Genomic DNA, 42,555 nt, shown 5'->3' on the forward strand with positions numbered 1-42,555 from the left:
CCTGTACCCCTGGGTCGCTGCGGGCTCACCACTCCCCCCAGCATCCCGGCCCCCTGGTCATGCGCCATTGCCGGCGCGGATTTCAGTACCCGTTCGGATCGGCCTTGTCAGCCACGGCGCCGCCCGACGAAGAAGGAAATGACGAAGAGCACCAGGAACAGCACGAAGAGAATCTTGGCGATACTGGTCGCGGCGCCGGCGATGCCACCGAAGCCGAGTACCCCGGCGATGATGGCGATGATCAGGAAAGTCAGAGCCCAGCTCAGCATGGAATGTCTCCTCTTTATGGCGAAAGGCGGTGCTGGCGCCTCAGAACACCCAACTCGCACGCGAGGTCTGGCGGACCAGCGTGGCGCTGGCGGCCTCTTCCGTGATGGCCATTCGTTCGTCCTGCAGCCTGGACGGCTGTCTGAGGAAAGCGCTGGACACAGGTTCCTGCACCGGCACGGCGGAAGGCTGCGGAGCGACCGGATACCAACGGTCCAGCAGTACGACCACGGCGACGGCCAGCAACAGCAGCCGTCCCAGCGAATCCCCCTTGGCTCCATCAGCGTTCATCGTCGTGCTCCTCCCGAAGGACTGGTGATCGGCCGGTGCGGGTGCACCGGGCCTCCCGCCGGATGTCTCGCATGCCCCGTGCCAGGTCGAGGGTCGGAGGTAATTCCTTGAAAAACAGATAGTTGTAGAAAACGAATGGCAACGGGCAGCGCGCATCCTGCACGACGGGCCCGTTCCGGCCATGCGTTTTGCACGGAAAACGGCAGTTCGCCGCCCCTCCCACCCGCTTTCCTTCGCTTAGGTCCGACATTCTTGAGAGAGGCGTCTAATTTTCATTGCAACTTGCAAGAAATTTCCTGGACTAAAAGACGCATACGCGAAAGGTATTTCCCACTACGAGGCATCCCGAATGGACCCCACTCCGGAGACGCTTGGCCGAATACTGCTGGTCGACGACGAACCCGCCATCCTGCGCACCTTCCGCTATTGCCTGGAGGACCAGGGCTACAGCGTGGCCACCGCGGCCAGCGCCGCCCAGGCCGAAGCCCTGCTGCAACGCCAGGTCTTCGACCTGTGCTTCCTCGACCTGCGCCTGGGCGAGGACAACGGCCTCGACCTGCTCGCCCAGATGCGCCTGCAGGCGCCCTGGATGCGGGTGGTGATAGTCACCGCGCATTCCGCCGTGGACACCGCGGTGGACGCCATGCAGGCCGGCGCCGCCGACTACCTGGTCAAGCCCTGCAGCCCCGAGCAATTGCGCCTGGCCGCGGCCAAGCAATTGGAGGTGCGCCAGCTCACCGCGCGCCTGGAAGCCCTCGAAGGCGCCCAGGCCAGCCAGGCCGAGCAACTGGAATCCCACAGCCCGGCGATGACCGCGGTGCTGGAGACCGCGCGCCAGGTGGCCGCCACCGACGCCAACATCCTCATCCTCGGCGAATCCGGCTCCGGCAAGGGCGAGCTGGCGCGCGCCATCCACGGCTGGAGCAAGCGCGCGAAGAAATCCTGCGTGACCATCAACTGCCCGTCGCTCAACGCCGAGCTGATGGAAAGCGAGCTGTTCGGCCACAACCGCGGGGCCTTCACCGGCGCCAGCGAGAGCACCCAGGGGCGGATCAGCCAGGCCGACGGCGGTACCCTGTTCCTCGACGAGATCGGCGACTTCCCCCTGCCCTTGCAGGCCAAGCTGCTGCGCTTCATCCAGGACAAGGAATACGAGCGCGTCGGCGACCCGGTGACGCGCCGCGCCGACGTGCGCATCCTCGCCGCCACCAACCGCGACCTGGCCGGCATGGTGGCCCAGGGGGCGTTCCGCGAGGACCTGCTCTACCGCCTCAACGTCATCGTCCTCAACCTGCCGCCACTGCGCGAACGCGCCGAGGACATCCAGGACCTGGCCGAGCGCTTCCTCGCCCGCTTCGTCAAGGACTACGGGCGCCCGGCCCGTGGCTTCAGCCCGGCCTCGGCCGAGCTGCTGCGGCAGTACCCCTGGCCGGGCAACGTGCGCGAGCTGCGCAACGTGATCGAGCGGGCCAGCATCATCTGCAACCAGGAACTGGTGGAGCCCGGACACCTGGGGCTCGGCGAGCAGGCCGGCGCCGCCGTGCCGCGGGTCGGCGAGGCGCTGAGCCTGGAGGCGCTGGAGAAGGCCCACATCGCTTCGGTGATGGCCAGCGCCCCGACCCTCGACCAGGCGGCGAAGATCCTCGGCATCGACGCCTCCACCCTGTACCGCAAGCGCAAGCAGTACAACCTGTGAAACGCGCGCCGACGCTGCGTTCGCGGATGTTCCTGAGCATGTCCGCGCTGATCACCCTGGCCCTGATCGGCCTGCTGCTGGGGGTGTTCAGCGTGATGCTGATGGGCCGCGAGCAGGAGCGGCTGATCTCGCACAACTTCGCCACCATCGCCAGCAGCCAGCAGTTGCGCCAGTCCCTGGACGACCAACTGGCCCAGTTGCTCAGCGACAGCCCCGATGCGCAGCGCCTGGTGGTGCTGCGTGGGCAGTTCGACCACTACCTCGCCGAAGGCCGGGCGAGGGCTGCCAACGACGTCGAACGCACCCTCTACGAGCGCATCGACCAGGCCAACCAGGAGTTCCAGGGCCAGGTCAGCTCCTCCGGCAGCAGCCGCTGGAGCCTGGTGGTGGAAAGCGACTTCAGCCGCTCCTTCACCGCCCTGCACCAGTACCTGCTGGCGCTGCACAGCCATGCCATCCAGACCATCAGCGACGCGGAGCGCAGCTCGCGCCTGCACGCCTGGCTGATCGCCAGCCTGCTGGGGCTGGTGGGGGTGGCCATCCTGGTCATCGGCTTCGTCACCGCCCACGGCATCGCCCGCCGTTTCGGCGCCCCCATCGAGGCCCTGGCGCAGGCTGCCGACCACATCGGCAAGGGTGACTTCGAGGTCAGCCTGCCGGTCTCGCGGGAGGCCGAGATGGCCTCGCTGAGCCGGCGTTTCGGCCTCATGGCCCAGGCCCTGGCCGAGTACAAGGCGACCAACATCGAGGCGGTACTGGCCGGGCAGAAGCGCCTGCAGGCGGTGCTCGACAGCATCGACGACGGCCTGGTGATCCTCGACCGGCGCAGCCGCATCGAGCACGCCAACCCGGTGGCCAGCCGCCAGCTGTTCTCCCAGAGCGACCCCCATGGCCAACTGCTCGGCGAACTGATCGACAACCAGGAGCTGCTGCAGGCCGCCGGCCTGGTGCTGCAGGGCGAGTCGATGGGCGATACGCCCCAGGACCTGCAGGTCGAGATCGGCGGCGAGAACCGCCTGCTGGCCTGGACCCTGGCCCCGGTCACCCACGACGACGGGCGCAACATGGGCGCGGTGCTGGTGCTGCGCGACGTCACCGACCTGCGCGCCTTCGAGCGGGTACGCAGCGAATTCGTCCTGCGCGCCTCCCACGAGCTGCGCACCCCGGTCACCGGCCTGCACATGGCCTTCGCCCTGCTGCGCGAACGCCTGGCGCTGCCCGAGGGCAGCCGCGAGCGCGAGCTGGCCGATACCGTCGACGAGGAAATGCAGCGCCTGGTGCGGCTGATCGACGACCTGCTGAACTTCTCCCGCTACCAGGACGGCCAGCAGAAGCTCGACCGCCGCCCCTGCTCGGTCGGCGAGCTGCTGGAGCAGGCGCGCCAGCGCTTTCTCGCCCGCGCCCAGGCCCATGACATCGGCCTGGGGATAGTGATGGAGGACCAGCTGCCGGTGCTGGATGTCGACCAACTGCGCCTGGAGCGGGCACTGGACAACCTGATCGGCAACGCCCTGCGCCATACCCCGCGGGGCGGCAGCGTGCAGTTGCTCGCCCAGCGCCAGGGCCAACGGGTGATGCTGGCGGTGGAGGACTCCGGCGAGGGCATCGCCTACAGCCAGCAGGCGCGCATCTTCGAGCCCTTCGTGCAGGTCGGCCGGCGCGCCGGCGGCGCCGGCCTCGGCCTGGCCCTGTGCAAGGAGATCGTGCAGCTGCACGGTGGGCGCATCGGCGTGCGCTCGCAGCCCGGCCAGGGCACGCGCATCTACATGCTGCTGCCGGTCTGAGCGGCCGGCGCGGCCATGGAGGTGGGCACCGCCAGCAGCAGCGCGGCGGTCTCCAGGTCCGGCTCGCCGTCGAAGCGCGCCGGCCGGTAGCGCATCTGGAAGGCGGCGATGACGTTGCGCGTCGCCTCGTCCAGCTGGCCGTCGAGCGGCACCGCGTAGCCATGCCGCGCCAGTTGCTGCTGGAACCAGCCGGGCGCCGGCAGTTGGCCGTTCAGCTCGGCCAGGCGGCGCGCCAGGTCGCCCGGCTGCGGCCAGGGGATCAGGCCGGCGTCGGCCAGGCGCTTCCAGGGGAAGGCCGGGCCCGGGTCGACCTTGCGCTGGGGGGCGATGTCGCTGTGCCCGAGGATGTGCTCGGCAGTGATGCCCTGGCGCTTGACGATGTCTTTCAGCAGCAGGATGAGCGCGTCTATCTGCCCCTGTGGATAAGGTACCCAGGTGCGGCCGTTGGGGCCGTCGACGTAGCCGGGGTTGACCAGTTCGATGCCGATCGAGGTGGAGTTCAGCCAGGTGCGGCCCTGCCACTCGCTCTGCCCGGCGTGCCAGGCGCGGCGGTTCTCGTCCACCAGTTGGTAGATGGTCGGCGGGTCGGCGCCGATCAGGTAGTGGGCGCTGACCTCGCCGCGGGTCAGCAGTTGCAGCGAGCGCGGCAGGTCCGCCGAGGTGTAGTGGATGATGATGTACTGGACACGGCTGTCCTGGTTGCGCGAGGGGTGCTCGCGGTCTATCTCCAGGCCGCCGCGGCCGGCGCAGGCGGCCAGCAGCAGGGTGGCGAACATCAGGCACAGGTGGCGCATGGTGGCTCCACGGTCATCCGACGATGTGCAGCACGCTGCGCAGGTTCTGCAGCAGCATGTTGACGCTGAGCATGATCAGCAGCATGCCGGCCAGGCGCTCCACGGCGGTGAGCCCGCGCGGGCCGAGGAAGCGCTGCAGGAACGAGGCCTGCAGCAGGATCAGCGCGGTGGCGGCCCAGGCCAGGATCACCGCCAGGTACAGCTCCCATAGCGGACCAGTGTAGGTGGTGCGCAGGGTGATCAGCATGGCCAGCGCCGAGGGGCCCGCCACCGCCGGGGTGGCCAGGGGCACCAGCAGCGGCTCGCTGTCGGGCATGTCGCCGAGCACGCCCTGGGGCGTGGGGAAGATCAGGCGCATGGCGACCACGAAGAGGATGATGCCGCCGGCGATGCCGGTGGCTTCCTTCGACAGCCCCAGGCCGGTGAGGATGTGCTCGCCCAGGGTGAGGAACAGCAGCAGCAGGCCGAGGGCGAACAGCAGCTCGCGCAGCGCCACCTTGAGCCGGCGTTCGGCCGGTACCGACTTGAGGGCGGCGAGGAACACCGCGATGTTGCCGAAGGGGTCGGTGATCAGGAAGATCAGGATGGCGACGCCGAGCATGTGGATAACTCCAGGGGCAGGAACCGGCGCCCGGGCGCCGGGTGAAAAGCCGTCCCTGTGGATCGTTCAGCCGGGGACGCTGCGGCCGCGGGCGCCTGTGCATAACTTCACGGCAGGCGCCCGTTCGCTGTGGACGAAGTCTTATCCACAGGCCGTCAGGACTTCTTGATCTTCTCCGGGCGCTTCCAGCCCTCGATCACCCGCTGCTTGGCGCGGCCGACCGCTAGGGTCTGCGCCGGGACCTCGGCGGTGATGGTGGAACCCGCGCCGGTCGTGGCGCCGGTGCCGATATCCACAGGCGCCACCAGGGAGTTGTTGGAGCCGATGAAGACGTCTTCGCCGATCACCGTGCGCCATTTGTTGGCGCCATCATAGTTGCAGGTGATGGTGCCAGCGCCGATGTTGGTGCGCGCACCGACCTCGCTGTCGCCCAGGTAGGTCAGGTGGCCGACCTTCACGCCTTCGTGCAGGTGGGCGTTCTTCAGCTCGACGAAGTTACCCACATGCACCTGGCTCTCCAGCACGCTGCCGGGGCGCAGGCGGGCGAACGGGCCGACGTCGCTGCCGGGGCCGACGTCGGCGCCTTCCAGGTGGCTGTTGGCCTTGATGATGGCGCCACGGCGCAGGACGCTGTTGCGGATGGTGCAGTTCGGGCCGATCTGCACGTCGTCCTCGATGTCCACGCGGCCTTCCAGCACCACGTTGACGTCGATGAGTACGTCGCGGCCGACGTTGACCTCGCCGCGCACGTCGAAGCGCGCCGGGTCCAGCAGGGTCACGCCCTGGGCCATCAGGCGGCGGGCGATGCGCAGCTGGTAGTAGCGCTCCAGCTCGGCCAGCTGCAGGCGGTCGTTGGCGCCCTGCACTTCCATGGCTGCCTGGGGTTGCGCGGTGGCCACGCGCAGGCCGTCGGCCACCGCCATGGCGATGACGTCGGTGAGGTAGTACTCGCCCTGGGCGTTGGCGTTGGACAGCCGGCCCAGCCAGCCCTCCAGGCGCTGGCGCGGTACGCAGAGGATGCCGGTGTTGCCCTCGCGGATGGCACGCTGCTCGAGGCTTGCGTCCTTCTGCTCGACGATGGCTTTCACTTCGCCGTCCTGGCCGCGGATGATCCGGCCGTAGCCGGTGGGGTCGTTCAGCTCCACGGTGAGCAGCGCCAACTGCTCGGCGCTGGCCTGCTGCAGCAGGCGCTCGAGGGTCGGCAGCTCGATCAGAGGCACGTCGCCGTAGAGGATCAGCACACGCTCGGCGCTCAGGTAGGGCGCGGCCTGGGCCACGGCGTGGCCGGTGCCCAGCTGTTGTTCCTGGACCACGAAATTCAGGTCATCGGCCTGCAGGCGTTCGCGCACCCGTTCGGCGCCATGGCCGATCACCACATGGATACGCTTGGGCGCCAGGCCCCGCGCGGTATCGATCACGTGGGCCAGCATGGGTTTTCCGGCGACCGGATGGAGGACTTTCGGCAGGGCCGAACGCATGCGCGTGCCCTGGCCGGCGGCGAGGATGACGATTTCGAGGGACATGAAGTTGGACCGTCCTGGTAACGCTGGATGTAGAAAAAGAAAAAGGGTAGCCAAGGCTACCCTTTTCCCCTAGGTCGCTAAAGCCTCGGCCCCGGATTCGTCGCCGATCCCGAGGGCCGCGGCCGTTGCGAGCCGGCTCAGCCGCCGAACTTCTTGCGAACCTGCTGGACCGTGCGCAGTTGCGCTGCGGCTTCGGCCAGGCGGGCTGCAGCGGAGCTGTAGTCGAACTCGGCACCTTTGGCGTGCAGAGCCTTCTCAGCTTCCTTCAGCGCGGTCTGAGCGGCCGCTTCGTCGAGGTCGCCCGCACGGATCACGGTGTCGGCCAGGACCTTCACCATGTTCGGCTGTACTTCGAGGAAGCCGCCGGAGATGTAGTACACCTCCTGCTCGCCACCCTGCTTGACCACGCGGATCGGACCCGGCTTGAGCTCGGTGATCAGCGGCGCATGGCCCGGGGCGATACCCAGATCGCCGAGGGAGCCGTGCGCGACGACCAGCTCGACCAGACCGGAGAAGATCTCCGCTTCGGCGCTGACGATGTCGCAGTGGACAGTAATAGCCATACCCTTGCCTCACGTAAGCGCCCGTTGCCGGGCGCACGGATTACAGCTTCTTCGCTTTCTCGATGGCTTCTTCGATGCCGCCGACCATGTAGAACGCCTGCTCCGGCAGGTGGTCGTAGTCGCCGTTGAGGATGCCTTTGAAGCCAGCGATGGTGTCCTTCAGGGAGACGTACTTGCCCGGGGAACCGGTGAAGACTTCCGCCACGAAGAACGGCTGGGACAGGAAGCGCTGGATCTTACGAGCACGGGCCACCAGCAGCTTGTCGGACTCGGACAGTTCGTCCATGCCGAGGATCGCGATGATGTCCTTCAGCTCCTTGTAGCGCTGCAGGATGTACTGCACGCCACGAGCGGTGTCGTAGTGATCCTGGCCGATGACCAGCGGGTCCAGCTGACGGGAGGTGGAGTCCAGCGGGTCCACGGCCGGGTAGATACCCAGCGAGGCGATGTCACGGGACAGTACCACGGTGGCGTCGAGGTGGGCGAAGGTGGTCGCCGGGCTCGGGTCGGTCAGGTCGTCCGCGGGAACGTAGACGGCCTGGATCGAGGTGATCGAGCCTTGCTTGGTGGAGGTGATGCGCTCTTGCAGCACGCCCATCTCTTCGGCCAGGGTCGGCTGGTAACCCACTGCGGACGGCATACGGCCCAGCAGTGCGGATACTTCGGTACCGGCGAGGGTGTAACGGTAGATGTTGTCGATGAACAGCAGTACGTCACGGCCTTCGTCACGGAACTTCTCGGCCATGGTCAGGCCGGTCAGCGCCACGCGCAGACGGTTGCCCGGCGGCTCGTTCATCTGGCCGTAGACCAGGGCTACCTTGTCGAGAACGTTGGAGTCCTTCATCTCGTGGTAGAAGTCGTTGCCCTCACGGGTACGCTCGCCCACACCGGCGAACACGGAGTAACCGCTGTGCTCGATGGCGATGTTGCGGATCAGCTCCATCATGTTCACGGTCTTGCCGACGCCGGCGCCACCGAACAGGCCTACCTTGCCGCCCTTGGCGAACGGGCAGACCAGGTCGATCACCTTGATGCCGGTTTCCAGCAGCTCGTTGCCGCCAGCCTGGTCAGCGTAGGAGGGAGCCTCGCGGTGGATACCCCAGCGCTCTTCCTCGCCGATGGGGCCGGCTTCGTCGATCGGGTTGCCCAGGACGTCCATGATGCGGCCCAGGGTGGCCTTGCCGACCGGGACGGAGATGGCTGCGCCGGTGCTTTCCACGTTCAGGCCACGCTTGAGGCCTTCGGTGGAACCCATCGCAATGGAACGGACCACGCCGTCGCCCAGCTGCTGCTGGACTTCCAGGGTGGTTTCGACGCCCTGAACCTTCAGGGCCTCGTAGATGCTCGGCACGGCATCGCGCGGGAATTCCACGTCGATCACGGCGCCGATGATTTGAACGATACGTCCGCTACTCATGTCTGGTTCCTCTGAATTTTGAACCTGTTCTTACACCGCGGCAGCGCCGCCGACGATTTCCGAGATTTCCTGGGTGATCGCCGCCTGACGCGCCTTGTTGTAGACCAGCTGCAGTTCGCTGATCAGGTCACCGGCGTTGTCGGTAGCGTTCTTCATTGCAATCATCCGGGCCGCCTGCTCACAGGCGTTGTTCTCAACCACCGCCTGGTACACCTGGGATTCCACGTAGCGCACCAGCAGGCCGTCGAGCAGGGCCTTGGCGTCGGGCTCGTAGAGGTAGTCCCAATGGTGTTTCAGGGCTTCGTTGTCCTCGGCCACCAGCGGAACCATCTGTTCCACGGTCGGCTTCTGGGTCATGGTGTTGACGAACTTGTTGGAAACCACGTACAGGCGATCGATACGCCCGTCCAGGTAGGCATCCAGCATGACCTTGACGCTGCCGATCAGATCGTTGATCGACGGCTCTTCGCCCAGGTGGCTGATGGCAGCGACCACGTTGCCGCCATAGCTCTTGAAGAAGGATGCGCCCTTGGCACCGATCACGCACAGGTCGATCTCCGCACCAACTTCACGCTGGACGGACATGTCCTTGACGAGCGCCTTGAACAGGTTGATGTTCAGGCCGCCGGCCAGGCCGCGATCGGAGCTCACCACGATGTAACCGACGCGCTTGACGGGGCGCTCGATCATGAACGGGTGACGGTACTCCGGGTTGGCGTTGGCCAGATGGCCGATCACCTGGCGAATGCGCTCCGCGTAGGGACGGCCGGCCGCCATGCGCATTTGTGCCTTGCGCATCTTGCTCACCGCCACCTTTTCCATGGCATTGGTGATTTTCTGCGTGCTTTTGATGCTCGCAATCTTGCTGCGAATCTCTTTTGCGCCTGCCATTTCACACCTATCGGGTTAGCAGGCGGGGGCCGTTACCGGCCCCCGCTGCGGCTTACCAGGTTTGGGTGGCCTTGAACTTCTCGATACCGGCCTTGATGCCCGCGTCGATTTCGTCGTTGAAGTCACCCTTCTCGTTGATCTTCGCCAGCAGAGCGGCGTGCTCACGCTGGAAGTAAGCGATCAACGCCTGTTCGAAGGCGCCCACTTTGGCGATCTCGACGTCCTGCAGGAAGCCACGCTCGGCGGCGTACAGGGACAGCGACATCTCGGCGATGGACATCGGCGCGTACTGCTTCTGCTTCATCAGCTCGGTAACGCGCTGACCATGCTCGAGCTGCTTGCGGGTGGCGTCGTCCAGGTCGGAAGCGAACTGGGCGAAGGCCGCGAGTTCGCGGTACTGCGCCAGTGCGGTACGGATGCCGCCGGAGAGCTTCTTGATGATCTTGGTCTGGGCCGCGCCGCCCACACGGGATACCGAGATACCGGCGTTGACGGCCGGACGGATACCCGAGTTGAACATCGAGGTTTCCAGGAAGATCTGACCGTCGGTGATGGAGATCACGTTGGTCGGAACGAACGCGGAAACGTCACCAGCCTGGGTTTCGATGATCGGCAGGGCGGTCAGGGAACCGGTCTTGCCAGTCACGGCGCCATTGGTGAACTTCTCGACGTATTCCTCGGAAACGCGGGAAGCGCGCTCCAGCAGGCGGCTGTGGAGATAGAACACGTCGCCCGGGTAGGCTTCACGGCCCGGCGGACGGCGCAGCAGCAGGGAGATCTGGCGGTAGGCAACGGCCTGCTTGGACAGGTCGTCGTACACGATCAGGGCGTCTTCACCGCGGTCGCGGAAGTATTCGCCCATGGTGCAGCCGGAGTACGGCGCCAGGTACTGCAGGGCAGCGGATTCGGAGGCGCTGGCAACGACCACGATGGTGTTGGCCAGGGCACCGTTCTCTTCCAGCTTGCGTACGACGTTGGCGATGGTCGATTGCTTCTGACCGATGGCTACGTAGACGCAGCGGATGCCGCTGTCCTTCTGGTTGATGATGGCGTCGACGGCCAGGGCGGTCTTGCCGATCTGACGGTCGCCGATGATCAGCTCGCGCTGGCCACGGCCTACCGGGATCATGGCATCGACCGACTTGTAGCCGCTCTGTACCGGCTGGTCTACCGACTTACGCCAGATCACGCCCGGTGCCACTTTCTCGACGGCGTCGGTCAGCTTGGCATCGATCGGGCCTTTGCCGTCGATCGGGTTGCCCAGGGCGTCGACCACGCGGCCCAGCAGTTCCGGACCAACCGGAACTTCCAGGATGCGGCCGGTGCACTTGGCATTCATGCCTTCTTTGAGGTCCTGGTATTCACCCAGTACCACTGCGCCGACGGAGTCTTGCTCCAGGTTCAGCGCCATACCGTAGACGCCGCCCGGGAATTCGATCATCTCGCCGTACATGACGTCGGCCAGACCGAAGATGCGCACGATGCCATCGGAAACAGAAACGATGGTGCCTTCGTTGCGCGCTTGCGAGGCTACATCGAGTTTCTCGATGCGCCCCTTGATGATTTCACTAATTTCGGAAGGATTGAGTTGCTGCATGCCGCTGCCCCTTCAAACTCAAGATTTCAACGCTTCAGCCAGTTTCGCGATCTTGCCGCGCACCGAGCCATCGATTACCAAGTCACCGGCGCGGATCACCACGCCGCCGATCAGGCTCGCGTCTTCCGACGCATGGAGTCGCACTTCGCGACTGAGCCGGGCGCTGAGAGCCTTGGCGAGTTTGTCCTGCTGTTGTTGGTCCAGGGCGAAGGCGCTCACGACTTCGACCTCGACCAGCTTTTCCTGCTCGGCCTTCAGCTGCTCGTACATCTCAGCGATGGTCGGCAGCAGGTCGAGCCGCTTGTTTTCAGCCACAGTCCGGACGAAGTTCTGGGCCGGAGCATTGAGCTTGTCGCCACAAACGTCGATCAGGGCTTCAGCTTTCGCCGCTGCGGTCAGCTGAGGCTCTTTGAGCAGCTGGCGCACGGTGTCGTCCAGCGACACTGCAGCCAGCACACCCAGAGCAGCAGACCAATCGGCCAATTGCTGATGAGCCTGGGCGTACTCGAAAGCCGCCTTCGCGTAAGGACGAGCCAACGTGGTCAGTTCTGCCATATCGCCCTCGCTTAGATCTCGGCGGCCAGTTGATCAACCAGCTGCTTTTGCGCGTTGGCATCGATCGAAGCACCCAGGATCTTCTCGGCGCCGGACACGGCCAGGGCACCCACTTGGGCACGCAAGGCGTCCTTGACGCTGTTCAGTTCCTGTTCGATTTGAGCCTTGGCCTGGGCGATCATGCGATCGCCTTCGGCACGGGCCTGGTCACGGGCTTCATCAACGATCTGATTGGCGCTTTTCTTCGCCTGCTCGATGATTTCGGCCGCCTGAGCCTTGGCCTCGCGCAGTTGCTGGCCCGCTTTCTCGTGGGCCAGTTCCAGGTCACGAGCCGCACGGTTGGCTGCGTCCAGGCCGTCGGCGATCTTCTTCTGACGCTCGTGCAGAGCCGCGATGACCGGCGGCCATACGAACTTCATGCAGAAGATGACGAAGATGGCGAACGCAATGGCCTGGCCGATCAGAGTTGCATTAATGTTCACGCCAACACCTCGCTCGTTCGTTGTCAGTCACGGATTTCCGGAAAGCCGGAAATTAGTGGGCTACCTGAGCAATGAACGGGTTAGCGAAGGTGAAGAACAGTGCGATACCAACACCGATCATGGTCACGGCGTCGAGCAGACCGGCGACGATGAACATTTTCACCTGCAGCATCGGAACCATTTCCGGCTGGCGGGCAGCGCCTTCCAGGAATTTACCGCCCAGCAGGCCGAAACCGATTGCGGTACCCAGGGCACCAAGACCGATCAGCAGAGCAACGGCGATAGCAGTGAGTCCAACTACAGTTTCCATTTTTCCTCCCGACTTTCTGTCGTGTTGGTTAAGTTTTGAAGCAAGTTAAGGTGGTGAAACTTCCTTTCCGCCCCGCCACGTGGCGGGGGACGGTCAGAATCTTTGGATCAGTGGCTGTCTTCGTGGGCCATCGACAGGTAGACGATGGTCAGCATCATGAAGATGAAGGCCTGCAGGGTGATGATCAGGATGTGGAACACCGCCCACGCCCAGTTCAGCACCACGCCCATGCCGCCCAGCCAGAGGATGCCGGAGCCGAACATGACGGCGATGAGGATGAAGATCAGCTCGCCGGCGTACATGTTGCCGAACAGACGCAGGGCCAGGGAAACCGGCTTGGCGATCAGGGTGACGAACTCCAGCAGGAAGTTCACCGGGATCAGGATGATCTGCACCACGATGTTGCTGCTGTGGAACGGGTGCAGGGTCAGCTCGCCGAGGAAGCCGCCGATGCCCTTGACCTTGATGCTGTAGAAGATGATCAGGGCGAACACCGCGATCGACATGCCGAAGGTGGCGTTCGGGTCGGTGGTGGCCACGGCGCGGAAGAACAGGTGCTCGTTGCCGGTGATCTTCGCGGCGGCCAGCGGCAGGAAGTCCACCGGCACCAGGTCGATCAGGTTCATCAGGAAGATCCAGACGAACACCGTCAGCGCCAGCGGCGCGATCAGCGGGTTACGCCCGTGGAAGGTGTCCTTCACGCTGCCGTCGACGAACTCCACCATCACTTCGACGAAGTTCTGCAGGCCACCCGGGATGCCGCTGGTGGCCTTCTTGGCCGCCATGCGGAAGATCAGGATGAACACCAGGCCGAGGAATACCGACCAGCCCAGGGTGTCGACGTGGAATGCCCAGAAGCCCATTTCCTTGGCTTGTTCGGCTGTGTGGGCGAACCCCCAGCCACCTTCCGGCAGACGACCGAAGGTCAGGTTCTGCAAGTGGTGCTGGATGTAACCCGAAGCGCTTTCTGCTGCCATGTTTGCCTCAATCGCTCTAAGGTCTTGTAAATGTGTGTCCCATCAGCAGGGGTGCGCACCAGCTGACCATCAAGGTCAACAGGTAGAGGCCGAACAGAGCCAGGGGCTCCAGCGGCTTCACGCCTGCGAACGCCAATGCGAAGAGCACTGCCGTCAAAATCAGCTTCCCGGCCTCGCCCGCATAGAAGGAGCGGACGATCATCTGAGCCGAGCGCGCCCCGCTGTAGCGGAACGCCTTGTATGCGAAATAAACGTTCGGCAGCCAGGCGATCAGCCCGCCGAGCAGACCAGAATAGCCGGCCACCACGCCCCGAGTGAAAAACAGGACGCCAGCCCCCAGAAGCACCACGGCCAGTTGGACGAGCAACAGGCGTAAAGCCGGTTGGCGATGGAAGGGCAGGCGGTTCGGCTTGCGGGGTTCCATCTGTCTCAAAGTCCTCTGGCGTCGGCTTCGCAAATCAACAACTTGGCATACTTTGTGCCGACAAAATTGCGCGCAGAGTATAGGGGGCCGGGCATACCCATTCAACAGCCGGGTAGTGATTTCCGACTATCGCTACACAGACGATGGTCTTAGCGAATGTGGGCGAGAACCCCTTGCAACTCGTCCAGCGAGTTGTAGCGGATCACCAGTTGCCCCTTGCCCTTCTGGCCATGGCGAATCTGCACCGGAGCGCCCAGGCGCTCGGCCAGGCGCTGTTCCAGGCGGCTGATGTCGGGGTCGGACTTGACCACCTTGGCAGGTTCGCTGGGGGCGTTGAGCCAGTGGCGTACCAGTGCCTCGGTCTGGCGCACGGTGAGGCCGCGTGCGACAACATGTCGCGCACCTTCCACCTGCCGCGCCTCGGGCAAGCCGAGCAGTGCGCGGGCATGGCCCATCTCCAGGTCGCCGTGGGAGAGCAGCGTCTTGATCTCCTCGGGCAGGGCGATCAGGCGCAGCAGGTTGGCCACGCTGACGCGGGACTTGCCGACGGCGTCGGCGACCTGCTGCTGGGTCAACTGGAACTCCTGCTGCAGGCGTTGCAGCGCGACGGCTTCCTCGAGGGGGTTGAGGTCCTCGCGCTGGATGTTCTCGATCAGCGCCATGGCGATGGCGGCTTCGTCCGGTACCTCGCGCACCAGTGCCGGGATGGTGTCCAGGCCGGCCTGCTGGCTGGCGCGCCAGCGGCGCTCGCCGGCGATGATCTCGTAGCGGCCCTTGTCGAGGGGGCGCACCACGATGGGCTGCATCACCCCCTGGGCCTTGATGGACAGCGCCAGCTCTTCCAGAGCCTGGGGGTCCATGTCGCGGCGCGGCTGGTACTTGCCGCGCTGGATCAGGTCCAGCGGCAGGTGCTGCAGTTCCTTGCTGTCCGCCTGGACGGCCTCTTCCTGCAGGGTGGCGGCGCTGGAGCCACTGAGCAGGGCGTCCAGCCCGCGTCCGAGACCTCGTTTCTTAACGGCCATGCGGGTTCCTTAGTTCGTCATGCGGTGGCGGCTTTGCGGGCGGCGCGCTGTCGGCGCGCGAGTTCGCCGGCCAGCGCCAGGTAGGCCATGGCCCCGCGCGATTGCTTGTCGTAGACCAGCGCCGGCATGCCGAAGCTGGGTGCCTCGGCCAGTCGCACGTTGCGCGGGATCACGGTGGTGTAGAGCTTGTCGCCGAAGTGTTCCTGCAGCTGCGCGCTGACGTCGTTGGTCAGGCTGATGCGCGGATCGTACATGGTCCGCAGCAGGCCCTCGATGCTCAGCGTCGGATTCAGACGCTCGGCGATGCGCTGGATGCTGTTCATCAGGTCGGTCAGGCCTTCCAGGGCGTAGTACTCGCACTGCATGGGGATGATCACCCCGTCGGCGGCGGAAAGGGCGTTGACCGTGAGCATCGACAGCGACGGCGGGCAGTCGATGAGGATGTAGTCGTAGTTCTCGCGCACCGGGGCCAGGGCCTGGCGCAGGCGGTGCTCCTTCATGTCCATCTCCAGCAGCACCACTTCCGCGGCGGTGAGGTCGCGGTTGGCCGGGAGGATCTGGTAGCCGCCGTGCTCGGAGAACTGCATGGCCTGGGCCAGGTCGGCCTCGCCGGTGAGCACGTCGTAGATGGAGTATTCCAGGGACAACTTATCCACACCGCTGCCGGTGGTGGCATTGCCCTGTGGATCGAGGTCGATCAGCAGCACGCGGCGCTTGGTGGCGACCAGCGAGGCGGCGAGGTTGATACAGGTGGTGGTCTTGCCGACACCGCCCTTCTGGTTGGCGATCGCGAATACCTTAGCCATGGTTTTCCCCCGTCCCCGTCATGCTCCGGCGCAGTATCAGCAGATGCCGCTGGCCTTGGCAACCCGGCACGCTGAGCGCGTGCTCGGCTTCGACCCGGAAATCTTCCGGGAGTGCCGCAAGCTCCTGCGCCGGGTGCACGCCCTTCATCGCCAGCCAGCGCGTACTGCCGTCGCCGAGGTGGCGGGTCCAGTTGCAGAAGTCTTCCAGGCTGCTGAAGGCCCGGGAGACGATGCCGTCGAATGCCTGGGCCGGCTGGTAGGCCTCGACCCGGCTGTGGATAACTTCCAGGTTGTGCAGTTTCAGCTCCAGCTTCACCTGGGTGAGGAAGCGGGTCTTCTTGCCGTTGCTGTCGAGCAGCGTCAGGCGCTTGTCCGGGAACAGGATGGCCAGCGGGATGCCGGGCATGCCGCCGCCGCTGCCGACGTCCAGCCAGCGCTCGCCGCCGGCGGCGAGGAAGTGCGGGACGACGCTCAGGCTGTCGAGCAGGTGGCGCGAGACCATCTCGTCGACGTCGCGCACCGCGGTGAGGTTGTACGCCTTGTTCCACTTCGCCAGCAGGGCGAGGTAGGCGAGCAGGCCCTGGCGGCCGGCTTCGTCGAGTTCGACGCCGAGCGCCGCGGCGCCACGCACGAGCTCGTCGGCGTGGGCTTGGGTGACCTGGGACATCAGGCGCTCTGCTCCAGTTGGCGGCCGGTGGCGCGTTTCTTCAGGTGGATCAGCAGCAGCGAGATGGCCGCGGGGGTGACGCCGGGGATGCGGCCGGCCTGGCCGAGGGTCTCCGGGCGGGCCTGGCCGAGCTTGTTCTGGATCTCCTTGGAGAGCCCGGAAATGCTCGTGTAGTCGATATCCACAGGCAGGCGGGTGTCCTCGCTGGCGCGCAGGCGGGCGATCTCTTCCTGCTGGCGGTCGATGTAGCCGGCGTACTTGGTGCGGATCTCCACCTGCTCGGCGACCTGCGCGTCCTCGGCGCCGGCGCCGGTCACCTCGGCCAGGCTGGCGTAGTCGATTTCCGGGCGGGCCAGCAGGTTGAGCAGGTTGTACTCGTGGGCCAGCGGGGTGCCGAAGCGCTCGGCGATGGCGTCGCCCTGCGGGGTGTTCGGCCGCACCCAGGTGCTCTTCAGGCGCTGCTCTTCACGCTCGATGCCTTCGCGCTTGGCCTCGAAGGCCGCCCAGCGGCGGTCGTCCACCAGGCCCAGCTCGCGGCCCTTCTCGGTCAGGCGCAGGTCGGCGTTGTCCTCGCGCAGGATCAGCCGGTACTCGGCGCGCGAGGTGAACATGCGGTAGGGCTCCTGGGTACCCAGGGTGATCAGGTCGTCGACCAGCACGCCGATGTACGCCTCGTCGCGGCGCGGGCACCAGGCCTCGCGGCCCTGGGCGCGCAGCGCGGCGTTGGCGCCGGCGAGCAGGCCCTGGGCGCCAGCCTCTTCGTAGCCGGTGGTGCCGTTGATCTGGCCGGCGAAGAACAGGCCGCCGATGACTTTCGTCTCCAGGCTGTACTTCAGGTCGCGCGGGTCGAAGTAGTCGTACTCGATGGCGTAGCCCGGGCGAACGATGTGGGCGTTCTCCATGCCGCGGATCGAGCGGACGATCTCCAGTTGCACGTCGAACGGCAGCGAGGTGGAGATGCCGTTGGGGTACAGCTCGTGGGTGGTCAGGCCTTCCGGCTCGAGGAACACCTGGTGGCTGTCCTTGTCGGCGAAGCGGTGGATCTTGTCCTCGATCGACGGGCAGTAGCGCGGGCCGATGCCCTCGATGACCCCGGAGTACATCGGCGAGCGGTCGAGGTTGCTGGCGATGATCTCGTGGGTGCGCGCGTTGGTGTGGGTGATCCAGCAGCTGACCTGGCGCGGGTGTTCTTCCTTCGAGCCGAGGAAGGACATCACCGGGATCGGGGTGTCGCCGGGCTGTTCGGTCATCACCGAGAAATCGACGCTGCGGCCGTCGATGCGCGGCGGCGTGCCGGTCTTCAGCCGGCCGACGCGCAGCGGCAGCTCGCGCAGGCGCTTGGCCAGGGCGATGGCCGGCGGGTCACCGGCGCGGCCGCCGGAGTAGTTCTGCAGGCCGATGTGGATAAGTCCGCCGAGGAAGGTGCCTGCAGTCAGTACCACCTGGTCGGCGTGGAATTTCAGCCCCATCTGGGTCACCACGCCGCGCACCTGGTCCTGCTCGACGATCAGGTCGTCGCAGGCCTGCTGGAATATCCACAGGTTCGGCTGGTTTTCCAGGATCTCGCGGACCGCCGCCTTGTACAGCACGCGGTCGGCCTGGGCACGGGTGGCGCGCACGGCAGGGCCCTTGCGGCTGTTGAGCACGCGGAACTGGATGCCGCCCTTGTCGGTGGCGCGGGCCATGGCCCCGCCCAGGGCATCGATTTCCTTGACCAGGTGGCTCTTGCCGATGCCGCCGATGGCCGGGTTGCAGCTCATCTGGCCCAGGGTTTCCACATTGTGGGTGAGCAGCAGGGTCTTCACGCCCATGCGTGCGGCCGCCAGCGCGGCCTCCGTGCCGGCATGGCCACCGCCGATCACTATCACGTCAAAACGGGAAGGGAAATCCACCACGCACCTCGTGCCTGTCGATCAGGGAAAGAAAAAGAGAGCCGCACAGTATAGGGGCTTAGCCCTGCCGATTGAAGGGACCTGTATGAAAAGTAGCCAATCGGCCTTTCGGGTGTCACACCGGGGAATGCTTCATTCACAAAAAAAGAGAGAGGAAATTTTTAAATCTTTTTAGAGCTAGTGATTATGTTTGGTGTGGACATTTTTTGTGGATAAGTGGGTCAAGCCCTTCTGCGACGATATTTACAGCCAAGGATAAGCCTGTGCCGAAGGTGTCGGGAAGCGGGGCATTTCCGGTTGAACACCTGTGTATGGAATGCATTGTTATACACAGGGCGGTTATCCCCGGGTTTGGCCACCGGGTTGTCTACGGACCTATACGGTAGTTTTCCACAGGGTTCAGGGTGGCGTGTGTATAGTCCCTTGCAGGCTAGATTTCGTGGGGACTGTGCGTCTTTTTAGCTTGGGCGCTGTCCACACCTGGTTGAAAAAAAGATGGGGAAAAGGGGGGCTTGCACACATCATCCACAGGGGATGCGTGATGTGGATAAGAGAAGGTTCGAGTTGAAGATCGACTCGTTGGTGGAGTCTTCCTCGGATGCCGATCATTCCCCGGAGTGGCCGCCGAGTTCCCGCTCGATCTGCTCGATCGTGGGCAGGCTGGTCCGAAGTGCTTCCGGCAGCGATTGCAGCAGCTTGTATTCGGCAATGCCCATGGGCTGCGACTTGTCGCCCAGGGCGTATTCGGCCACTACCTTGTTATGGCTCTTGCACAACAGCAGGCCGATGGTGGGGCTGTCGTGTTCGTTCTTCACCTGGCGATCCACAGCCGTCAGGTAGAAGCTCAGTTGCCCCAGGTGGTCCGGCTTGAACTTGCCCGCCTTCAGCTCTATCACCACGTAGCAGCGCAGTTTGAGGTGATAGAACAGCAGGTCGATGAAGAACTCCTCGCCGCCTACCTCCAGCGGCACCTGCCGGCCGACGAAGGCAAAGCCCGCGCCCAGTTCCAGCAGGAAGTTGGTGACGTGTCGCACCAGTGCCTGCTCGATCTCGCGCTCCTGCGCCTGTTCGCCAAGCCCCAGAAAATCGAAGCGGTACGGGTCTTTCAGCGACTCGGTGGCCAGGTCGGATTGCGCCTTGGGCAGGTGGGCCCCGAAGTTGGTCACGGCCTTGCCGGTTCGTTCCAGCAGACCGGCTTCGATCTGCATCACCAGCACGTTGCGCGACCAGTTGTGCTCGATTGCCTTGGCCGCATACCACTTACGGGTTTCGGGCCCGGGTAGCTTATCCATCAGCGCCAGGTGGTGGTACCAGGGCAATTGTGCAAGCACCTCTTGCACAAATGACTCATCCGGCCAGGCCTCGGCAAAGGCCCGCATATATTTGAGATTGCGCAGGGAAAAGCCCTTCATGTCCGGAAAGGCCGATCGCAGGTCCTGGGCCAGCCTGTCGATCACCTTGGCTCCCCATCCCTGCTTCGCCTGCCGTTGCAGGATATCGCGGCCGATCTGCCAATAGAGCTGCACCAGTTCGCGGTTGACCGCCAGCGTGGCGCGCTGTTGCGCAGCGTGGATGCGGCTCTTAACGTCGACCAGCCAGTCGGCATAGCCTTGCGGGGCGGTGGAAAGGGAGGTCGGCTTGTCGGTCATGGCGATGTCACTCCCTTCGGAGGGCGCTCATTCAGATATCCACAGCTTCGGCATCCGCATGATCGTCACATCGCGCCACGCTGCCGGCAGTGTGGCGACTATCTCGCACTGTTCCCTTCTTGCTTTCCTGGATGTAGCCAGAATTTTCTCAAAGGCCTCGCTTGCATGCGGTAGAGCCGCAGCAGGTCCGGCGCTACATCACTTCCCGATGCAGAAGCTGGAGAAGATCCGCCCCAGCAGGTCATCGGAGCTGAACGCCCCGGTGATCTCCCCCAGGGCCTGCTGGGCATGGCGCAGGTCCTCGGCCAGCAGTTCCCCGGCGCCGGCGAGCAGCAGCTGGGCGTGGCCGTGGTCGAGGTGCTGCCCGGCCTGGCGCAGCGCTTCCAGGTGGCGGCGGCGGGCGCTGAAGCTGCTTTCGGCGGTCTGTTCGAAGCCCATGCAGGCCTTCAGGTGTTCGCGCAGCAGGTCCAGGCCTTCGCCGGATCGCGCGGAGAGAGTCAGGGTGACGTGGCCGTCGGCGCTTTCCTCGATGCCCACCGGGCTTGTGGATAAGTCGGCCTTGTTGCGGATCAGCGTGACCCGCGCCGGGTCCGGGCGCTCGTCGAGGAATTCCGGCCAGAGAGCGAAGGGGTCGGCGGCTTCCGGCGCGGTGGAGTCGATCACCAGCAACACCCGGTCGGCTTCGCCGATGGCCTTGAGCGCGCGTTCCACGCCGATCTTTTCCACATGGTCCTCGGTGTCGCGCAGGCCGGCGGTGTCCACGACGTGCAGCGGCATGCCGTCGATGTGGATATGTTCGCGCAGCACGTCGCGGGTGGTGCCGGCGATATCGGTGACGATCGCCGCCTCGCGCCCGGCCAGGGCGTTGAGCAGGCTGGACTTGCCGGCATTGGGCCGGCCGGCGATCACCACCGTCATGCCGTCGCGCAGCAGCGCGCCCTGGCCGGCTTCGCGCAGGACTCCGGCGAGTTCCGCGCGGACCTTGTCGAGCTGCGACAGCACGTGGCCATCGGCGAGGAAGTCGATTTCCTCCTCGGGGAAGTCGATGGCCGCCTCGACGTAGATGCGCAGCTGGATCAGCTGTTCGGTGAGCTGGTGCACGCGCCGCGAGAACTCGCCCTGCAGCGAGCGCACGGCATTGCGCGCGGCCTGGGCCGAGCTGGCCTCGATGAGGTCGGCGATGGCCTCGGCCTGGGCCAGGTCGAGCTTGTCGTTGAGGAAGGCGCGCTCGCTGAACTCGCCGGGGCGGGCCTGGCGCGAGCCCAGTTCCAGGCAGCGCTGCAGGAGCATGTCGAGCACCACCGGGCCGCCATGGCCGTGCAGCTCCACCACGTCCTCGCCGGTGAAGGAGTTGGGGCCGCGGAAGAACAGCAGCAGGCCTTCGTCGATCACCTCGCCTTCGTCGTCGTAGAAGGGCCCGTAGTGGGCGAAGCGCGGCTGCGGCTCGCGGCCGCTGAGGCTGATGGCGATGGGCAGCGCCCGGGACCCGGAGACGCGGACGATGCCGACGCCGCCCCGGCCCTGGGCGGTGGCGACGGCGGCGATGGTTTCACGGGCTGCGTTCATGGCTTTCCTCCGGATAGCAGAACGCCCCACGAGGGGGCGTTCTGTAGGCTGGGCCGAGGGCGTGGCGTCAGGCGGTCTTGGCCTTGCTCGCGCCTTCGATCTGCCGGGTAATGTACCACTGCTGGGCGATGGACAGGCAGTTGTTGACCACCCAGTACAGCACCAGGCCGGCCGGGAACCACAGGAAGAAGAAGGTGAAGATGATCGGCATCAGCTTCATCACCTTGGCCTGCATGGGATCCGGCGGGGTCGGGTTGAGCATCTGCTGGACCAGCATGGTGGCGCCCATGACGATCGGTAGGATGAAGAACGGGTCCTTCACCGAGAGGTCGGTGATCCAACCCAGCCACGGGGCCTGGCGCATCTCGACGCTTTCCAGCAGTACCCAGTAGAGGGAGAGGAACACCGGCATCTGCACCAGGATCGGCAGGCAGCCGCCCAGCGGGTTGATCTTCTCCTTCTTGTACAGCTCCATCATCGCCTGGGACATCTTCTGGCGATCGTCACCGTGCTGTTCCTTGATCGCGGCCATCTTCGGCGAGACGGCACGCATGCGCGCCATCGACTTGTAGCTGGCGGCGGACAGCGGGAAGAAGGCCAGCTTGATGACGACGGTCAGCAGGATGATCGACCAGCCCCAGTTGCCGACCAGGCCGTGGATATGTTGCAGCAGCCAGAAGATCGGCTGGGCGATGAACCACAGCGGGCCGTAGTCGACGGTCAGCTCCAGGCCCGGGGACAGCTCACCCAGGTACTTCTGCAGCTTGGGACCGGCATACAGGGTCAGGCTGGTCTCGCCCTTGGCGCCGGCGGGCACGCTCAGGGTCGGGCCGGTGAAGCCGACGATGTAGTTGCCCTGGGGGTCCTTGCGGGTCATCACGTTGTGGGTGTCGCCCTTGGCGGGCACCCAGGCTGTGACGAAGTAGTGCTGCAGCCAGGCTACCCAGCCGCCCTGCAGGCTCTGCTTGAAGGGCTCCTTGTCCATGTCTTTCATGGACACCTTCACGTAGGGCTTCTCCGGGGTCCAGACCGCTGCGCCCAGATAGGTGGACACGCCGGTGGCGGTGGTGGACGACGGGTCGGCGCTGGCGTCGCGCTTGAGCTGGGCGAACAGCGAAGCGCTCCAGGGCTTGCCGCTCTGGTTGTCGACCAGGTAGGTGACGTCGATCTGGTAGGCGTTCGGGTTGATGCAGTCGAGCTTCTTCTGCGCCTTTTCCTTGTCGCTGCAGTCGGTCTTCAGGCCGCGGTGGAAGGTGAAGCGCTTGATGTAGCTGACGCCATCGCGGGCGAAGTTCAGGTCGACCACCAGTTGGTCCTGGCCGTCGGCCAGCTGGTACTGGGTCTTGGTACTGCTGTACAGCGGGCGGCCGGCGACGGCGGCGTCCGGACCGTCGGTGCCGGTCAGGCCGCTCTGCGCGAGGTAGGTGCGCTGGCCATGCTCGAACAGGGCGAAGGGCAGGTCCGGGCGATCCTGGCGCATCGGGTACTGGGTCAGGCCCAGTTGCACCACGTCACCGCCACGGGGGTCGATGGCCAGGTCGAGGACGTCGGTCTTCACCTGGATCAGCTGCCCGTTGGCGGCTGCTGGTTGCTGGGCGCTGGGCAGCCCGGTTTCGCCGCTCTGGGCGGTCGGTACGTCGGCGCTGGCAGTGCCGGTGGCAGGCACGGACGTATCCGGCAGGCCCTGGGACTGTTGGTTGAACGACGCGGTCTGGGCCGGCAGTTCGGGCTGACCGTAGTCCTTGTTCCACTGGAGAACCAGCGCATAGGACACGATAGCCAGGGCGACGATGAGGATCGAGCGTTTGATGTCCATGGTTACTCGGCCGTCGAGGATGGGCGATGCTTGGAAGTGGCGGGCGGCACGGGATCATAGCCACCGGGATGCCAGGGATGGCAGCGGCCCAGGCGACGCAGGGCCAGCCAGCCGCCGCGCAGGAAGCCATGGTGTTCGATGGCTTCGTACGCGTAGCAGGAGCAGCTGGGGTGAAAGCGACAGTGACTGGCCATCAAGGGGCTGATGGCGTAGCGGTAAAACTGGATGAGAAGCAGCGCCAGTCTACGCATGGGAACTGTCGGCGACCCCCGGAGGTTCGGTTGCGCTTTCCGGCCGGGGTCGGTTGCGCAGCAGGCGTTTGAAGAGCTTGCCGAATTGCTGGTGCAGTTCGGGGTTCTGCAATTCACCCAACCCCTTGCGCGCAATGACCACGATGTCCAGGCCGGCCAGGGCTTCCTGGTTGTGCCGGAACGATTCGCGGATCAGGCGTTTGAGGCGGTTGCGCTCGACGGCGAGCTTGACGTTCTTCTTGCCGATCACCAGGCCGAGGCGGGGGTGATCCAGAGCGTTTTCGCGCGCCAGCAGCAGGACATGCTTACCGGGAACCTTGGCGCTGGGGGAGTCGAAGACCGCTGTGAAATGCCGGGCTGTCAGAAGACGCTTTTCCCGGTCGAATCCTCGACTCACCACCTGTGCCGGGCGAATCAGACGGTCAGACGCTTGCGGCCCTTGGCGCGACGACGCGACAGAACCTGACGGCCGTTCTTGGTGGCCATGCGAGCGCGGAAACCATGGACGCGAGCGCGCTTGAGAGTGCTGGGTTGGAAAGTACGTTTCATTGTTCGGTACCTGGATTGATGACCTGAGGTCGCAGGGACCCCGTTTAAAGAGACCGGCGATTCTAGTGAAAACCCCGAGTCAGGTCAATTTCCAACCAGCCGGAATCGCCCAGTGGAATTGCGCTGAAATAAAAGACAGGGAAAAAAGGTCTTTAAAGGATAGTGAAAGCGACTGTTATAGGGCGCCGCCAAATCTGTGGATAAGTCAATTCTGGCCACTGTTTGCGGGCCATGGCGGATTTCATGAAGGTGTCGAGAAGCGGTGACCCTCCTGTGCAGCTGCGGTGGATAATCTGGGGAAGAAAGACCTGTTTGTCCACAGCGATGGTTTTCAACAGCTTTCCACCCCCATCCATCCCTGGGTCGATGCAGGGGTTATCCACAACTTTCAGGGTGCGCCGGCCATCGCCATATGCCATCATTAACACCTTGATTTTGCTTGCCCACTTGTTGATTTCTCATGTGGATAAGTCCGTAGCGCACAGCTACAATTGCGCTTTCCTTTTCGTTCCATTCCTTTCCAAATCCTGGGGGATACCCGTGTCCGTGGAACTCTGGCAGCAGTGCGTGGAATTGCTCCGCGACGAGCTGCCATCCCAGCAATTCAACACCTGGATCCGGCCGCTGCAGGTCGAGGCCGAGGGCGAGGAGCTGCGTGTCTACGCACCGAACCGTTTCGTGTTGGACTGGGTCAACGAAAAATACATGGGGCGTCTGCTCGAATTGCTGGGTGAACGCGGCAATGGGCAGATTCCCGCCCTTTCGCTGCTCATCGGCAGCCGCCGCAGCCGAGCCCCGCGCCCTGCGCTGATGCCGCAGAGCCACGCAATGCCCGCGCCGACCATCACCCCGCCGCCGTCGCCGGCGCAGGTGCGCGCCGCCAAGGCCCAGGCCTACCAGGCCGAGGCGCCCGCCCAGGCCGAAGCGGCCAGCCGGGTGCAGCAGATGCAGCTCAACGTGCAGGAGCCGATGCCCGACATCGACGAGTCTAGCCCGAGCATCGACCCGCTCGCCGCCGCCGCGGCCATGCCCTCGGCGCCCGCGGTGCGCACCGAGCGCAACGTGCAGGTGGAAGGCGCGCTCAAGCACACCAGCTACCTGAACCGCACCTTCACCTTCGAGAACTTCGTCGAGGGCAAGTCCAACCAACTGGCCCGCGCCGCGGCCTGGCAGGTGGCGGACAACCTCAAGCACGGCTACAACCCGCTCTTCCTTTATGGGGGCGTGGGCCTGGGCAAGACGCACCTGATGCACGCCGTGGGCAACCACCTGCTGAAGAAGAACCCGAACGCCAAGGTCGTGTACCTGCATTCGGAGCGCTTCGTCGCAGACATGGTCAAGGCCCTGCAGCTGAACGCCATCAACGAGTTCAAGCGCTTCTACCGCTCGGTGGACGCCCTGCTGATCGACGACATCCAGTTCTTCGCCCGCAAGGAGCGTTCCCAGGAAGAGTTCTTCCACACCTTCAACGCCCTGCTCGAAGGTGGCCAGCAGGTGATCCTCACCAGCGACCGCTACCCGAAGGAGATCGAAGGCCTGGAAGAGCGGCTGAAATCGCGCTTCGGCTGGGGCCTGACGGTGGCGGTGGAGCCGCCGGAGCTGGAAACCCGCGTGGCCATTCTGATGAAGAAGGCCGAGCAGGCGAAGGTGGAGTTGCCGCACGACGCGGCTTTCTTCATCGCCCAGCGCATCCGTTCCAACGTGCGCGAGCTTGAGGGTGCCCTGAAAAGGGTGATCGCCCACTCCCACTTCATGGGCCGGCCGATCACCATCGAGCTAATCCGCGAGTCGCTGAAGGACCTGCTGGCCCTGCAGGACAAGCTGGTCAGCATCGACAACATCCAGCGCACCGTCGCCGAGTACTACAAGATCAAGATCGCCGACTTGCTGTCCAAGCGCCGTTCGCGCTCGGTGGCGCGTCCGCGCCAGGTGGCCATGGCCCTGTCCAAGGAACTGACCAACCACAGCCTGCCGGAAATCGGTGTGGCTTTCGGTGGTCGGGACCACACCACGGTGCTGCACGCCTGTCGTAAGATCGCTCAATTGAAGGAATCCGACGCGGACATCCGCGAGGACTACAAGAACCTGCTGCGTACGCTGACCACCTGAGGCCAAGCTGCAGCCCCACGAGGCAAGGGATTAGACCATGCATTTCACCATTCAACGCGAAGCTCTGTTGAAACCCCTGCAACTGGTCGCTGGTGTGGTCGAGCGCCGCCAGACGCTGCCGGTTCTTTCCAACGTGCTGCTGGTGGTCCAGGGCCAGCAGCTGTCGCTGACCGGTACCGACCTCGAGGTCGAACTGGTTGGCCGCGTCACCCTGGAAGAGCCGGCCGAACCGGGTGAGATCACCGTCCCGGCACGCAAGCTCATGGACATCTGCAAGAGCCTGCCCAGCGATGCGCTGATCGACATCCGTGTCGACGAGCAGAAGCTGCTGGTCAAGGCCGGCCGTAGCCGCTTCACCCTGTCTACCCTGCCGGCCAACGACTTCCCCACCGTCGAGGAAGGCCCGGGCTCGCTGACCTTCAGCCTGGTGCAGAGCAAGCTGCGCCGCCTGATCGACCGCACCAGCTTCGCCATGGCCCAGCAGGACGTGCGCTACTACCTCAACGGCATGCTGCTGGAAGTGTCCAACGGTACCCTGCGTGCCGTGGCCACCGACGGCCACCGCCTGGCCATGTGCTCCTTCAGCGGCGGCGTGCCGGAGGCCCAGGACCGCCACCAGGTCATCGTGCCGCGCAAGGGCATCCTGGAACTGGCGCGCCTGCTCACCGAACAGGACGGCCAGGTGGACATCGTTCTCGGCCAGCACCACATTCGCGCCACCACCGGCGAGTTCACCTTCACCTCCAAGCTGGTGGACGGCAAGTTCCCCGACTACGAGCGCGTGCTGCCCAAGGGCGGCGACAAGCTGGTGATCGGTGACCGCCAGCTGCTGCGCGAGGCCTTCAGCCGTACTGCGATCCTCTCCAACGAGAAGTACCGCGGCATTCGCCTGCAACTGACCTCCGGCCTGCTGAAGATCCAGGCGAACAACCCGGAGCAGGAGGAAGCGGAAGAAGAAGTGCAGGTCGACTACAACGGCAGCAGCCTGGAAATCGGCTTCAACGTCAGCTACCTGCTGGACGTACTGGGCGTGATGGGCACCGAGCAGGTTCGCATGATCCTCTCCGACGCCAACAGCAGCGCCCTGCTGCAGGAAGCCGACAACGACGACTCCGCCTACGTCGTCATGCCGATGCGTCTCTGACCTTCACTGAATGTCACTGACCCGCGTCTCGGTCACCGCGGTGCGCAACCTGCACCCGGTGACCTTCTCCCCCTCCCCTCGCATCAACATCCTCTACGGCGAAAACGGCAGCGGCAAGACCAGCGTGCTCGAAGCCGTCCACCTGCTCGGCCTCGCCCGCTCCTTCCGCAGCCAGCGCCTGCAACCGGTCATCCAGTACGAACAGGCCGCCTGCACCGTCTTCGGCCAGGTCCAGCTGGCCAATGGCATGACCAGCAACCTGGGGATTTCCCGGGAGCGCCAGGGCGAGTTCCAGATTCGCATTGACGGCCAGAATGCACGCAGCACCGCCCAGCTGGCGGAAACCTTGCCGTTGCAGCTGATCAACCCGGACAGCTTCCGTCTATTGGAGGGGGCTCCGAAGATTCGCCGGCAGTTCCTCGACTGGGGTGTGTTCCACGTGGAACAACGCTTCATGGTCGCCTGGCAGCGGCTGCAGAAGGCGCTGCGCCAGCGGAACTCGTGGCTCCGACATGGTAGACTGGACGGTGCTTCGCAGGCTGCCTGGGACCGCGAATTGTGCAGTGCCAGCGACGAAATCGATGGCTATCGGCGGTCCTATATCCAGACGCTCAAACCGGTCTTCGAACAGACGCTGGGCGAGCTGATCCAGTTGGACCAGCTCACCCTCAGTTATTACCGCGGCTGGGACAAGGATCGCGAGCTGGGCGAAGTATTGAATGGCAGCTTGTTGCGCGACCAGCAGATGGGGCACACCCAGGCTGGGCCGCAACGGGCCGATCTACGAATTCGCCTGGGCGGGCATAACGCGGCAGATATCCTGTCGCGGGGGCAGCAGAAACTCGTAGTCTGCGCCCTGCGTATTGCCCAGGGGCACCTGATCAATCAGGCCAAGCGAGGCCAGTGCGTCTACCTGGTGGACGACCTGCCCTCGGAACTCGACGAAAAGCACCGGCGTTCGTTGTGCCGGTTGCTTGAAGATTTGGGTTGCCAGGTATTCATCACCTGCGTCGACCCTGAACCATTGAAGGACAGCTGGCGAACGGACACGCCGGTTGCGATGTTCCACGTGGAACATGGGCATGTCTCTCAGACCACCCTCGGGAGTGAAGAATGAGCGAGAACAACACGTACGACTCTAACAGCATCAAGGTGCTGAAGGGGCTGGACGCGGTACGCAAGCGTCCGGGCATGTACATCGGCGACACGGACGATGGCACCGGCCTGCACCACATGGTGTTCGAGGTGCTGGACAACTCGATCGACGAAGCCCTGGCTGGCTACTGCAGCGAGATCAGCGTCACCATCCACACCGATGAATCGATCACCGTCCGCGACAACGGCCGTGGCATTCCTGTCGATATCCACAAGGAAGAAGGGGTTTCCGCAGCCGAGGTCATCATGACCGTGCTGCACGCCGGCGGTAAGTTCGACGACAACTCCTACAAGGTGTCCGGTGGCCTGCACGGCGTGGGTGTGTCCGTGGTGAACGCGCTCTCCGAGGAACTGCGCCTGACCATCCGCCGCGAAGGCAAGGTCTGGGAGCAGATCTACCGCCACGGCGTGCCACAGTTCCCCCTGCGCCCGGTGGGCGAGACCGATGGCTCGGGTACCGAGGTGCATTTCAAGGCCTCCGACGAGACCTTCACCAGCATCCACTTCAGTTGGGACATCCTGGCCAAGCGCATCCGTGAGCTGTCCTTCCTCAACTCCGGCGTGGGCATCCTGCTGCGCGACGAGCGCACCGGCAAGGAGGAGCTGTTCAAGTACGAAGGGGGCCTGCGCGCCTTCGTCGAGTACCTGAACACCAACAAGAACATCGTCAACCAGGTGTTCCACTTCAACACCCAGCGCGAGGAAGACGGCGTTGGCGTGGAAGTCGCCCTGCAGTGGAACGACAGCTTCAACGAGAACATCCTCTGCTTCACCAACAACATTCCGCAGCGTGACGGTGGCACTCACCTGGCGGGCTTCCGCTCCGCCCTCACCCGCCACCTGAACAACTACATCGAGCAGGAAGGCCTGGCGAAGAAGTACAAGATCGCCACCACCGGCGACGACGCCCGTGAAGGCCTGACCGCGATCATCTCGGTGAAGGTGCCGGATCCGAAGTTCAGCTCGCAGACCAAGGACAAGCTGGTGTCCTCCGAGGTGAAGACCGCGGTGGAACAGGAGATGGGCAAGTACTTCGCCGACTTCCTGCTGGAGAACCCCAACGAGGCCAAGGCCGTGGTCGGCAAGATGATCGACGCCGCCCGCGCCCGTGAGGCCGCGCGCAAGGCCCGCGAGATGACCCGCCGCAAGGGCGCGCTGGACATCGCCGGCCTGCCGGGCAAGCTCGCCGACTGCCAGGAGAAGGACCCCGCCCTCTCCGAACTCTACATCGTGGAGGGTGACTCCGCGGGCGGTTCTGCCAAGCAGGGCCGCAACCGCAAGACCCAGGCGATCCTGCCGCTCAAGGGCAAGATCCTCAACGTCGAGAAGGCTCGCTTCGACAAGATGCTCTCCTCTCAGGAGGTGGGCACCCTGATCACCGCGCTGGGCTGCGGCATCGGGCGCGAGGAGTACAACATCGACAAGCTGCGCTACCACAACATCATCATCATGACCGATGCTGACGTCGACGGTTCGCACATCCGCACCCTGCTGCTGACCTTCTTCTTCCGCCAGCTCCCCGAGCTGGTCGAGCGCGGCTACATCTACATCGCCCAGCCGCCGCTGTACAAGGTGAAGAAAGGCAAGCAGGAGCAGTACATCAAGGACGACGTGGCCATGGAGGAATACATGACCCAGTCGGCCCTCGAGGACGCCAGCGTGCACGTCAACGAAAGCGCCCCGGGCCTGTCCGGCGAGGCGCTGGAGAAGCTGGTCAACGAGTACCGCACCGTCATGCGTACCCTCTCCCGCCTGTCGCGCCTGTACCCGCAGGACCTGACCGAGCACTTCGTCTACCTGCCGCGCATCGACGTCGAGCAACTGGGCGACCAGGCCGCCATGCAGGCCTGGCTGGAACAGTACCAGGCGCGCCTGAAGACCTCCGAGAAGTCCGGCCTGACCTACACCGCCAGCCTGCGCGAGGATCGCGAGCGCCACCTGTGGCTGCCGGAGGTGGAGATGATCGCCCACGGCCTGTCCAACTACGTGACCTTCAACCGCGACTTCTTCGCCAGCAACGACTACCGCTCGGTCACCGAGCTGGGTGCCAAGCTGAACAGCCTGATGGAAGAAGGCGCCTACGTGCAGAAGGGCGAGCGCAAGAAGCCGGTCTCCAGCTTCAAGGACGCGCTCGAGTGGCTGATGGCCGAAGGCACCAAGCGCCACAGCATCCAGCGATACAAAGGCCTCGGCGAGATGAACCCGGACCAGCTGTGGGAAACCACCATGGACCCGAACGTCCGCCGCATGCTGAAGGTGACCATCGAGGATGCCATCGCCGCCGACCAGATCTTCAACACCCTGATGGGCGATGCCGTGGAGCCGCGCCGCGACTTCATCGAAAGCAACGCCCTGGCGGTGTCGAACCTGGACGTTTGATGGCTCGCGGTAGCAGAGCCATCTGGCTGGACCCGCCATGCGGGTGCTACCGCTAATATCCCGTAAAAAGCCCTGGCTTGGTGCCGGGGCTTTTTTTGATCGGGAATCCGTCGGCATGGGTGTGAAAGAACTCCATGACCAACCGGAGTTACTCGCGGAGGGGAACGATGGACGAGCAACATCATTCGTTTGAGCAACTGAAACAGGTAGATGAAGGCGGCATGGAGTATTGGTCGGCAAGAAGCCTGGCCAAGCTGCTCGACTACTCGGAGTATCGTCACTTCCTACCGGTACTGGCGCGTGCGAAAGAAGCCTGTAGCAACAGCGGACATGCTATCGAAGACCATTTCGAGGACGCGCTCGGAATGGTTGTCATTGGCTCGGGAGCCCAGCGTGAACTGCAGGATGTAAGGCTTTCACGCTACGCCTGCTATCTGGTCGTACAGAACGGTGATCCTTCCAAACCGGTGATTGCCGCTGGCCAAACTTACTTCGCCGTGCAGACACGCCGCCAGAAAATGGCCAACGATGCGGCCTTCCAGCAGCTCAAGGAGGACCAGAAACGGTTGCTTCTGCGCAACGAGCTACGCGAGCACAACAAGCAACTGGTGGAGGCAGCGCAGCAGGCTGGTGTGGTGACGGGGTTGGATTTCGCCATCTTCCAGAACCACGGCTATCAGGGCCTTTATGGTGGTTTGGACCAGAAAGCCATCCACCATCGCCGAGCTGGGAGGGACCATGCCCGAGGATCTCCCTACTCCCGAAACAGTATCAAGCAGATCAGGAAACTCCAAGGCAAGTCGTCGCTCGATGACTGAGGGCCTGGGTGAGCTGAAGCTTCCATTCAGCGTGAACTGACAACTCTCAGAACCCCCCACCCGGCCGCAACGGAAAGACCGCCTCGGGATAACCGGCATCCTCGGGAATGCACAGATGGCGGATGCCGCCGATGTCCTCCAGCCAGGGTTGCACGCTGCGCCGCGGGCGTTGGCGGGCCATGGCCAGGGCCTGGGCGAGGTTGTCGATGCCCAGCAGCAGGCGCAGGTTCTGCGCGGTGACGAAGACCAGGCTGTGGCGCCCCGCTTCGCCTTCCTCCAGGGCGCGTTGCGGGTTGATCCACAGCGAGTCCACCGCCTCGCCGCCATCGTGCAGGGCGGCCTGTCCGGCCGGGGCGGCGGCGATGAAGAAGCGGGTGTCGAAGCGCTTGTCGAGGAAGGCCGGGGTGACCCAGTGGGCGAAGGGTTCCAGCTGGTCGATGGCGAGGAGCAGGGCCTCCTCTTCCAGCAGTTCCAGGAAGCGCCTGGCGTCGCCCTGGATGTGACGCTGCCAGCGAGCCTTCAGCTCGGCGAGTGCTGTGCCATCGAGCAGTCCTTCGCAGCCTCGCCGGCGGGCCAGGAGAATGCCGCTTTCCTCGAAGAGTTCGCGCAGCCCCGCCACGCGGAAACGCAGTTCGTCGTCGTCCAGGCTATCGGCGCCCAGGCAGTACTGGCGGAGCCGGGCGTGGCCGTCGGCGTCTTCCAGCTTGCCGCCGGGGAACACCAGGGCGCCGCCGCAGAAGGCCGCCTGGGGATTGCGCTGCAGCATGAAGACTTCCAGAGCGCCGCCCTCCTTCGCTTCACGCAGGAGCAGGATGGAGGTGGCTGGACGCGGTTCGATCGGGGGCATGGCGAGCGCTCTTCCCTGGGGCCTGCCTTTGAGCTTATAGGCCGCCAGGGACGCGCGTGGAGGGCGTATCGGACAAAAACCAGGGGACGGGTGCCGTGACGCCCGATCGTGCGCCAGAAACGAAAACAGGGCCCATTGGGCCCTGTCCTCTACAGCCTGGCTATCCGGCTCAGGCCACGTCGGCCTTGGGCGCTGCCTGTGCCGGCAGCTCGCCCATCTCGCGCAGGGTCCGGGCCACCCATTCCTCGGCGCGCTGGTTGAGTTCGGCGATGGCGCGCGGGCCTTCGCCTTCGGCATGCATCAGCGGGCCGATCGCCACCTCGATGGTGCCCGGGTACTTGGCCCAGCCGTTCTTCGGCCAGCAGTGGCCTGCGTTGTGGGCGATGGGCAGCACCGGCAGGCCGGCATTCACCGCCAGGGCCGCGCCGCCGCGGGAGAACTTGCCCAGCTCGCCGGTGGGGATGCGCGTGCCCTCCGGGAAGATCAGCACCCAGGCACCCTGCTGCAGGCGCTCGTGGCCCTGCTTGGCGAGCTGCTTGAGGGCCAGCTTGGGCTGGCTGCGGTCGATGGCGATGGGCCTGAGCAGGGCCAGGGCCCAGCCGAAGAAGGGCACGAACAGCAGTTCGCGCTTGAGTACCTGGCTCAGCGGTTCGAAGTAGCCGGAGAGGAAGAAGGTCTCCCAGGTGCTCTGGTGCTTGGAGAGGATCACGCAGGGCTTCTGCGGGATGTTTTCCAGGCCGCTGAGGCGGTAGCGCACGCCAACCATGTGCCAGGCCAGCCAGACGGCGAAGCGGCACCAGCGCTGGACCACGAAGCGGTAGCGCGCGCGGAACGGCAGGAAGGGCGCGATCAGCAGGCTGAGGGTGCCCCAGAGGAAGGCGCTGGCCGACAGCAGCAGGTAGAAGAGAACGGTTCTGATGGCCTGCACTGTCGACATGGTCAGCGGGTCCTTAGGGCAAGAGGTGGGAGGCGACGGCGGCCAGGTCATCGAAGACCAGCGTGCCTTCGGGCAGCGCCTTGGCCAGGGTGCGTTCGCCCTTGCCGGTCTTCACCAGCACGGGCTGACAATCGACGGCCAGGGCGGCTTCCAGGTCACCCCGGGTGTCGCCGACGAACCAGACGCCCTTGAGCGAAACGTCGTAGTACGCGGCGATCTGCCTGAGCATACCCGGCTTCGGCTTGCGGCACTCGCAGCCTTCGTCGGGTCCATGGGGGCAATGGACGATCAGCCCCAGTTCGCCGCCCTGCTCCGCCACCAGCTCGCGCAGGCGCGCGTGCATGTTTTCCAGGGTGGCGAGGTCGTAGTAGCCGCGGGCGATGCCGGACTGGTTGGTGGCCACCGCGACCGTCCAGCCGGCCCGGCTCAGGCGGGCGATGGCAGTGATGGCGCCGGGAAGGGGAATCCACTCGTCGAGGGATTTGATGTACGCGTCGGAGTCCTGGTTGATGACACCGTCGCGGTCGAGGATCAGTAGTTTCATGTTCAGGCTACAGGCTGCAAGCCACAGGCTGCAGGCCGGGCTGCATCACCTGCAGCCTGGGGCCTGAAGCCTGTAGCCACTGGGCGTCAGCCCAGCAGGGAAATGTCGGCGACGCCGAGGAACAGGCCGCGCAGCTTCGCCAGCAGGGCGTAGCGGTTGGCTCGCACGGCGCTGTCGTCGGCGTTGACCAGGACTTCCTCGAAGAAGGCGTCGACCGGTGCGCGCAGGGCCGCCAGGCGGGCCAGGGCGGCGCGGTAGTCGCGAGCCTGGGCCAGCGGAGCCACTTCGCCTTCGGCGTTCGCCACGGCGCTGCCGAGCGCCTTCTCGGCGGCCTCGTTGAGCAGGCCGGCGTCGACGCTCGCCGGTACCTCGCCCTCGGCCTTGGCCAGGATGTTCGACACGCGCTTGTTGGCTGCGGCCAGGGCCTCGGCTTCGGGCAACTGACGGAAGGCCTGCACGGCCTGCACGCGCTGGTCGAAGTCCAGCGGCGCGGTCGGCGTCAGGGCGCGCACGGCCTGGTACACGGCGACGTCGACGCCTTCGTCCTCGTAGCGCGCGCGCAGGCGGTCGAAGATGAAGTCCTGGACCTGGGCGGCCAGGCCCTCGGCCTTGACCTTGTCGCCGTACTGGCCGACGGCGAAGGCGATGGCCTCGCCCAGGTCGAGGTCGAGCTGCTTCTCGATCAGGATGCGCAGCACGCCCAGGGCGGCACGGCGCAGGGCGTACGGGTCCTTGCTGCCGGTGGGCAGCATGCCGATGCCGAAGATGCCGACCAGGGTGTCGAGCTTGTCGGCCACTGCTACCGCGGCACCGGTCAGGGTGCTTGGCAGCTCGGCGCCGGCGCCGCGCGGCATGTACTGCTCGTTCAGCGCCAGGGCGACGTCCTTGGCCTCGTCGCCGGCGGTGGCGTAGTAGTAGCCGGCGATGCCCTGCATTTCCGGGAACTCGCCGACCATCTCGGTGGCCAGGTCGCACTTGGAGAGGATGCCGGCGCGCGCGGCGTTCTTCGCGTCACCGCCGATGCGTTCGGCGATGAAGGCGGCCAGGGCGGACACTCGCTCGGCCTTGTCGAACACGGTGCCGAGCTGGGCCTGGAACACCACGTTCTTCAGGCGCTCGTTGAAGGCCTCCAGCGGCTGCTTCTGGTCCTGCTTGAAGAAGAACTCGGCGTCGGTCAGGCGCGGGCGCACGACCTTCTCGTTGCCCGAGACGATGTGTTCGGGGGCCTTGCTCTGCACGTTGGCCACGGTGATGAAGCGCGGCAGCAGCTTGCCGTTGGCGTCCAGCAGGCAGAAGTACTTCTGGTTGTCCTGCATGGTGGTGATCAGCGCTTCCTGGGGCACGGCGAGGAAGCGTTCCTCGAAGGAGCAGACCAGCGGCACCGGCCATTCGACCAGGGCGGTCACTTCGTCCAGCAGGGCCGGCGGCACGATGGCGGTGCCCTGCTGTTCGGCGGCCAGTTCGGCGACGCGCTTGGCGATGATCTCGCGGCGCTCGGCGAAGTCGGCCAGCACGTGGGCGCTGCGCAGGTCTTCCAGGTAGTTGGCGGGGCTGGAGATCAGCACGTTGTCCGGGTTGTGGAAACGATGGCCACGGGATTCGCGGCCGGCCTTCCGGGTGAGGATTTCGCAGTCCACCACCTCGCTGCCGAAGAGCATCACCAGCCACTGGGTCGGGCGCACGAACTCTTCGCGGCGCGCGGCCCAGCGCATGCGCTTGGGAATCGGCAGCTCGTTCAGCGAGGCTTCGACGATGCCCGGCAGCAGGCCGGCGGCCGGCTGGCCGGCGATGGTCTGGCTGAACTTCAGCTTGGGCCCGCTCTTGTCGATCTGCTCCAGGTCCACGCCGCACTTCTTGGCGAAGCCGAGGGCGGCCTGGGTGGGGTTGCCGCTGGCGTCGAAGGCGGCCTGCACGGGCGGGCCGTCGAGGTTGACGGTACGGTCGGGCTGCTGCACGGCGAGTTGGTCGATCTGCACCGCCAGGCGGCGCGGCGCGGCGTAGCAGCGGGCGGCGGAGTAGCCCAGGCCGGCGGCCTTCAGGCCCTTCTCGATGCCGGCCAGGAAGGCTTCACCGAGGCTCTTCAGGGCTTTGGGCGGCAGCTCTTCGGTGCCCAGTTCGACGAGGAAATCCTTCGCGCTCATTATTCGGCCTCCTTCAGCTTGGCCAGTACTTCGTCACGCAATTCGGGTGTGGCCATGGGGAAGCCCAGGCGCGCGCGCGCCTGCAGGTAGCTCTGCGCCACGGCGCGGGCCAGGGTGCGCACGCGCAGGATGTAGCGCTGGCGCTCGGTCACCGAGATGGCCCGGCGCGCGTCCAGCAGGTTGAAGGTGTGCGAGGCCTTGAGCACCATCTCGTAGGTCGGCAGCGGCAGCTGCAGCTCGATCAGGCGGTTGGCTTCGCTTTCGTAGAAGTCGAACAGCTCGAACAGCTTCTCGACGTTGGCGTGCTCGAAGTTGTAGGTCGACTGCTCCACTTCGTTCTGGTGGAACACGTCGCCGTAGGTGACCTTGCCGAACGGGCCGTCGGCCCACACCAGGTCGTACACCGAGTCGACGCCCTGGATGTACATGGCCAGGCGCTCCAGGCCGTAGGTGATCTCGCCGGTGACCGGGTAGCACTCGATGCCGCCGACCTGCTGGAAGTAGGTGAACTGGGTCACCTCCATGCCGTTCAGCCAGATTTCCCAGCCCAGGCCCCAGGCGCCGAGGGTCGGCGATTCCCAGTTGTCCTCGACGAAGCGGATGTCGTGCACCAGCGGGTCGATGCCGATGGCCTGCAGCGAACCCAGGTAGAGCTCCTGGAAGTTCTCCGGGTTGGGCTTGAGCACCACCTGGAACTGGTAGTAGTGCTGCAGGCGGTTCGGGTTCTCGCCATAGCGGCCGTCGGTCGGCCGGCGGCTGGGCTGCACGTAGGCGGCGTTCCAGGTCTCCGGGCCGATAGCGCGCAGGAAGGTGGCGGTGTGGAAGGTGCCGGCGCCAACTTCCATGTCGTAGGGCTGCAGCACCACGCAGCCCTGGTCGGCCCAGTACTGTTGCAGGGCGAGGATCAGGTCCTGGAAGGTGCGCACGGCGGGCGTAGTCTGGCTCACGAATTTCACCTGTGCTGGGTATGCGACGAAAACCCCGCAGTATACCCGAAGCCGCGTGCCGCTTGGGGTGCACACGCATTTTCGGAGGGTTCCGCAAGCGGCGGAAAGCGTACGATGACTGTATCTACATACAGTGTTACGGTTATAGTGGGGTTTCCCCCGGCCCATCAGGACGACCGCCATGCCCCGCTGCTTCTGGTGCAACGACGACCCGCTGTACATCGCCTACCACGACACCGAGTGGGGCGTGCCGCAGAGGAACCCCCAGGCGCTGTTCGAGATGCTGGTGCTGGAGGGCGCCCAGGCCGGGCTGTCGTGGATCACCGTGTTGCGCAAGCGCGAGCGCTACCGCGAGGTGCTGTTCGGCTTCGACCCCCAGCGCCTGGCGCGCATGAGCGACGAGGAGATCGAGCAGCGCATGCAGGACCCGGGCATCATCCGCAACCTGGCCAAGCTCAGGGCTGCGCGGCAGAACGCCCAGGCCTGGCTGGCGCTGCCCGAGCCGGTGGAATTCCTCTGGTCGTTCGTCGGCGGCCGGCCGAAGGTCAACCGCTTCAGCGGCCGCGGCGACGTGCCGGCGGTGACGCCCGAAGCCGAAGCCATGAGCCGCGCGCTGAAGAAGGCCGGCTTCACCTTCGTCGGGCCGACCATCTGCTACGCCTTCATGCAGGCCACGGGGATGGTGATGGACCATACCCTCGATTGCGATCGTCACGCGGAGCTGTCCGATCGCGGATGGAGTTCGTAGCACCGTAGGGCGTATAACCGTTCGCGGTTATACGCCGTTTCACCTAGCTCATGCTCGGCTTCGCGGTTGAGCTCGGAGCACTCGGAAAGAGGCGCTCCGTGGCCAAACCCGGAGCTACCTTGGACCAAGGCCAAACGGCGGATAACGCCGTAGGCGTTATGCGCCCTACGGTGGATTCAGGCTGTTTCTATCGCCCCCATTGCCGCGCGCCTTTCGCCTTCGCCCATGCCCGCTGGTTAGAATGTGCGCATTCGGCTGAAGGAGCATTCCGTGGAGAAATTCAAAGGTGCCTTGGTGGTGGGCGGGCTGCGCCTGTTCGCCATGCTGCCCTGGCGGGCGGTGCAGGGGCTGGGGGCCGCCATTGGCTGGCTGATGTGGAAGTTGCCCAACCGCTCCCGCGAGGTGGCGCGCATCAACATCTCGCACTGCTTCCCCGAGCTGTCCGCCGCGGAGCTGGACAAGCTGGTGGGGCGCAGCCTGATGGACATCGGCAGGACCCTCACCGAGAGCGCCTGCGCCTGGATCTGGCCGCCGCAGAAGTCGCTGCAGTACATCCGCGAGGTGGAAGGCATGGAGGTGCTGGAAGAGGCCCTGGCCTCCGGCGACGGCCTGGTCGGCATCACCAGCCACCTGGGCAACTGGGAAGTGCTCAACCACTTCTACTGCTCCTACGCCAAGCCGATCATCTTCTACCGCCCGCCGAAGCTGAAGGCGGTGGACGAACTGCTGAAGAAGCAGCGCGTGCAGTTGGGCAACCGCGTGGCACCGTCCACCCCGGAAGGCATCATGAGCGTGATCAAGGAAGTGAAGCGCGGCGGCTGCGTCGGCATTCCCTGCGACCCGGAGCCGGACCTGGGCTCGGGGCTGTTCGTGCCCTACCTGGGCACCACCGCGCTGACCAGCAAGTTCGTGCCGTCCCTGCTGTCGCGCGGCAAGGCCCGCGGGGTGTTCTTCCACGCGGTGCGCCTGCCCGACGGCAGCGGCTACAAGGTGATCCTCGAGGCCGCGCCGGCGGACATGTACGACAAGAACATGGAAGTCTCGGTCGCCGCCCTGAGCCGCGAGCTGGCCCGCTACGTGCGCGACTACCCCAGCCAGTACATGTGGACCATGAAGCGCTTCAAGAAGCGCCCCGAAGGCGAAGCCAAGTGGTACTGAGCTGAGGGACGCCAGCATGTGGGGACTACCGACCACCGCCACCGCGCCCTTCTGTCCTTCCGAGGTCAGGGGCAGCGTCGTCGTTTCGCCCAGCGCGCCGCTGTGGAAGCGCATCCTGCAGTTCGCCGGGCCCGGCCTGCTGGTCTCCATCGGCTACATGGACCCGGGCAACTGGGCCACGGCCATCGAGGCCGGTTCCGGCTTCGGCTACCAGCTGCTCTACGTGGTGCTGCTGTCGAGCCTGGCCGGCATGGTCCTGCAGTGCCTGGCCATGCGCCTGGGCATCGCCACCGGGCAGGACCTGGCGCAGCTCTCGCGGCAGCGCTACAGCCCGGCCATGGCCAAGCTGCAGTGGCTGCTGGCGGAGTTGTCGATCATCGCCACGGACCTGGCCGAAGTGCTCGGCTGCGCCCTGGCCTTCCACCTGTTGCTGGGCGTGAACCTCACCGGCGGCATCCTCCTCACCGCCCTCGACACCCTGATCGTCCTCGGCCTCAAGGGCCAGCGTTTCCGCCACCTGGAGGCGATCATGCTGGGGTTGATCATCACCATCAGCGCCTGCTACGTGGTCGAGCTGGTGCTGATCAAGCCGTACTGGCCGGACGTCGCCGCCGGCTTCGTGCCCAGCCTGGACACCCTCGGCCAGCGCGAGCCGCTGTACCTGGCCATCGGCATCCTCGGCGCCACCGTGATGCCGCACAACCTCTACCTGCACTCCTCCATCGTGCAGACCCGCGCGGTGGCCGGCAGCCAGGGCAAGGCCTCGGCGATCCGCCTGGCGCGGCTGGACACCGTGGTCTCGCTGAGCCTGGCGCTGCTGATCAACGCCGCCATCCTGATCCTCGCCGCCGCCGCCTTCCACGAGACCGGGCATTCCGACGTTACCGAGATCCAGGACGCCTACCGCCTGCTCGAACCCCTGGTCGGCGCCGGCCTGGCCGCCATACTGTTCGGCGTGGCGCTGCTCGCCTCCGGGCAGAGTTCCACCTTCACCGGCACCATCGCCGGCCAGGTGATCATGGAAGGCTTCCTGCAGATGAAGATCCCCTGCTGGCAGCGTCGCCTGATCACCCGCGCCCTGGCGCTGATCCCGGCGCTGCTGGGGGTGATGCTGATGGGCGACAGGGCGGTGGGCAAGCTGCTGGTGTTCAGCCAGGTGGTGCTCAGCCTGCAGCTGCCCTTCGCGCTCTGGCCGCTGATCCGTTTCACCGGCGACCGCGCGCTGATGGGCGAGTTCGTCAATCGCTGGCCGACCCGCGCGCTGGCCTGGCTGCTCTTCGTCGTCATCAGCGGCGCCAACCTCTGGCTGCTGGGGCAACTGACCGCTTGACCGGCGGCGGCGGATCGGGCCGACTATGCCGCTGACATTCCGGACGGATGCCGAGCATGGCGAATCAGAGGCAGTACCCGCGTACCCCGATGAAGTGCAGGATCAAGATCGTCCACGCGAGCTTCGGCGAGGTCATCGGCCACACCCGTGACCTCTCCGACGGCGGTGTCTACGTGCGCCACGCGGCGCTGGCCGCGCTCCCTCCCGGCACCCGCGTGCAGGGCCAGGTGCAGGACCTGCCCATGGAAGCGCCGGTGCTGCAGATGGAAGTCATGCGCACCGACGCCGAGGGCGCCGGCCTGCGTTTCGTCGACTCCGACTGAGGTTCGCCGCGCCCAGGCTTGCCGCCGGCCCCGGCTGGGCCGTATATTCCGCCGCCAAGACGTTAATGATAATTCTTATCAATTGAGCGGATGGGCGGCCCATGTCGGCGGCAACTGGCGCGAAGGAATCCCTGCAGCAGCTCTACCTCGACCACCATGGCTGGCTGCACGGCTGGCTGCGGCGGCGCCTGGGCGACCGCGAGCGTGCCGCCGACATCGCCCATGACACCTTTCTGCGCCTGCTGGTCTCCGGCCGCTACCCGGCCCGCCAGGAAGGCCGCAGCTACCTGGTGCAGATCGCCCGCAACCTGGTGGTCGACCAGTGGCGCCGGCAGCGCATCGAACAGGCCTACCTGGACAGCATCGCCCAGCTGCCCGAGCCGGAAACCCCGTCGCTGGAAACCCGCGCCATCATCGTCGAAACCCTACTGCGTATCGACGCCATGCTCGAGCGCATGCCCGCCAAGGTGCGCGCGGCCTTCCTCATGTCGCAGTTCGAGGGGCTGAGCTACGCGCAGATCGCCGAGCGCCTGGGGGTGAGCCTCAGCTCGGTGCAGAAGTACATGATCCGCGCCATCCAGGCCTGCTACCAGGTGCTCTACGAAGCATGAAACGCCCAGCCGAAGCGCCGGTGGCCCCGGCCGTGGTCGAACGCGCCAGCGAGTGGCTGATGCTGCACTGGGGCGGCGAGCTGGACACCGACCAGCACGCGGCCTTCGCCGCCTGGCATGCCGCCGACCCCGAGCACCGCCGCGCCTGGCAGCGCCTGCAGCAGTTGCAGGGCACCCTGGCCAGCGTGCCCGCCGCCACCGCCCGCCAGGTGCTGGGCGAGCTGCCGGACCGCCGCCGCCGCGACCTGCTGAAGACGCTCGGCCTGCTGCTGGCCGCCGGCGGCAGCGCCTACCTGGCCGGCGACCTGCCCTGGCGCGAGACCTTCGCCGACCAGCGCACCGCCAAGGGCGAACGCCGCCACCTGCGCCTGGCCGATGGCAGCCAGCTGGACCTGAACAGCGACAGCGCCGTGGACATCCGCTTCGACGCCAGCCAGCGGCGCATCTGCCTGCTGGCCGGGGAAATCCTCTGCCAGGCCGTGCAGGAGGCGCGGCCGCTGGTGGTCGAGACCGCCGCCGGCGACATCCGCACCCGCGGCGCGCGCTTCGCCGTGCGCGAACTGGACGGCGGCAGCCGCGTCGACCTCTACCAGGGGCAGCTGGATATCCTGCCGCGGCATGCCGCCGCCGTGCGCCTGCAGGCCGGCCAGCGCCTGTGGTTCAACGCCGAGGGCATCGGTGCGCTGCAGGCCGCCGACGGCAATGCCAGCGCCTGGAGCGAAGGCCGGCTGATCGCCGAGCGCCAGCCGCTGGGGCAGTTCCTCACCGAACTGGGGCGCCACCGCTCCGGCCTGCTGCGCTGCGCCGAGGATGCCGCCGGGCTGCTGCTCACCGGCGTGTTCCCGCTGGCCGACACCGGCCGTGTGCTCGCCGCCCTGGAGCGCAGCCTGCCGGTGCGGGTGAGCTACCGCACCCGCTACTGGGTGACGGTGGAACGCCGCGCCTGACTCGCCGCCAACGGTTCATCGAAAAAA

42 protein-coding genes are annotated in these 42,555 nt (G+C 65.5%); 13 read left to right on the top strand and 29 right to left on the bottom strand.

The genetic code is table 11. The features are described from left to right. Positions 1-107 precede the first annotated feature (107 nt). Both DK254_RS20995 and DK254_RS21000 read right to left on the bottom strand, forming a co-directional pair. Positions 108-269 carry a DUF1328 domain-containing protein gene (locus tag DK254_RS20995; protein WP_009614390.1) on the bottom strand — a complete coding sequence of 54 codons (162 nt, stop codon included), beginning with the start codon at positions 267-269 and terminating at the stop codon, positions 108-110. Between the two features lie 40 nt (positions 270-309). Next, complete coding sequence (locus DK254_RS21000) at positions 310-558, bottom strand: hypothetical protein (RefSeq protein ID WP_089392548.1); 249 nt, start codon at positions 556-558, stop codon at positions 310-312. A gap of 349 nt (positions 559-907) precedes the next feature. Here DK254_RS21000 and algB point away from each other — a divergent pair, with 349 nt between their 5' ends. Together algB and DK254_RS21010 are read left to right on the top strand one after the other, a co-directional pair. Further along, the gene (gene algB, locus DK254_RS21005) at positions 908-2,254 is read left to right on the top strand and encodes a sigma-54-dependent response regulator transcription factor AlgB (RefSeq protein ID WP_109935322.1); all 1,347 of its coding nucleotides are present in this window, start codon (positions 908-910) and stop codon (positions 2,252-2,254) included. A 38-nt stretch (positions 2,255-2,292) separates the two neighbouring features. Further along, positions 2,293-4,038 carry an ATP-binding protein gene (locus tag DK254_RS21010; protein ID WP_256595918.1) on the top strand — a complete coding sequence of 582 codons (1,746 nt, stop codon included), beginning with the start codon at positions 2,293-2,295 and terminating at the stop codon, positions 4,036-4,038. Here the strand turns inward: DK254_RS21010 and DK254_RS21015 are convergent. The 22 genes from DK254_RS21015 to rpmH all read right to left on the bottom strand — a co-directional run bounded on the left by DK254_RS21015 (position 4,017) and on the right by rpmH (position 24,390). After that, positions 4,017-4,832 carry an N-acetylmuramoyl-L-alanine amidase gene (locus tag DK254_RS21015; protein WP_089392551.1) on the bottom strand — a complete coding sequence of 272 codons (816 nt, stop codon included), beginning with the start codon at positions 4,830-4,832 and terminating at the stop codon, positions 4,017-4,019. The two genes, DK254_RS21010 and DK254_RS21015, sit on opposite strands and share 22 nt — an antisense overlap. Before the next feature lie 13 nt (positions 4,833-4,845). Beyond that, on the bottom strand, positions 4,846-5,439 hold the full coding sequence (locus DK254_RS21020) for a MarC family protein (RefSeq protein ID WP_089392552.1): 594 nt from the start codon (positions 5,437-5,439) through the stop codon (positions 4,846-4,848). Between the two features lie 149 nt (positions 5,440-5,588). Further along, a complete protein-coding gene (glmU, locus tag DK254_RS21025) occupies positions 5,589-6,956 on the bottom strand; it encodes a bifunctional UDP-N-acetylglucosamine diphosphorylase/glucosamine-1-phosphate N-acetyltransferase GlmU (RefSeq protein WP_109935324.1) in 1,368 nt (455 codons plus the stop codon). 137 nt (positions 6,957-7,093) lie between these two features. Continuing rightward, entirely contained in the window at positions 7,094-7,519 is a 426-nt protein-coding gene (locus tag DK254_RS21030) for a F0F1 ATP synthase subunit epsilon (protein ID WP_089392554.1), read from the bottom strand. A 40-nt stretch (positions 7,520-7,559) separates the two neighbouring features. Further along, positions 7,560-8,936, bottom strand: coding sequence for a F0F1 ATP synthase subunit beta (atpD, locus tag DK254_RS21035; protein WP_109935325.1), 1,377 nt, complete (start codon positions 8,934-8,936; stop codon positions 7,560-7,562). A 30-nt stretch (positions 8,937-8,966) separates the two neighbouring features. After that, positions 8,967-9,827, bottom strand: a complete 861-nt coding sequence (gene atpG, locus DK254_RS21040) for a F0F1 ATP synthase subunit gamma (protein WP_109935326.1) — start codon at positions 9,825-9,827, stop codon at positions 8,967-8,969. A gap of 52 nt (positions 9,828-9,879) precedes the next feature. Continuing rightward, positions 9,880-11,424, bottom strand: coding sequence for a F0F1 ATP synthase subunit alpha (atpA, locus tag DK254_RS21045; protein WP_109935327.1), 1,545 nt, complete (start codon positions 11,422-11,424; stop codon positions 9,880-9,882). A gap of 18 nt (positions 11,425-11,442) precedes the next feature. Continuing rightward, complete coding sequence (locus tag DK254_RS21050) at positions 11,443-11,979, bottom strand: F0F1 ATP synthase subunit delta (protein WP_109935328.1); 537 nt, start codon at positions 11,977-11,979, stop codon at positions 11,443-11,445. A gap of 11 nt (positions 11,980-11,990) precedes the next feature. Further along, a complete protein-coding gene (locus tag DK254_RS21055) occupies positions 11,991-12,461 on the bottom strand; it encodes a F0F1 ATP synthase subunit B (RefSeq protein WP_109935329.1) in 471 nt (156 codons plus the stop codon). 52 nt (positions 12,462-12,513) lie between these two features. Further along, on the bottom strand, positions 12,514-12,771 hold the full coding sequence (atpE, locus tag DK254_RS21060; RefSeq protein WP_043256731.1) for a F0F1 ATP synthase subunit C: 258 nt from the start codon (positions 12,769-12,771) through the stop codon (positions 12,514-12,516). 107 nt (positions 12,772-12,878) lie between these two features. Next, a complete protein-coding gene (gene atpB / locus DK254_RS21065; protein WP_109935330.1) occupies positions 12,879-13,748 on the bottom strand; it encodes a F0F1 ATP synthase subunit A in 870 nt (289 codons plus the stop codon). A gap of 16 nt (positions 13,749-13,764) precedes the next feature. Beyond that, positions 13,765-14,172 carry a F0F1 ATP synthase subunit I gene (locus DK254_RS21070; RefSeq protein ID WP_109935331.1) on the bottom strand — a complete coding sequence of 136 codons (408 nt, stop codon included), beginning with the start codon at positions 14,170-14,172 and terminating at the stop codon, positions 13,765-13,767. Between the two features lie 149 nt (positions 14,173-14,321). After that, positions 14,322-15,194 carry a ParB/RepB/Spo0J family partition protein gene (locus tag DK254_RS21075; RefSeq protein WP_109935332.1) on the bottom strand — a complete coding sequence of 291 codons (873 nt, stop codon included), beginning with the start codon at positions 15,192-15,194 and terminating at the stop codon, positions 14,322-14,324. A 17-nt stretch (positions 15,195-15,211) separates the two neighbouring features. Further along, positions 15,212-16,000: a ParA family protein gene (locus DK254_RS21080; RefSeq protein WP_109935333.1), complete on the bottom strand. Its 789-nt coding sequence runs from the start codon at positions 15,998-16,000 to the stop codon at positions 15,212-15,214. Further along, complete coding sequence (gene rsmG / locus DK254_RS21085) at positions 15,993-16,667, bottom strand: 16S rRNA (guanine(527)-N(7))-methyltransferase RsmG (RefSeq protein WP_109935334.1); 675 nt, start codon at positions 16,665-16,667, stop codon at positions 15,993-15,995. Before rsmG ends, DK254_RS21080 begins: the two co-directional genes overlap by 8 nt. Next, positions 16,667-18,559 (bottom strand): tRNA uridine-5-carboxymethylaminomethyl(34) synthesis enzyme MnmG, encoded by a 1,893-nt coding sequence (gene mnmG / locus DK254_RS21090; protein ID WP_109935335.1) that lies wholly within the window; start codon positions 18,557-18,559, stop codon positions 16,667-16,669. The genes rsmG and mnmG overlap by 1 nt, the downstream gene beginning before the upstream one ends. Before the next feature lie 605 nt (positions 18,560-19,164). Then, positions 19,165-20,208, bottom strand: coding sequence for a YhcG family protein (locus DK254_RS21095; protein ID WP_109935336.1), 1,044 nt, complete (start codon positions 20,206-20,208; stop codon positions 19,165-19,167). 198 nt (positions 20,209-20,406) lie between these two features. Beyond that, positions 20,407-21,774, bottom strand: a complete 1,368-nt coding sequence (mnmE, locus tag DK254_RS21100) for a tRNA uridine-5-carboxymethylaminomethyl(34) synthesis GTPase MnmE (protein ID WP_109935337.1) — start codon at positions 21,772-21,774, stop codon at positions 20,407-20,409. Between the two features lie 67 nt (positions 21,775-21,841). Further along, positions 21,842-23,590, bottom strand: coding sequence for a membrane protein insertase YidC (yidC, locus tag DK254_RS21105; RefSeq protein WP_109935338.1), 1,749 nt, complete (start codon positions 23,588-23,590; stop codon positions 21,842-21,844). Between the two features lie 2 nt (positions 23,591-23,592). Beyond that, positions 23,593-23,841, bottom strand: coding sequence for a membrane protein insertion efficiency factor YidD (yidD, locus tag DK254_RS21110; RefSeq protein ID WP_043270141.1), 249 nt, complete (start codon positions 23,839-23,841; stop codon positions 23,593-23,595). Then, positions 23,834-24,241 carry a ribonuclease P protein component gene (gene rnpA / locus DK254_RS21115; protein WP_074980762.1) on the bottom strand — a complete coding sequence of 136 codons (408 nt, stop codon included), beginning with the start codon at positions 24,239-24,241 and terminating at the stop codon, positions 23,834-23,836. Before rnpA ends, yidD begins: the two co-directional genes overlap by 8 nt. A gap of 14 nt (positions 24,242-24,255) precedes the next feature. Next, complete coding sequence (gene rpmH, locus DK254_RS21120; RefSeq protein WP_003100258.1) at positions 24,256-24,390, bottom strand: 50S ribosomal protein L34; 135 nt, start codon at positions 24,388-24,390, stop codon at positions 24,256-24,258. Between the two features lie 540 nt (positions 24,391-24,930). On the opposite strand from rpmH, the gene dnaA reads away from it, so the two are divergent. The 5 genes from dnaA to dinD all read left to right on the top strand — a co-directional run bounded on the left by dnaA (position 24,931) and on the right by dinD (position 31,995). After that, entirely contained in the window at positions 24,931-26,499 is a 1,569-nt protein-coding gene (dnaA, locus tag DK254_RS21125) for a chromosomal replication initiator protein DnaA (protein WP_058071036.1), read from the top strand. A gap of 37 nt (positions 26,500-26,536) precedes the next feature. Next, positions 26,537-27,643 (top strand): DNA polymerase III subunit beta, encoded by a 1,107-nt coding sequence (dnaN, locus tag DK254_RS21130; RefSeq protein WP_109935339.1) that lies wholly within the window; start codon positions 26,537-26,539, stop codon positions 27,641-27,643. A gap of 10 nt (positions 27,644-27,653) precedes the next feature. Further along, the gene (gene recF, locus DK254_RS21135; protein ID WP_109935340.1) at positions 27,654-28,760 is read left to right on the top strand and encodes a DNA replication/repair protein RecF; all 1,107 of its coding nucleotides are present in this window, start codon (positions 27,654-27,656) and stop codon (positions 28,758-28,760) included. Continuing rightward, positions 28,757-31,177 (top strand): DNA topoisomerase (ATP-hydrolyzing) subunit B, encoded by a 2,421-nt coding sequence (gene gyrB / locus DK254_RS21140; protein WP_109935341.1) that lies wholly within the window; start codon positions 28,757-28,759, stop codon positions 31,175-31,177. Before recF ends, gyrB begins: the two co-directional genes overlap by 4 nt. A 167-nt stretch (positions 31,178-31,344) precedes the next feature. Then, positions 31,345-31,995, top strand: a complete 651-nt coding sequence (dinD, locus tag DK254_RS21145; RefSeq protein ID WP_109935342.1) for a DNA damage-inducible protein D — start codon at positions 31,345-31,347, stop codon at positions 31,993-31,995. Positions 31,996-32,041: 46 nt separating this feature from the next. Here the strand turns inward: dinD and DK254_RS21150 are convergent, their stop codons facing one another. The 5 genes from DK254_RS21150 to glyQ form a co-directional block, all read right to left on the bottom strand. Then, positions 32,042-32,842: an NUDIX domain-containing protein gene (locus DK254_RS21150; RefSeq protein WP_109935343.1), complete on the bottom strand. Its 801-nt coding sequence runs from the start codon at positions 32,840-32,842 to the stop codon at positions 32,042-32,044. A 169-nt stretch (positions 32,843-33,011) separates the two neighbouring features. Continuing rightward, positions 33,012-33,779: a 1-acyl-sn-glycerol-3-phosphate acyltransferase gene (locus DK254_RS21155; RefSeq protein ID WP_109935344.1), complete on the bottom strand. Its 768-nt coding sequence runs from the start codon at positions 33,777-33,779 to the stop codon at positions 33,012-33,014. Between the two features lie 13 nt (positions 33,780-33,792). After that, the gene (gene gmhB, locus DK254_RS21160; protein ID WP_177412100.1) at positions 33,793-34,329 is read right to left on the bottom strand and encodes a D-glycero-beta-D-manno-heptose 1,7-bisphosphate 7-phosphatase; all 537 of its coding nucleotides are present in this window, start codon (positions 34,327-34,329) and stop codon (positions 33,793-33,795) included. 80 nt (positions 34,330-34,409) lie between these two features. Continuing rightward, positions 34,410-36,464 carry a glycine--tRNA ligase subunit beta gene (gene glyS / locus DK254_RS21165; RefSeq protein WP_109935346.1) on the bottom strand — a complete coding sequence of 685 codons (2,055 nt, stop codon included), beginning with the start codon at positions 36,462-36,464 and terminating at the stop codon, positions 34,410-34,412. Beyond that, a complete protein-coding gene (glyQ, locus tag DK254_RS21170; RefSeq protein WP_109935347.1) occupies positions 36,464-37,411 on the bottom strand; it encodes a glycine--tRNA ligase subunit alpha in 948 nt (315 codons plus the stop codon). Before glyQ ends, glyS begins: the two co-directional genes overlap by 1 nt. A gap of 181 nt (positions 37,412-37,592) precedes the next feature. On the opposite strand from glyQ, the gene DK254_RS21175 reads away from it, so the two are divergent. The 6 genes from DK254_RS21175 (at position 37,593) to DK254_RS21200 (ending at position 42,528) form a co-directional block, all read left to right on the top strand. Beyond that, on the top strand, positions 37,593-38,159 hold the full coding sequence (locus tag DK254_RS21175; RefSeq protein ID WP_109935348.1) for a DNA-3-methyladenine glycosylase I: 567 nt from the start codon (positions 37,593-37,595) through the stop codon (positions 38,157-38,159). 270 nt (positions 38,160-38,429) lie between these two features. Then, on the top strand, positions 38,430-39,317 hold the full coding sequence (locus DK254_RS21180) for a lysophospholipid acyltransferase (RefSeq protein WP_089392576.1): 888 nt from the start codon (positions 38,430-38,432) through the stop codon (positions 39,315-39,317). A gap of 16 nt (positions 39,318-39,333) precedes the next feature. Beyond that, positions 39,334-40,647: an Nramp family divalent metal transporter gene (locus DK254_RS21185; protein ID WP_109935349.1), complete on the top strand. Its 1,314-nt coding sequence runs from the start codon at positions 39,334-39,336 to the stop codon at positions 40,645-40,647. A 56-nt stretch (positions 40,648-40,703) separates the two neighbouring features. Next, complete coding sequence (locus DK254_RS21190; RefSeq protein ID WP_089392578.1) at positions 40,704-40,970, top strand: PilZ domain-containing protein; 267 nt, start codon at positions 40,704-40,706, stop codon at positions 40,968-40,970. 101 nt (positions 40,971-41,071) lie between these two features. Further along, entirely contained in the window at positions 41,072-41,581 is a 510-nt protein-coding gene (locus DK254_RS21195; protein WP_109935350.1) for a sigma-70 family RNA polymerase sigma factor, read from the top strand. Continuing rightward, complete coding sequence (locus DK254_RS21200) at positions 41,578-42,528, top strand: FecR domain-containing protein (protein ID WP_109935351.1); 951 nt, start codon at positions 41,578-41,580, stop codon at positions 42,526-42,528. Before DK254_RS21195 ends, DK254_RS21200 begins: the two co-directional genes overlap by 4 nt. Positions 42,529-42,555 lie beyond the last annotated feature (27 nt).

Origin of the sequence: Pseudomonas sp. RW407, from assembly GCF_003176655.1 — a bacterium.
Taxonomy (GTDB): domain Bacteria; phylum Pseudomonadota; class Gammaproteobacteria; order Pseudomonadales; family Pseudomonadaceae; genus Pseudomonas; species Pseudomonas delhiensis.

Bases quoted from the DNA above. Each gene is read 5' to 3' on its own strand.
- DK254_RS20995 (WP_009614390.1), bottom strand. From the start codon at position 269: ATGCTGAGCTGGGCTCTGACTTTCCTGATCATCGCCATCATCGCCGGG.
- DK254_RS21000 (WP_089392548.1), bottom strand. From the start codon at position 558: ATGAACGCTGATGGAGCCAAGGGGGATTCGCTGGGACGGCTGCTGTTG.
- algB (WP_109935322.1), top strand. From the start codon at position 908: ATGGACCCCACTCCGGAGACGCTTGGCCGAATACTGCTGGTCGACGAC.
- DK254_RS21010 (WP_256595918.1), top strand. From the start codon at position 2,293: ATGTCCGCGCTGATCACCCTGGCCCTGATCGGCCTGCTGCTGGGGGTG.
- DK254_RS21015 (WP_089392551.1), bottom strand. From the start codon at position 4,832: ATGCGCCACCTGTGCCTGATGTTCGCCACCCTGCTGCTGGCCGCCTGC.
- glmU (WP_109935324.1), bottom strand. From the start codon at position 6,956: ATGTCCCTCGAAATCGTCATCCTCGCCGCCGGCCAGGGCACGCGCATG.
- DK254_RS21030 (WP_089392554.1), bottom strand. From the start codon at position 7,519: ATGGCTATTACTGTCCACTGCGACATCGTCAGCGCCGAAGCGGAGATC.
- atpD (WP_109935325.1), bottom strand. From the start codon at position 8,936: ATGAGTAGCGGACGTATCGTTCAAATCATCGGCGCCGTGATCGACGTG.
- atpG (WP_109935326.1), bottom strand. From the start codon at position 9,827: ATGGCAGGCGCAAAAGAGATTCGCAGCAAGATTGCGAGCATCAAAAGC.
- atpA (WP_109935327.1), bottom strand. From the start codon at position 11,424: ATGCAGCAACTCAATCCTTCCGAAATTAGTGAAATCATCAAGGGGCGC.
- DK254_RS21050 (WP_109935328.1), bottom strand. From the start codon at position 11,979: ATGGCAGAACTGACCACGTTGGCTCGTCCTTACGCGAAGGCGGCTTTC.
- atpE (WP_043256731.1), bottom strand. From the start codon at position 12,771: ATGGAAACTGTAGTTGGACTCACTGCTATCGCCGTTGCTCTGCTGATC.
- atpB (WP_109935330.1), bottom strand. From the start codon at position 13,748: ATGGCAGCAGAAAGCGCTTCGGGTTACATCCAGCACCACTTGCAGAAC.
- DK254_RS21070 (WP_109935331.1), bottom strand. From the start codon at position 14,172: ATGGAACCCCGCAAGCCGAACCGCCTGCCCTTCCATCGCCAACCGGCT.
- DK254_RS21075 (WP_109935332.1), bottom strand. From the start codon at position 15,194: ATGGCCGTTAAGAAACGAGGTCTCGGACGCGGGCTGGACGCCCTGCTC.
- DK254_RS21080 (WP_109935333.1), bottom strand. From the start codon at position 16,000: ATGGCTAAGGTATTCGCGATCGCCAACCAGAAGGGCGGTGTCGGCAAG.
- rsmG (WP_109935334.1), bottom strand. From the start codon at position 16,667: ATGTCCCAGGTCACCCAAGCCCACGCCGACGAGCTCGTGCGTGGCGCC.
- DK254_RS21095 (WP_109935336.1), bottom strand. From the start codon at position 20,208: ATGACCGACAAGCCGACCTCCCTTTCCACCGCCCCGCAAGGCTATGCC.
- mnmE (WP_109935337.1), bottom strand. From the start codon at position 21,774: ATGAACGCAGCCCGTGAAACCATCGCCGCCGTCGCCACCGCCCAGGGC.
- yidC (WP_109935338.1), bottom strand. From the start codon at position 23,590: ATGGACATCAAACGCTCGATCCTCATCGTCGCCCTGGCTATCGTGTCC.
- yidD (WP_043270141.1), bottom strand. From the start codon at position 23,841: ATGCGTAGACTGGCGCTGCTTCTCATCCAGTTTTACCGCTACGCCATC.
- rpmH (WP_003100258.1), bottom strand. From the start codon at position 24,390: ATGAAACGTACTTTCCAACCCAGCACTCTCAAGCGCGCTCGCGTCCAT.
- dnaN (WP_109935339.1), top strand. From the start codon at position 26,537: ATGCATTTCACCATTCAACGCGAAGCTCTGTTGAAACCCCTGCAACTG.
- recF (WP_109935340.1), top strand. From the start codon at position 27,654: ATGTCACTGACCCGCGTCTCGGTCACCGCGGTGCGCAACCTGCACCCG.
- gyrB (WP_109935341.1), top strand. From the start codon at position 28,757: ATGAGCGAGAACAACACGTACGACTCTAACAGCATCAAGGTGCTGAAG.
- dinD (WP_109935342.1), top strand. From the start codon at position 31,345: ATGGACGAGCAACATCATTCGTTTGAGCAACTGAAACAGGTAGATGAA.
- DK254_RS21150 (WP_109935343.1), bottom strand. From the start codon at position 32,842: ATGCCCCCGATCGAACCGCGTCCAGCCACCTCCATCCTGCTCCTGCGT.
- DK254_RS21155 (WP_109935344.1), bottom strand. From the start codon at position 33,779: ATGTCGACAGTGCAGGCCATCAGAACCGTTCTCTTCTACCTGCTGCTG.
- glyS (WP_109935346.1), bottom strand. From the start codon at position 36,464: ATGAGCGCGAAGGATTTCCTCGTCGAACTGGGCACCGAAGAGCTGCCG.
- DK254_RS21175 (WP_109935348.1), top strand. From the start codon at position 37,593: ATGCCCCGCTGCTTCTGGTGCAACGACGACCCGCTGTACATCGCCTAC.
- DK254_RS21185 (WP_109935349.1), top strand. From the start codon at position 39,334: ATGTGGGGACTACCGACCACCGCCACCGCGCCCTTCTGTCCTTCCGAG.
- DK254_RS21190 (WP_089392578.1), top strand. From the start codon at position 40,704: ATGGCGAATCAGAGGCAGTACCCGCGTACCCCGATGAAGTGCAGGATC.
- DK254_RS21195 (WP_109935350.1), top strand. From the start codon at position 41,072: ATGTCGGCGGCAACTGGCGCGAAGGAATCCCTGCAGCAGCTCTACCTC.
- DK254_RS21200 (WP_109935351.1), top strand. From the start codon at position 41,578: ATGAAACGCCCAGCCGAAGCGCCGGTGGCCCCGGCCGTGGTCGAACGC.